Annotated in this window: 47 protein-coding genes (2 of these 47 only partly in view); 26 read left to right on the top strand and 21 right to left on the bottom strand. The window is 73.4% G+C overall.

Going from position 1 to position 57,186, the window contains the following annotated elements; translation table 11 throughout:
• The 8 genes from ligD to DV701_RS10130 form a co-directional block, all read right to left on the bottom strand.
• A protein-coding gene (gene ligD / locus DV701_RS10165) for a non-homologous end-joining DNA ligase (RefSeq protein ID WP_114928200.1) crosses the window boundary here: on the bottom strand, positions 1-57 show its 5' portion. It extends 1,581 nt beyond the left edge of the window; only the first 57 of its 1,638 coding nucleotides appear in the window; the start codon lies at positions 55-57; the stop codon falls past the left edge of the window.
• Positions 58-291: 234 nt separating this feature from the next.
• Positions 292-1,512 (bottom strand): type III PLP-dependent enzyme domain-containing protein, encoded by a 1,221-nt coding sequence (locus DV701_RS10160; RefSeq protein ID WP_114928199.1) that lies wholly within the window; start codon positions 1,510-1,512, stop codon positions 292-294.
• Positions 1,509-2,612 (bottom strand): pyridoxal phosphate-dependent aminotransferase, encoded by a 1,104-nt coding sequence (locus DV701_RS10155; protein ID WP_114928198.1) that lies wholly within the window; start codon positions 2,610-2,612, stop codon positions 1,509-1,511. The genes DV701_RS10160 and DV701_RS10155 overlap by 4 nt, the downstream gene beginning before the upstream one ends.
• 23 nt (positions 2,613-2,635) lie before the next feature.
• Positions 2,636-3,529 carry a 2,3,4,5-tetrahydropyridine-2,6-dicarboxylate N-succinyltransferase gene (locus tag DV701_RS10150; protein WP_228254970.1) on the bottom strand — a complete coding sequence of 298 codons (894 nt, stop codon included), beginning with the start codon at positions 3,527-3,529 and terminating at the stop codon, positions 2,636-2,638.
• Positions 3,526-4,530: a 4-hydroxy-tetrahydrodipicolinate synthase gene (dapA, locus tag DV701_RS10145; protein ID WP_114928196.1), complete on the bottom strand. Its 1,005-nt coding sequence runs from the start codon at positions 4,528-4,530 to the stop codon at positions 3,526-3,528. The genes DV701_RS10150 and dapA overlap by 4 nt, the downstream gene beginning before the upstream one ends.
• Before the next feature lie 27 nt (positions 4,531-4,557).
• Entirely contained in the window at positions 4,558-5,298 is a 741-nt protein-coding gene (locus tag DV701_RS10140; RefSeq protein WP_114928195.1) for a 4-hydroxy-tetrahydrodipicolinate reductase, read from the bottom strand.
• A 213-nt stretch (positions 5,299-5,511) separates the two neighbouring features.
• Positions 5,512-6,174 carry a response regulator transcription factor gene (locus DV701_RS10135; RefSeq protein WP_228255350.1) on the bottom strand — a complete coding sequence of 221 codons (663 nt, stop codon included), beginning with the start codon at positions 6,172-6,174 and terminating at the stop codon, positions 5,512-5,514.
• A complete protein-coding gene (locus DV701_RS10130) occupies positions 6,174-7,451 on the bottom strand; it encodes a sensor histidine kinase (protein WP_114928193.1) in 1,278 nt (425 codons plus the stop codon). Before DV701_RS10130 ends, DV701_RS10135 begins: the two co-directional genes overlap by 1 nt.
• A 424-nt stretch (positions 7,452-7,875) precedes the next feature.
• Here DV701_RS10130 and DV701_RS10125 point away from each other — a divergent pair, with 424 nt between their 5' ends.
• Both DV701_RS10125 and DV701_RS18785 read left to right on the top strand, forming a co-directional pair.
• A complete protein-coding gene (locus DV701_RS10125) occupies positions 7,876-8,619 on the top strand; it encodes an esterase family protein (RefSeq protein WP_114928192.1) in 744 nt (247 codons plus the stop codon).
• Between the two features lie 156 nt (positions 8,620-8,775).
• Entirely contained in the window at positions 8,776-8,880 is a 105-nt protein-coding gene (locus DV701_RS18785) for a type II toxin-antitoxin system PemK/MazF family toxin (protein WP_228254969.1), read from the top strand.
• 382 nt (positions 8,881-9,262) lie between these two features.
• On the opposite strand, the gene DV701_RS10115 is transcribed toward DV701_RS18785, so the two are convergent.
• Positions 9,263-9,859 carry a TetR/AcrR family transcriptional regulator gene (locus tag DV701_RS10115; RefSeq protein ID WP_162802954.1) on the bottom strand — a complete coding sequence of 199 codons (597 nt, stop codon included), beginning with the start codon at positions 9,857-9,859 and terminating at the stop codon, positions 9,263-9,265.
• Positions 9,860-10,021: 162 nt separating this feature from the next.
• Here DV701_RS10115 and DV701_RS10110 point away from each other — a divergent pair, with 162 nt between their 5' ends.
• From DV701_RS10110 to DV701_RS10095, 4 genes are read left to right on the top strand one after another with little or no spacing between them, the layout of a single operon-like run.
• On the top strand, positions 10,022-11,515 hold the full coding sequence (locus tag DV701_RS10110) for an aldehyde dehydrogenase family protein (RefSeq protein ID WP_114928190.1): 1,494 nt from the start codon (positions 10,022-10,024) through the stop codon (positions 11,513-11,515).
• A 53-nt stretch (positions 11,516-11,568) separates the two neighbouring features.
• Positions 11,569-13,323: a choline dehydrogenase gene (betA, locus tag DV701_RS10105; protein WP_114928189.1), complete on the top strand. Its 1,755-nt coding sequence runs from the start codon at positions 11,569-11,571 to the stop codon at positions 13,321-13,323.
• Complete coding sequence (gene betT / locus DV701_RS10100; RefSeq protein ID WP_114928188.1) at positions 13,320-15,365, top strand: choline BCCT transporter BetT; 2,046 nt, start codon at positions 13,320-13,322, stop codon at positions 15,363-15,365. The genes betA and betT overlap by 4 nt, the downstream gene beginning before the upstream one ends.
• Before the next feature lie 20 nt (positions 15,366-15,385).
• On the top strand, positions 15,386-15,736 hold the full coding sequence (locus DV701_RS10095) for a DMT family transporter (RefSeq protein WP_114928187.1): 351 nt from the start codon (positions 15,386-15,388) through the stop codon (positions 15,734-15,736).
• A gap of 324 nt (positions 15,737-16,060) precedes the next feature.
• On the opposite strand, the gene DV701_RS10090 is transcribed toward DV701_RS10095, so the two are convergent.
• Positions 16,061-17,917, bottom strand: coding sequence for an acyl-CoA synthetase (locus tag DV701_RS10090; protein WP_114928186.1), 1,857 nt, complete (start codon positions 17,915-17,917; stop codon positions 16,061-16,063).
• Positions 17,910-18,671 (bottom strand): IclR family transcriptional regulator, encoded by a 762-nt coding sequence (locus tag DV701_RS10085; protein WP_162802953.1) that lies wholly within the window; start codon positions 18,669-18,671, stop codon positions 17,910-17,912. The genes DV701_RS10090 and DV701_RS10085 overlap by 8 nt, the downstream gene beginning before the upstream one ends.
• Before the next feature lie 143 nt (positions 18,672-18,814).
• Here DV701_RS10085 and DV701_RS10080 point away from each other — a divergent pair, with 143 nt between their 5' ends.
• The 7 genes from DV701_RS10080 to DV701_RS10050 all read left to right on the top strand — a co-directional run bounded on the left by DV701_RS10080 (position 18,815) and on the right by DV701_RS10050 (position 27,171).
• Positions 18,815-19,744: an ABC transporter ATP-binding protein gene (locus tag DV701_RS10080; RefSeq protein ID WP_114928184.1), complete on the top strand. Its 930-nt coding sequence runs from the start codon at positions 18,815-18,817 to the stop codon at positions 19,742-19,744.
• Positions 19,737-21,797, top strand: coding sequence for an AMP-binding protein (locus DV701_RS10075; RefSeq protein ID WP_114928183.1), 2,061 nt, complete (start codon positions 19,737-19,739; stop codon positions 21,795-21,797). The genes DV701_RS10080 and DV701_RS10075 overlap by 8 nt, the downstream gene beginning before the upstream one ends.
• Positions 21,798-21,817: 20 nt before the next feature.
• A complete protein-coding gene (locus tag DV701_RS10070) occupies positions 21,818-22,690 on the top strand; it encodes a branched-chain amino acid ABC transporter permease (RefSeq protein ID WP_114928182.1) in 873 nt (290 codons plus the stop codon).
• A gap of 1 nt (position 22,691) precedes the next feature.
• Positions 22,692-23,759 carry a branched-chain amino acid ABC transporter permease gene (locus tag DV701_RS10065; protein ID WP_114928181.1) on the top strand — a complete coding sequence of 356 codons (1,068 nt, stop codon included), beginning with the start codon at positions 22,692-22,694 and terminating at the stop codon, positions 23,757-23,759.
• Between the two features lie 71 nt (positions 23,760-23,830).
• Positions 23,831-25,036: an ABC transporter substrate-binding protein gene (locus DV701_RS10060; protein ID WP_114928180.1), complete on the top strand. Its 1,206-nt coding sequence runs from the start codon at positions 23,831-23,833 to the stop codon at positions 25,034-25,036.
• The gene (locus DV701_RS10055) at positions 25,033-25,881 is read left to right on the top strand and encodes an ABC transporter ATP-binding protein (protein WP_114928179.1); all 849 of its coding nucleotides are present in this window, start codon (positions 25,033-25,035) and stop codon (positions 25,879-25,881) included. The genes DV701_RS10060 and DV701_RS10055 overlap by 4 nt, the downstream gene beginning before the upstream one ends.
• 42 nt (positions 25,882-25,923) lie before the next feature.
• Positions 25,924-27,171, top strand: coding sequence for a phenylacetate--CoA ligase family protein (locus tag DV701_RS10050; protein ID WP_114928178.1), 1,248 nt, complete (start codon positions 25,924-25,926; stop codon positions 27,169-27,171).
• A gap of 323 nt (positions 27,172-27,494) precedes the next feature.
• On the opposite strand, the gene DV701_RS10045 is transcribed toward DV701_RS10050, so the two are convergent.
• Positions 27,495-28,670, bottom strand: coding sequence for a metal-dependent hydrolase family protein (locus DV701_RS10045; protein WP_114928177.1), 1,176 nt, complete (start codon positions 28,668-28,670; stop codon positions 27,495-27,497).
• A 1-nt stretch (position 28,671) separates the two neighbouring features.
• On the bottom strand, positions 28,672-29,907 hold the full coding sequence (locus DV701_RS10040) for a metal-dependent hydrolase family protein (RefSeq protein ID WP_114928176.1): 1,236 nt from the start codon (positions 29,905-29,907) through the stop codon (positions 28,672-28,674).
• 79 nt (positions 29,908-29,986) lie between these two features.
• Here DV701_RS10040 and DV701_RS10035 point away from each other — a divergent pair, with 79 nt between their 5' ends.
• Together DV701_RS10035 and DV701_RS10030 are read left to right on the top strand one after the other, a co-directional pair.
• A complete protein-coding gene (locus DV701_RS10035) occupies positions 29,987-30,856 on the top strand; it encodes a MurR/RpiR family transcriptional regulator (RefSeq protein WP_202863497.1) in 870 nt (289 codons plus the stop codon).
• An 86-nt stretch (positions 30,857-30,942) separates the two neighbouring features.
• Positions 30,943-32,385 (top strand): sodium:solute symporter family protein, encoded by a 1,443-nt coding sequence (locus DV701_RS10030; protein ID WP_114928174.1) that lies wholly within the window; start codon positions 30,943-30,945, stop codon positions 32,383-32,385.
• Positions 32,386-32,622: 237 nt separating this feature from the next.
• Here DV701_RS10030 and DV701_RS10025 read toward each other — a convergent pair whose 3' ends face one another.
• Positions 32,623-34,275: an asparagine synthetase B family protein gene (locus DV701_RS10025; RefSeq protein ID WP_114928173.1), complete on the bottom strand. Its 1,653-nt coding sequence runs from the start codon at positions 34,273-34,275 to the stop codon at positions 32,623-32,625.
• Between the two features lie 188 nt (positions 34,276-34,463).
• Between DV701_RS10025 and DV701_RS10020 the strand changes: the two genes are divergently transcribed.
• The 9 genes from DV701_RS10020 to DV701_RS09980 all read left to right on the top strand — a co-directional run bounded on the left by DV701_RS10020 (position 34,464) and on the right by DV701_RS09980 (position 44,107).
• Entirely contained in the window at positions 34,464-34,886 is a 423-nt protein-coding gene (locus DV701_RS10020; RefSeq protein WP_162802952.1) for a VanZ family protein, read from the top strand.
• 208 nt (positions 34,887-35,094) lie between these two features.
• Positions 35,095-36,252 carry a Gfo/Idh/MocA family protein gene (locus DV701_RS10015; protein WP_162802951.1) on the top strand — a complete coding sequence of 386 codons (1,158 nt, stop codon included), beginning with the start codon at positions 35,095-35,097 and terminating at the stop codon, positions 36,250-36,252.
• Positions 36,249-37,247, top strand: a complete 999-nt coding sequence (locus DV701_RS10010; RefSeq protein ID WP_114928171.1) for an SDR family NAD(P)-dependent oxidoreductase — start codon at positions 36,249-36,251, stop codon at positions 37,245-37,247. Before DV701_RS10015 ends, DV701_RS10010 begins: the two co-directional genes overlap by 4 nt.
• The gene (locus DV701_RS10005) at positions 37,244-38,416 is read left to right on the top strand and encodes a DegT/DnrJ/EryC1/StrS family aminotransferase (protein ID WP_114930999.1); all 1,173 of its coding nucleotides are present in this window, start codon (positions 37,244-37,246) and stop codon (positions 38,414-38,416) included. Before DV701_RS10010 ends, DV701_RS10005 begins: the two co-directional genes overlap by 4 nt.
• Position 38,417: 1 nt before the next feature.
• Positions 38,418-39,062 (top strand): acetyltransferase, encoded by a 645-nt coding sequence (locus tag DV701_RS10000; protein WP_114928170.1) that lies wholly within the window; start codon positions 38,418-38,420, stop codon positions 39,060-39,062.
• Positions 39,059-40,192 (top strand): DegT/DnrJ/EryC1/StrS family aminotransferase, encoded by a 1,134-nt coding sequence (locus DV701_RS09995; RefSeq protein ID WP_114928169.1) that lies wholly within the window; start codon positions 39,059-39,061, stop codon positions 40,190-40,192. Before DV701_RS10000 ends, DV701_RS09995 begins: the two co-directional genes overlap by 4 nt.
• On the top strand, positions 40,189-41,673 hold the full coding sequence (locus DV701_RS09990) for an oligosaccharide flippase family protein (protein ID WP_202863496.1): 1,485 nt from the start codon (positions 40,189-40,191) through the stop codon (positions 41,671-41,673). Before DV701_RS09995 ends, DV701_RS09990 begins: the two co-directional genes overlap by 4 nt.
• Positions 41,670-42,938: a glycosyltransferase family 4 protein gene (locus DV701_RS09985; RefSeq protein ID WP_114928168.1), complete on the top strand. Its 1,269-nt coding sequence runs from the start codon at positions 41,670-41,672 to the stop codon at positions 42,936-42,938. The genes DV701_RS09990 and DV701_RS09985 overlap by 4 nt, the downstream gene beginning before the upstream one ends.
• Complete coding sequence (locus DV701_RS09980; RefSeq protein ID WP_114928167.1) at positions 42,935-44,107, top strand: glycosyltransferase; 1,173 nt, start codon at positions 42,935-42,937, stop codon at positions 44,105-44,107. The genes DV701_RS09985 and DV701_RS09980 overlap by 4 nt, the downstream gene beginning before the upstream one ends.
• Here DV701_RS09980 and DV701_RS09975 read toward each other — a convergent pair.
• Entirely contained in the window at positions 44,096-44,977 is an 882-nt protein-coding gene (locus tag DV701_RS09975; protein ID WP_162802950.1) for a right-handed parallel beta-helix repeat-containing protein, read from the bottom strand. The two genes, DV701_RS09980 and DV701_RS09975, sit on opposite strands and share 12 nt — an antisense overlap.
• A gap of 300 nt (positions 44,978-45,277) precedes the next feature.
• Between DV701_RS09975 and DV701_RS09970 the strand changes: the two genes are divergently transcribed.
• A complete protein-coding gene (locus DV701_RS09970; protein ID WP_114928165.1) occupies positions 45,278-46,165 on the top strand; it encodes a glycosyltransferase family 2 protein in 888 nt (295 codons plus the stop codon).
• Here the strand turns inward: DV701_RS09970 and DV701_RS09965 are convergent.
• Positions 46,082-47,467, bottom strand: a complete 1,386-nt coding sequence (locus tag DV701_RS09965; protein ID WP_114928164.1) for an O-antigen ligase family protein — start codon at positions 47,465-47,467, stop codon at positions 46,082-46,084. The two genes, DV701_RS09970 and DV701_RS09965, sit on opposite strands and share 84 nt — an antisense overlap.
• Positions 47,467-48,096 carry a hypothetical protein gene (locus DV701_RS09960; protein ID WP_114928163.1) on the bottom strand — a complete coding sequence of 210 codons (630 nt, stop codon included), beginning with the start codon at positions 48,094-48,096 and terminating at the stop codon, positions 47,467-47,469. Before DV701_RS09960 ends, DV701_RS09965 begins: the two co-directional genes overlap by 1 nt.
• Positions 48,097-48,149: 53 nt before the next feature.
• On the opposite strand from DV701_RS09960, the gene DV701_RS18245 reads away from it, so the two are divergent.
• Positions 48,150-48,914 carry a hypothetical protein gene (locus tag DV701_RS18245; RefSeq protein ID WP_162802949.1) on the top strand — a complete coding sequence of 255 codons (765 nt, stop codon included), beginning with the start codon at positions 48,150-48,152 and terminating at the stop codon, positions 48,912-48,914.
• Here the strand turns inward: DV701_RS18245 and DV701_RS18455 are convergent.
• The 4 genes in view from DV701_RS18455 to DV701_RS09930 are tightly spaced (at most 1 nt apart) and all read right to left on the bottom strand, a layout consistent with a single transcriptional unit that may run on beyond the window.
• A complete protein-coding gene (locus tag DV701_RS18455; RefSeq protein WP_202863495.1) occupies positions 48,872-50,947 on the bottom strand; it encodes a glycosyltransferase in 2,076 nt (691 codons plus the stop codon). The genes DV701_RS18245 and DV701_RS18455 overlap by 43 nt on opposite strands.
• A 1-nt stretch (position 50,948) precedes the next feature.
• Positions 50,949-51,731, bottom strand: a complete 783-nt coding sequence (locus DV701_RS09940) for a WecB/TagA/CpsF family glycosyltransferase (RefSeq protein ID WP_114928162.1) — start codon at positions 51,729-51,731, stop codon at positions 50,949-50,951.
• Entirely contained in the window at positions 51,728-52,900 is a 1,173-nt protein-coding gene (locus DV701_RS09935) for a hypothetical protein (protein WP_114928161.1), read from the bottom strand. The genes DV701_RS09940 and DV701_RS09935 overlap by 4 nt, the downstream gene beginning before the upstream one ends.
• On the bottom strand, positions 52,897-57,186 hold the 3' portion of the coding sequence (locus DV701_RS09930) for a DUF4082 domain-containing protein (protein ID WP_162802948.1). The gene runs 534 nt beyond the window's last position; 4,290 of the gene's 4,824 nt are visible here — the last part of the coding sequence; its start codon lies off the right edge, out of view — the gene reads right to left on this strand; the stop codon is at positions 52,897-52,899. Before DV701_RS09930 ends, DV701_RS09935 begins: the two co-directional genes overlap by 4 nt.

Below are 57,186 nucleotides of genomic sequence, written 5' to 3'. Positions count from 1 at the left end.
CAGCGGCGCCGCGTTCTCCCGCCCGCCGTCCCTCGAGGTATGCCGCCCGCCCGCCATTCCCTCACGGTGCCACGGGTGCTTCCCCGGCGCGCGACCGAGGGCCGCCGGCCCGGCGCGCGGTCCTGGCGTGGTGATGATTCACCCCACCAGGGCCTCGGCCGCCCTCTCGAGGTATGCGCGTCGGCCGTGCACATCATCCTAGGTTCGGCGCCTGTCCGAAGCCGGGTGAATCTGCCGGGAGGCACGGCACCGTCGGCGCGGCGTCCGGACCGGAGCGGGCGAGCAGCTGGTTCAGCCGACCCAGACCTGCTCGGGAGCGGGGTGGGAGAGGAAGTGCGTCATCGCCTGCGTGGCGGCGTAGGCCCCGGCCTGGCCGAAGACCACGACGTCACCGGGCCGCAGGTCGGCGGGCAGGTCGCCCGTCCCGAGCCGGTCGAGCGAGGTGCACAGGGGGCCGGCCAGCGTCGTGCGCACCAGCGCACCGCCGGCGGCCCCGGACCCCGCGCTGCCGATCACCCCGACCCCCGGCCGCAGCGCCAGCGTCGGGAACGGCTGCCCGGTCATCAGCGGACGCAGCAGGTGGTTGATCCCGCCCTCGAGCATGACGAACCGCTCGCCGCGGGAGTCCTTGGTCCGCACGACGCGCGCGCAGTAGACGCCCGTCGGCGCCGACAGCCAGCGCCCCGGCTCGAGCAGCAGCTCGCCGGTGAACCAGGCGTTCTCCTCCAGCACCCGGCCCAGGCCCGCACCGAGGGTGCGGACGTCGAGACTGGGCTGGGTGACGTCGTAGCGGACGCCCAGTCCGCCGCCCAGGTCGACGAGGTCGAGCTCGCGACCGAGCACGGCCTGGACGTGCCGCGCGATCCGCAGGGCGGTGCGGTGGTTGGCCAGCAGCCGGCCGGCGTCCAGCTCGTTGCTCGCCGCGAAGACCTGCACCCCGCTGATCCGCACGCGCTCGTAGCGCGCCGCCTCCGTCAGGAACTCCTCGACCACCTCCTCGTCCACCCCGAACGCGCTCGGCCCGCCACCACCGATGATGGTCGCGACCTCCGACACACCCTGCGCCGGGTTGACCCGCACGCTCACCGGCAGCGGCTCGGCGCCCTCGTGCAGGGTGTGCAGCCGTGCCACGTCCTCGATGCCGTCCACCTGGACCCGGGCGCCGGCGAAGAGCGCCGCCTGCAGGTCGCGCTCGGACTTGGCGGGCCCGGCGAACACCATCCCCGCACCGGTGCCGCCGGCCGCCAGCACCGTCGAGACCTCACCGGCCGAGGCGCAGTCGAACCACGCGCCCTCCGCGGAGAACGTCTCGAGCAGCGGCAGCCCGGGGTTGGACTTCACCGCGTAGGCCAGCCGCACCCGCTGCGGCAGGGCTGCCCGCAGCCGGCGGAAGCGCTCGCGCGCCGCGCCCAGGTCGTAGGCGAAGAAGGGGGAGGCCTGCCCGGACACGAGGTCCAGCAGCGACTCCTCCCCGAACGCGAACAGGTCGATCGTCGACGGTGCCAGGATCATGCCTCCCACCAGGGCGCGAGCCGCGCCAGTCCTTCCTCCAGCTCGGGCAGCGGGCCGCCCAGGCTGACCCGGAGGTGCCCGCGACCGCGCGCCCCGAACGCGGTCCCGGGCACCGTCGTGACGAGCCCTTCGTCGCGCACGCGCAGCGCGAAGGTCTCCGTGTCCTGCGCCGCCACGCCCTCCGGCAGCGGCAGCCACAGGTAGAAGCCGGCCCGCGCCCGCCCGCCCGCGGCGTCCAGCAGCCGGGGCGCGACCCGCGCCAGGGTCTCCCAGCGGCGCCGCACCTGCTCGCGCGCGTCGGGGAGCACCTGCTCGCGGGCGCGCAGCAGCGCCAGCGCGGCGTCCTGGGAGGGGCGCGCGGCCGCCGTCGTCATCGCGTTGTGCACCACGCGCGCCGGCGCGAGCAGCCGGTCCGGGCCCACCGCCCAGCCGACGCGCAGCCCCGGCGCCCCGAAGGCCTTGCTCACCGAGCCCAGCACCAGGCCGGCACCCAGGCCGGCGGCCCCGTGCAGCCCCGCCGGTGGCCGGACGAGCCACAGCTCCCGGTAGACCTCGTCGCTGACCAGCACCGCGCCCGCCCGGGCGCACGCCGCGGCGACCGCGCGCAGGGCGGCGGGGGACGCCATACCTCCGGTCGGGTTGGCGGGGTGGTTGAGGACCACCATCGAGGTATGCGGTGCGCCCGCCAGCGCGTCCACCAACGCCTCCGCGTCGAGGTCGCCGTGGTCGCCGAGCCGGTAGGGCACCGGGTCGGCGCCGCAGAGCCGGGCGAGCGAGGCGTAGGAGACGAAGCCGGGGTCGGGGACCAGGACCCTCGACCCGGGGGCGGCCCAGGTCTGGAAGAGCGCGAAGAGAGCGGCCTGGCTGCCGGCGGTGAGCATGACCTCCGACGTCGCGGCGCCGTGCACCGCAGCAACCTGCGCGACCAGCTCCGGCGAGCCGCCGTTGGGGCCGTACGGCAGGGGGCCGACCTGCGTGGAGAGGGTGGCGAGCGCCTCGCGGGCCTCCGCGGGCACCGGCCAGCCGGGCTCGCCCAGGGCCAGGCTGACGGTGCCCTCGGGAGCGCCGAGCGCCATCCGTCGGATGGGCGAGAGGGTCATGCCTCCCGCCCTCGTCACCGTGCTCACCGGAGCGCGTCCTCGAGGACCGTGGCGGCGTCGGTCGACGCGTCGCGGTACTTGACGACCACCGGTGCGTAGAGCGAGAGACCCAGCACGTCGGCGTAGTCGCCGCGCGCCGGACGCGAGCCCGGCACGACGACGGCGCCCTCGGGCACCTCGCCGCGGTGCTCGCGCTGCTCGACCAGGTCGTAGACCGTGGTGCCGGAGGTCAGCACGACGCCCGGCGCCAGCACGGCGCCGCGGCGCACGACCGCGCCCTCGTAGAGGCCGCACTGCGCGCCGACGAAGACGTCGTCCTCGACGACGACCGGGGTGGCGCCGACCGGCTCGAGCACACCGCCGAGCTGCACCGCGGTCGAGAGGTGGACGCGCTCGCCGACCTGCGCGCAGGAGCCGACGAGCACGTGGCTGTCGACCATCGACCCCGGGCCGACGTGAGCGCCGACGTTGACGTAGCTCGGCGGCATCACGACCACGCCGGCCGCCAGGTGGGCGCCGCGACGGACCGACGTGCCGCCCGGGACGAGGCGGACGCCGTCGCCCAGGCCGATCCGCCGGGCGGGCACGAGGGAGCGGTCGACCGCACCGCCGGGCCAGTCCAGCTCGACGGTCTCGCCGTGCCGGAACGCGGCGAGGATGCCCCGCTTGACCCACGCGTGAGCCTGCCAGGTGCCCTCCTCGTCGCGGGTGGCGGCGCGGACGCTGCCGTCCTCGAGGGCGCGGAGCAGCTCCTCGACGCGCGCGAGCAGCTCGGCACGGTCGGTGCCGGCGCTCGGGCCGGTGCTGCCCGCCGGTCCGTCCTCGGCGAAGAAGCGGGCGAGCGCGCCGTGCCGGCCGTCGCTCGGGGTCCCGGTCGAGCTGTCGGTCATCGTGCCCGGCGTCCCTGCCGCGCTCACGACGCGGCCCCCACGAGGCGCCCGGCGATCCGGGCGGTGCGGCGGTGGGCCTGCAGCCCGGCGAGGGCCCGCTGGACGCGGGTCCAGGTGGCCGGCTCGGCCGGGACGAGCGGCAGCCGCACGGACGCGGTGCCCAGGCCGAGGCAGGCCAGGCCGGCCTTCACCGGCACCGGGTTGGTCTCGACGAACATCGCCTCCATCAGCGGCGCGAGCAGCGCGGCCCGCTCCCGCGCGGTGCACAGGTCATCGGCCAGGGCGGCGTGCACGAGCTCGGCGGTCTCGACCGGCGCGAGGTTGGCGGCGACGGAGACCAGGCCCCGCGCCCCGACCGCGATCGCGGGCAGCGCCAGGTCGTCGTCGCCGGCCAGGACCGACCTCCCGGCGGGAGCCTCCTGGCACAGGCGGGTCATCTGCCGCAGGTCGCCGGAGGACTCCTTGAGCGCGACGACCTGCTCGATCTGCCACAGGGCGCGCATCGCCTCGGGCGTCAGGTTCGAGCCGGTGCGGCCCGGGACGTTGTAGGCGACGATCGGCGTGCCCGGCACGGCCTGCGCGACCGCCCGGAAGTGCGCGACGACCCCGGCGACCTGCGGCTTGTTGTAGTAGGGCGTCACGACGAGCAGCCCGTCGGCGCCGGCGGCGACCGCCTGCGCGGCGAGGTCGCAGGCCCGCCCGGTCTCGTTGTGGCCGGTGCCGACCACGACACGGACCCGCGGGTCGTGGGCACGCGCCGCCTGCACCGCCTGGCGCACGAGCGCGTGCCGCTCCACGTCGTCGACGGTGGCGGCCTCGCCGGTGGAGCCGAGGACGACCAGGTGGTCGACGCCGTGCCTCTCGGCCAGCACGTGCTCCACGAGCCGTCCGAACGCGGCATGGTCCACCAGCGGCTTTCGCCCGTCCCCGTCCGCGCCGGCACCGGTCAGGAAGGGCGTCGCCAGGGCGACGCTCAGGCCGGTGAAGGGGGATCCGCCGGTAGTGTGCGGGGCCGCGGTGGTGGACATGTCGGGCTCTCTTCTTCTCGGTGGCGCTCAGGCGGGTGCCGGGGCGCCGATGGGTGCGCCGTGCTCGCAGGAGGAGGCGAGCAGGGCGTGCAGGTGGTCCTCGGCGAGGTCGTCGAGGGTGTGGACGCCCGGGCGGGGGCGCCGGAGCAGCCAGCGCGCGGCGGTGAGCGCGCCGGCGGCGAACAGGTCACGTCCGTGCGCGCTGTGGCGCAGCGTGATGGTCTCCAGCTGCGAGGCGGCCACGACCTCGTGGTCGCCGACGACCGAGCCGACCCGCAGGCTGGTGGTCTGCACCGAGCCGACGGGACGGCCGGCGCCCTCGGCCAGCGCCTCGCGCAGCGTCAGCGCGGTGCCGCTGGGGGCATCGACCTTGTGCCGGTGGTGGGTGTCGGTGACCGCGAGGTCGACCGGGACGGGGGAGCGCGCGGCATACCCGCCGAGGACGAGGGCCAGCCGCCGCACCAGGGCGACGCCGACGGAGAAGTTGGGCGCGACCAGCACCTGCGCCTCGGGGGCGAGGTCGTCCAGGAGCGTGAGGTCCCAGCCGGTCGTGCCGACCACGACCGGGGTGCCGGTCCGCTGCGCCCACGCCAGGTGCCCCGGGACGGCGGCCGCCGCGCTGACGTCGATCGCGACGTCCACCCGCGCGTCCGGGACCGGCCCGCGACCGACCGACCAGCGGACCTCGAGGTCATCCTGGGCGGCCGCGGCGTGGCGGATCGCCGAGCCGAGGCGCCCGGTCCCGAGGAGGCCGATCAGGGTGGTCATGCGCTCCAGTATGGGGTGCTACGAGCGCTCTCTTTGACGGCATCACCGCAGGTCAGAAAGGGTTTACGGTGGGAGCGGGCCTCCGCCGGACGATCTCCTGCCAGCGAGCGTCGAAGCGCTGCGCGGGGCGGCCAGACCGGCGAAAAGTCGGTACGCCCCGTCCAGGCTCGTCTGCCCTGCGGGTGGTGCCCGGACGGGGTCCGGCCGCCCGGCTCAGGGCCGGACCAGCCCCGAGCGGTAGGCCAGCGCGACCAGCTGGGCCCGGTCGTGGGAGCCGGTCTTCATCAGCAGCCGTGAGATGTGCGTCTTGACCGTCGACTCCGAGACGAACAGCCGCGCGGCCAGCTCGCTGTTGGTCGGGGCGGTGCCCATGTGGCGCAGCACCTCGATCTCGCGGGGGGAGAGGTTCTCCAGGGTGGGCCGGCCGGAGGCGTCGACCGGGGCGCTCGCGCGCAGGGTGTCCACCACCTTGGGCGCGACGCTGGCGTCGATCCAGGCACCGCCCGCGCCGACCGCCCGGATCGCCTCGGCCAGCACGGCCGGCGCCGCGTGCTTGAGCATGTAGCCCGACGCCCCCGCCCGCAGCGCCCCGTAGAGCGCCTCGTCGTGGTCGAAGGTGGTGATGACCAGCACCGCGGTGACGGCGTCGGGATCGTCCCGGTCGGCGGTGATCCGTCGGGTCGCCTCGATCCCGTCGATGCCGGGCATCCGCACGTCCATGACCACGACGTCGGGCCGGTCGCGCTGGACCATCGCGACGGCCTGCACGCCGTCCTCGGCCAGGCCGACCAGCGTGATGTCCGGCTCGGCGGAGAGCATCATCGCCAGGCCGTCGCGCACCTCCCGCTGGTCGTCGGCGACCACCACCCGCAGCATCATCCGCCCCCGCCGACCCGCGCGCCGTACGGGACCGGAGTGAGCGGGAGGACCGCGGTGGTCACGAACTCCTCGCCGACGATCCCGGACTCGAAGGTGCCGCCCATGAGCTCGACGCGCTCGCGCAGGCCGAGCAGGCCCGTGCCCGAGCTGTGCACGGTCTGCAGGGTGCCCTCGTGCCCGTCGCGGGTGCGCACCTGCAGCTGCAGCCGGTCGGGCAGCCAGGTGTGGAAGACCTCGACGACGCCGCCGCGGCCGGAGTGCTTCATCGCGTTGGCCAGCGCCTCCTGCACGACCCGGTAGGCCGCGAGCCCCACCGACGGGTCGAGCCGGACGACGTCCCCGGAGCTGCGCAGCTCGACGACGAGCCCGCTCTGCCGGGTCAGCTCGGCGAGCCGCTCGACGTCGGCCAGGCCGGGATGGGAGCTGGTCACGTCGCTTCGGTCCGGCTCCGCGTCGTCGCCGCGCAGCGCGCCGAGCAGCCGGTGCAGCTCGCGCATGCTCTGCGACCCGGTGTTCTCGATCGTGGACAGGGCCCGCTCGACGGTCTCCAGGCGGGGATCGTCCGGGGCGTCCAGCCGCGCCCCGTGGGTGATCGCCTTGGCGCCGGCGGCCTGCATCATCATGGCGCTCACCGAGTGGGCCAGTATGTCGTGCAGCTCGCGGGCGATCCGCCGCCGCTCCTGCAGGGCAGCCTCCTCGCCGTGCTCCTCGAGCCGGTCGCGCAGCCCCGCCGCGGTGACCCGCGCGAGGTGCTCGCGCCGGCCGAAGAGCCAGACCGCCCAGGTGACCGTCCCCACCAGGGCGATCGGGAAGAGGGTGCCGAGGTCGAGGCGGCCCATGCTGATCACGCTGGTGGTGAGGGTGGCGGCCAGGGCCAGCGCGAGGGCGACGCGCGCGGTCCGGCGGGTCGCCGCCAGGCTGGCCGCGGTGAAGGTGCACACGAGCGCTCCGGTGAGCGGCTGGGACCACTCGTGGGTGAAGGTCAGCAGGACCGAGAGCGCCCCGGTGTAGGCCAGCACCGCCAGGGGGAGGCGCCGGCGGAGGAGGAGGACGGCATACGCGAGAGCCATCAGGGCGACGAAGGTGCCCACCGAGGTGTGCCACACCCCGAACGCGGTGAAGTGGTGACCGTGCTCGAGGTCGGCCGCGGGCGGGACGGTCATCAGCGCGTCGAGCAGCAGCGCACCGAGGGTGAACAGCACGAAGGTCGCCCGGCGCAGCAGGGAGCGGCCCGGGACGGGATCGGCGTCGAGGGGTGCCGTGCGTGCCGTCATCGTCGTCGGTGCTCCTTCCCTGCCTGGCCCCGGTGGGTCATTGATAGCAGAGCGGCGGGTCGGCGCGGGTGCCGTCAGGGGTGCTCGTCCCTGTCGCCCCCTGCAGCGACAGGGACGAGCGTGCGGTGCAGTAGACGTGGTGGTACCCCTGCCGACCACGCACGTCGCGGCCCGGACGTGCGTGACGAGCATGCCTCGTCCGTGAGGACCCGGTCTGCTTCCGTCACCGTCCCGCACGTCCGTCACGGGCCTGGCTGCGGTGCACCACCATTGTGGTGGCGCGGAATGGTGGTGCACGTCATCCTGTGGACTGATTTGTTGCACGGATCCACGGGTGTCGACGGTCCTTCGCGGTGCCATGCGTGTGGCAGGCTTGGCCCACCGTCCCGCCGGTCGGCGGCGGACCCGGTGCGAGGAGGAGTCGATGGAGCGGGTGCAGGTCGAGCTCGACACCGAGGGCGTGGGTCGCGGGACGGTCATCCGCTACGGGCACTGGGGCCGCCCGCTGGTGGTCTTCCCCTCGGAGGCCGGGCGGGCCTGGGACTTTGAGAACAACGGCATGGTCGACGCGGTCGCCGACCTCGTCGAGGGCGGCCGGCTCAAGGTCTACGCGGTGGACTCCTTCGACCACCTCACCTGGTCGCAGAACTCACTGCCGACAGAGGAGCGGGCCCGTCGGCACGGCGTCTACGAGCGGTGGGTGATCGACACGGTCATGCCTCTGGTCGACCGGGACTCGCCCGGGCACGCCGGCGCCATCACCACCGGTGCCAGCATGGGCGCCTACCACGCCGTGAACCTCGGGCTGAAGCGCCCCGACCTCTTCCCGGTCGCGATCGGGCTGTCCGGCAGCTACGACCCGACGGCCTGGCACGGATGGGGCGACATCGGGCAGGCCACCTACTTCGCCAACCCCTGCGCCTACGTGCCCGGCATGTCCGGGGACCACCTGGGCTGGGTCCGCGCCAACGCCAACATCCTTCTCGTCGTCGGGCAGGGGGCGTTCGAGGTACACCCGACCAAGAGCCTGCCCGGCGCCCACCAGCTGGCCGACCTGCTCGCCCAGAAGCAGATCCCGCACGAGCTGGACGTCTGGGGCCACGACAGCGCCCACGACTGGCCGTGGTGGCGCAAGCAGCTGGCGCACCACCTGCCGCGGTTCTGCTGAGACCAGGACCGGCATGCGTCCGAGAGCCGTTGCCGCCGGTGCCCTGCGCGTGGCCAGGATTGAACGGGCGGACGTGGAGCAGGTCTTTCCGTTCCAGGTGCTGCTGCCCGCGGACGAGACAGGACTGCCCAGAGACTCCAAGCCCGAGCTGAGCAGGTGCGTTCGGTCGCCGTTGAGCGGGTCGGCTCTGCAGTAGGCCGAGTTCCGCCAGGCCTCATGGCAGCGGTCGACGAAGCGCTGCGCCTCCATCTGCGACTGTGACCGCGCGACGCGCGGCAGAAAAGTGCGATCCGTGCCGACGACACGCCGATCCGGAGCGGCCACAGCGTTTATGTGCACGCTGTGGCCGACGCCGTGCGGCGTGTCGCCGGGACGGATCTCGGAACGGCCGACTCTCGGCGGATCTCCGGTCTATCACGAGCCTCTCCGGCGTCGATCTCCCACATATCCCGGATGAGCGCGCACAGCTCGATCCGTCGGACCTGACCTCGGCGGTGCGTACCGTGCCGAAGCCGCTCGCCGGTGGCCCACGAGGGGCGGCCTGACGCACCCTCGTGGCTGGCTCCGACGCCCGGGCCGGCATCTCCCGCGCCTGCTCCACCCGACAAGGAGCGCGCAGAACCACCGTGTGACCGGTGCGCGGTCAGCGCGACGCCTGGCCCGCCGCGACCAGCTCGTCCACGAGGTCGCGCGCCGGACCGTCCGCCCGGGTCAGCGCCGCCTGCAGCAGCGAGCGCGCGGTAGCCTCGCCGTCGTCGATCGCGTGCAGGTAGGGCTCGCGCAGCATCATCGCCATCGTCCCGAGGTAGGCGATGACCAGCTCGTTCGTCAGCCGTGCGGAGGCGCGCGGCGCCAGGCCCAGCTCGTCGACGAGCGCCGCGGTCCGGGTGCGCAGCAGGCGGGTCTCGGCCTCGAGCACCGCCGTGAGCTCCTCGCTCTTGTCCTTGATCGCCGCCGTCGTTCCGCTGAACGCGCACCAGCGCTCCTCCAGCGAGGTGGTCTGGTAGGCGCGCAGCGCCGGCCACACCGAGAGCACGCGCTCGAGCTGGGTGCCCGCCTGCTCCATCGCCTCGTCCCAGTAGCGGGTCCAGACGGCCAGGCGCCGCTCGAGGGCGGCGGTGATGAGGCCGTCCTTGCTGCCGAAGTGCTTGTAGAGGCTGGGCGGCGAGGCCTCGGCCAGCTTCAGGATGTCGTCGACCGGGGTGGCGATGACTCCCTCGACGAAGAGCAGATGGTCCACGGCGTCGAGCAGGCGCTCCCGGACCGGAAGAGGGGGTTGTCTTTTCGCCGGCACACTGGAAGTATAACGTCCGTTACCCACCGTGTAACGACCGTTATATCCCCGTAATCGCCCGTGGTGCGCCTCACGGTCTCGCACCCGCGTGCTGGCAGGAGACGTGTTGTGCCGAGCCTGTTCATCGACGGCCGGTGGTGCGACGCCGCCTCCGGCCGGACGCGCGACATCATCTGCCCCGCCGACCGCTCCGTCGCCGCCACGGTCGCCGAGGGCGGTGCCGAGGACGCGCAGGCCGCCGTCGCCGCCGCCCGCCGCGCCTTCGACGAGGGACCCTGGCCGGCCACCCCCACCCCCGAGCGCGCGGCCGTGCTCACCCGGCTCGCGGACCTGCTCGAGGCCGAGCTGGAGGAGGTGTCCCGGCTGGAGTCCCTGGACACCGGCAAGCGGATGGTCGAGTCCCGGCTCGACATGCAGGACATCGTCGGCGTCTTCCGCCACTTCGCCGCGCTCGTGCAGAGCGAGGCAGGGCGCGTGGTGGACACCGGCCTGCCGGACGTCTCCGCCCGGGTCGTGCACGAGCCGGTCGGGGTCTGCGCCCTGATCACGCCGTGGAACTACCCGCTGCTGCAGACGGCGTGGAAGGTGGCGCCGGCCCTGGCCGCCGGCAACACCTTCGTGCTCAAGCCCAGCGAGCTCACCCCGCAGACCGCGATGTGGCTGCTCGGCGCGCTCGACCGGGTCGGGCTGCCCGCTGGGGTCGGCAACCTCGTGCTCGGCACCGGCGCCGATGTGGGCGCGATCCTCACGCAGCACCCCGACGTCGACCTGGTGTCCTTCACCGGCGGCCTGCACACCGGCCGGGCGATCATGGCCGCGGCCGCCGGCACCGTGAAGCGCGTCGCCCTCGAGCTCGGCGGCAAGAACCCCAACGTCGTCTTCGCCGACGCCGACCTGCCGGCCGCCATCGACAACGCCCTCACCGCGATCTTTCTGGACTCCGGGCAGGTGTGCTCGGCCGGCGCGCGGCTCCTCGTCGAGGAGAGCGTCCACGACGAGGTCGTCGACGAGCTGGTGCGCCGCGCCGGTCAGATCCGGCTCGGCGGCCCGTTCGACGAGGACGCCGAGACCGGCCCGCTGATCAGCGACGCGCACCGGGACAAGGTCGTCGCCCACGTCGAGGCCGCCCGGGCCGAGGGTGCCGTCGTCCGTTGCGGCGGCACCGTCCCGGAGGAGGGGGACCTGGCGCTCGGCTCCTACTACCCGCCGACCATCCTCGACGGCTGCGACCGCACGATGTCCTGCGTCCGGGACGAGTCGTTCGGGCCGGTCCTCACCGTCGAGACGTTCGCGGGAGCCACCCGGGACGAGGCGGAGGACGCCGCCGTCGCCCTGGGCAACGACACCATCTACGGGCTGGCCGGCGCCGTGTGGAGCCAGGACGCGGGCCGCGCCGAGCGGGTCGCCCGCCGGCTGCGCCACGGCACGATCTGGATCAACGACTACCACCCCTACGTGCCGCAGGCCGAGTGGGGCGGCATGAAGCAGTCCGGCGTCGGGCGCGAGCTCGGCGTCGCCGGCCTGCACGAGTACCTCGAGACCAAGCACATCTGGCACAACACCCGCCCGGCCCCCGCCGGGTGGTTCGCCGACCGCCCCTAGGCGGCGCACCCCATACCCCGAGCACGACCCCGATCAGAGCCCGAAGGAGAGCGATGAGGAAGCGGTACGACTACGTGATCGTGGGGGGTGGCTCGGCGGGTTCCGCGCTGGCCAACAGACTCTCCGCGGACGGCACCAGCACGGTGCTGGTCCTGGAGGCGGGGAGGTCGGACTTCGTCTTCGACCCGCTCATCCACATGCCCGGCGCGCTGATGTTCCCCTCGGGCAACCCGCTCTACGACTGGGCCTACGAGACCGAGCCCGAGCCGCACATGGGCGGGCGGCGCGTCGCCCACGCCCGCGGCAAGGTGCTCGGCGGCTCATCCTCGATCAACGGGATGATCTTCCAGCGCGGCAACCCCGGCGACTACGAGAAGTGGGCGACCAACGAGGGTATGGAGCACTGGGACTACGCGCACTGCCTGCCCTACTTCAAGCGTATGGAGACCACGCTCGCCGGCGCGGACGCCTGGCGCGGCGGGTCCGGCCCGCTCAAGCTCGAGCGCGGCCCGGCCAGCAGCCCGCTGTTCCAGGCGTTCTTCGAGGCGACCGAGCAGGCCGGCTACGCCCGCACCGACGACGTCAACGGCTACCGCCAGGAGGGGTTCGCGCCCTTCGACCGCAACGTCTACCGGGGCAGCCGGCTCTCGGCCTCGAGGGCCTACCTCTGGCCGGTCCGCGACCGGGACAACCTCGACATCGTCACCCTGGCGACGGTGACCGGGCTGCGCTGGCAGGGCGACCGCGTCACCGGGGTCGACATCGTGCGGCCGCGCAAGCGGCACAGCTCGGTGGAGGCCGGCGAGGTCATCCTCTGCGGCGGCGCCTTCAACTCCCCGCAGCTGCTCCAGCTCTCCGGCGTCGGCGACCCCGAGGTGCTGCGCGCCGCCGGGGTCACCCCGCGGGTCGAGCTGCCCGGCGTCGGCGAGAACCTGCAGGACCACCTGGAGGTCTACCTGCAGCACGTCAGCCTGCAGCCGGTCTCGATCGCGCCGTGGCTGAAGATGTGGAAGGCGCCCTACATCGGGGCGCAGTGGCTCTTCCTCAACAAGGGCGTCGGGGCCAGCAACCACTTCGAGGGCGGCGGGTTCATCCGCACCAACGACCAGGTGGCCTACCCCAACCTGATGTTCCACTTCCTGCCGATCGCGGTCCGCTACGACGGCACCGCCTCGGAGGGCAAGCACGGTTACCAGGTGCACGTCGGGCCGATGAACTCCGACGTCCTGGGCCACGTGCGGATCAAGGACGCCGACCCGTTCCACCACCCGGCGATCCAGTTCAACTACCTGTCCACCGAGAACGACCGGCGCGAGTGGGTCGAGGTGATCCGGGCGGCGCGGCACATCCTGTCCCAGCCCGCCTTCGCCGCCTTCGACGGCGGGGAGTCCTCCCCGGGGCCGTCGGTCGAGACCGACGAGCAGCTCGTCGACTGGGTGGCCAAGGACGCCGAGACCGCGCTGCACCCCTCCTGCTCGGCCAGGATGGGCGTGGACGACATGGCCGTGGTGGACCCCTCGACGATGAGGGTGCACGGCACCGAGGGGCTGCGCGTGGTGGACGCCTCGGTCTTTCCCTCGATCACCAACGGCAACATCTACGCCCCGGTGATGATGGTCGCCGAGAAGGCCGCCGACATCGTCGCCGGCAACACCCCGCTCGCCCCCGAGCACCCGCCGGTCTACCGGGCCGGGGCGGGTATGCCGCTCTATCCCGAGGGCGACGCCCGCAACACCGCGTGGAACGCACGGACCGACATACCCAGCGCCATGGCGGCGATGGCCGCCCCCGGAGAGGACGACCGATGAGCACGAACAGCGCACCAGGGCTCGACCTGGACCCACCACCGAGCCAGGCCACCACGAAGTGGACCGTCCTGGTCGTGTCCCTCGTCTTCATCCTCGTGGTGGCGGTGTGGGCGCTCGTCGCGCCCGAGCAGTCGGCCACGATCCTCGGCTCCGTCGTGGCCTGGGCCTCGAACTGGTTCGGCTGGTTCTACATCGCGCTGGCCACCGCGATCCTGCTGTTCGTCATCATCATCGGGGTCCGCTACAGGGACGTCCGGCTCGGCAAGGACGACGACCGGCCGGAGTACTCCCTGTTTTCCTGGTCGGCCATGCTCTTCGCCGCCGGCATCGGCACCGACCTGATGTTCTTCGCCGTCGCCGAGCCCGCCAGCCAGTACCTCTTCCCGCCGCAGGGCGATCCCGAGACCCTGGACGCGGCACGCGAGTCGACGGTGTGGGCGATCTTCCACTACGGGATCACCGGCTGGGGGATGTACGCCCTCATGGGGCTGGCGCTCGGCTTCTACGTCCACCGGCTCGGCCTGCCCCTGGCCATCCGCTCCACGTTGTACCCGCTCATCGGCAGGCGGATCAAGGGCCCGGTCGGCGACGCCGTCGACATCGCCACCGTGCTCGGGACCATCTTCGGCGTGGCCACCACCCTCGGCATCGGCGTGGTCATGCTCAACGTCGGGCTGGGGATCCTCTTCGGCACCCCGCAGGGCCTGCCCGCCCAGACCGTCCTGGTCATCCTGGCCGTCGGTGCCGCGACCGTGTCGGCGGTGACCGGCGTCGACCGCGGCATCCGGATCCTGTCCCAGCTCAACGTGCTGCTGGCGATCTTCCTCGCCGCGTGGGTGCTGGTGACCGGGCAGACCGCCTTCCTGCTGCGCGCCCTGGTGATGAACGTCGGCGACTTCGTCTCGATGTTCCCGGGGATGACCATGGACACGATGGCCTTCGACTACCCGGCCGACTGGATGAGCGGCTGGACGCTGTTCTTCTGGGCCTGGTGGATCGCCTGGGCGAGCTTCGTCGGCCTGTTCCTGGCCAGGATCTCCAAGGGCCGCACCATCGGCCAGTTCGTCCTGGGGACCCTGACCATCCCGTTCAGCTACATCGTCATGTGGATCAGCATCTTCGGCAACAGCGCCGTCCAGCAGATCCGCCAGGGCGACGCCGCCTTCGGCGAGACGGCGGTCAACGTCCCGGAGGAGGGCTTCTACGCGCTCCTGCAGCAGTACCCCGGCGCCTTCTTCCTGGTCGGCCTGTCCACCTTCGTGGGCCTGCTGTTCTACGTCACCTCGGCCGACTCCGGCGCGCTGGTGATGGCCAACCTGTCCTCGAACCTCCCGGGCGGCAACGTCGACGCGCACCCGGCGCTGCGCATCGTGTGGGCCGTGGCGACCGGCGTCCTGACCATCGGGATGCTGGTGGTGGACGGCATACCTGCCCTGCAGAGCGCGACGATCATCATGGGTCTGCCGTTCGCGTTCGTGATCATCGCGGTGATGATCGGGTTGCCGAAGGCCTTGGCCCAGGACCGGGCCCGAAGTCTGGCGGCGCCCACGCGGCGGATGCCGGAGCTGCCGGGCCGGCCCACCCCGGGCCTGTGGCGCAGACGCGTGGCCCGTGCGTTCGGCACCGTCACCGTCAAGCAGGCCAACAGCCACCTCGAGCAGGTCGTGCTGCCGGCGCTGGAGGCGGTGCGTGCCGAGCTGGCCGCGCAGGACGTGGACACCGAGATCGTGGTCGACGAGCTGCGACCCTCCGGCGCGGTCCGGCGCACGGCCGAGCTGGTGGTGCACCACGAGGGCGAGGACTTCCGCTACCCCGTCCGCGTGCGCCGGCAGCTGGCGCCCAGCTTCGGGGCCCGGGTGATCGAGGCCGGCGACGAGACGACCACCCTCGACGTCGACCTGCCCACCGGCGGCAGCTACGACATCATGGCCTACGACGAGGACCAGGTCTGCACCTCCGTGCTCGACCACTACGAACGCTGGGTAGCCGGCCGGGCGGACCTCGCTCCGCCACCGCAGCGGGTGGCCGACCCCGCCGGCTGACCGGTGAGCAGGTGACGCGCGTGGGTGCCTACGGCCTGCTGGCCGCTGCCATCGTGCTGGAGGTCGTGGGCACCCTCGCCCTGAAGCGCTCGGACGGGTTCACCCGGCTGTGGCCGAGCCTGGCGGTCCTCGTGTTCTACGTCCTCGCCTTCGTGCTGCTCTCGCAGGTCCTCAAGGCGGGTATGCCGGTCGCCGTCGCCTACGCCATCTGGTCGGCGACCGGCATCGTGGCGATCGCCCTGGTGGGTGCCGCCTTCCTGGGCGAGCACCTGGGCGCCGTCCAGGTCGTCGGCATCGCCCTCGTCGTGATCGGGGTGGTGACGCTCCAGCTGGCGACCGGCGCGCCGGCCGGCGCCCACCCGCGGCCATAGTGCGGGTCGACCGATCCGCCGTAGCGGTGCAAGCAGCTTGCGCGCCACCTGCCACGCTTCTGCGGAGATTCACGCGCCGTCCCTGCTGACGGACCTGCCCGCCACGTATCTCTGACCCGCCTGGTGGGTCAGTCGTGTGGTTGACCCGTCTGGTGGGTCAGTCCTGTGGTTGACCCGTCTGGTGGGTCAGAGATACGTGGCCGGCCGACGGGTCCACTCTCGCGATCCGTCCCGACACCGCGCCGGCCAGGACCGGCTGGAGCGTTCATATGCACGCTGTGGCCGCTCCGGCCGGGCGTGTCACCAGGACGGATGGTGCTGCCGCTAGCCGACGGAATGGCCGGCTGCGGCGAGCACCTGCTCCCACGTGACGGACCGGGGTGCGCCGTGCCGGTCGGGCGTGGCCAGGGTGGCGATGGCGCGGGCGCGCTCGCGGCGGCCCAGCTCGTCGCCGAAACGGTCCACGACCAGGAGCGCCCGCGGCCGGGCCAGGCCGCCGAGCACCTCGCGCACCGCATCCATGAGGTCGACGGCGACCGCGTCGAGGGCGGCATCGTCCAGGTGCTGGGGCTGCCCCGCGGCGTCCGACAGCGTCACCGCCGCCACCAGCGCCCGTCCCAGCTCGGGATGCTTGCGCCAGGTGACGTCGGCGCGGTCGACGTAGGGGTGGTCGGTGAGCACCTCGCGCACCTCGCGGAGCGAGACCAGCTGCCCGGAGACCGAGACGACGTCGTCGGTGCGGCCCAGGAAGTCGACATGTCCGTCGGGGTCCTGGCGCGCCAGGTCCCCGGTGGCGTAGACGCCGGGGTGGCGCGTCCAGTGCGACAGCAGGACGTCGGCGGCCTCGCCCTCGACCCCGACCATCGTCCCGGCCCAGGGCCGGGTGAGCACGACCTCCCCCTCCCCGCCGACGGCCACCGTCCCGCCCTCCTCGTCGACGATCTCCAGGCCCACGTCGGGCAGCGGCGGGGCGTCGGCCAGCCCGGTGATCCGCACGACGCCGCCCAGCTCCAGCTGGCCCCACGCGTCGGCGACCTCCAGCCCGTCGGCGCTGAAGGCCCCGCGCATCCACGCGGCGACCTCCTCCTCGACCGGCTCGCCGGCGGTCGCGACCCGCCGCAGGGTCGGGATCGCCGCGACCTCGGGCATCTCCCGCGCCCACCCGCGCACGGTGCGCATGACGGAGGGGGAGGTGAGCAGGACCTCCACGCCGTAGCGGCGGATGATGTCCCAGGCACGCTGGTGGTTGGGGACGTCGAGGGTGCCCTCGAACATCACCGCGGGGTCACCGCAGGCCAGCGGCCCGTAGATCCCGTGGAACTGGGTCACCGCCCACGCGATGTCGCCGGCGCACCAGAACGGCCCGCCGGTCGACAGGTGCCGGTGCACCGCGACCGCGCCGGCGAGCATGGCGCCGCTGCCGTGGACGACCGAGACCGGGTGCCCGCCGCGGGTGGCCAGCGGGATCGAGGCGACGGGGTGGTCGACCGGCAGCGCCACCGCGCCGCCGCCCCCGTCGTCGGTCTGCCCGGGGCGCGTGGTGGCGATCAGGTCGTGCAACCACCGGTCGCCCTCGAACCACTGCACGTCCATCCCGGTGCGTCTCACCACGACCGTGTGCTCGATGCCGCCCGCGGCCAGCATCGCCTCGTCGGCGCGCGCCTTGAGCGGCAGCACGGTGCCGTGCCGCCACGCCCCGTCCTGGGTGAAGAGCACCTTGAGGTCGAGCAGGGCCAGCCGGTCGGCCAGCGGCTCGGCGGGCAGCGGCGCGGGCAGCACCGTGTGCACCGCGCCTATCCGCGCGCAGGCCAGCATCGCCACCACCGTCTCGGGCAGCCAGCCCAGGTGCAGCCCGACGCGGTCGCCGACGCCCACCCCCATCGCGCGCAGCGAACGCGCCAGCGCCACCACCTGCTCGTGCAGCTCGACGTAGGTCAGCCTCCGCCGGTCGCCCGGCTCGCCCTCCCAGTGCAGCGCCACCTGGTCCGCGCGCTCGGCCAGGTGCCGCTCGACGCACGAGACGGACAGGTTGATCTCGGCGCCGGTCATCCACCGCCCCGAGCGCTCGCCCGCCTCCCACAGCGAGGTGTATGGCGTGAGCAGGCCGAGCTGGCCGACCACCTCGGTCCAGACGTCCTGGGGCGGGGCAGTGGTCAGAGCGTGTCGCCGGTCGTCAGGCATGGCCGAGGGTCCTTCCGGCGGCGCGGGCGGCGCGGCTCAGGTGGGCGGCGACCCGCGCCACCACGGCCTCGTCGCCGGCGTCCTCGACGTTGGCGGCCAGCGCGGCGACCGTCTCGCCCTCGCCGTCCAGGACGGGGACGGCGACCTCGGCCGGCAGCATCGGGTCATCGGGGGTGAGCGCCAGGTGGTCGGCGGCGGCCCAGGCCTGCTGGCAGTCCCGGGCCAGCGCGGCGAGCGGGTCGTCGGCGAGATCGACCGCGCGGCGCCACTCATCCCCGTCGGCGCGGGCCGCGAGCAGCCGGCCGCCGGCGGTCTCCAGCGCGCAGTGGACGCGGTGGGTGTCCCGGTAGGGGCCGCGGTCGTCGCCGTCGACCCGGTCGACGTAGACGACCTCGCCGCGCACCAGGGTCTGCACGTGCACGGTGGCGCCGAGCTGGTCGCGCAGCTGGGTCAGGTAGGGCGTCAGCGCCCCGAGCAGCGGCAGCCGCGCCAGGTAGTGGCTGGAGAGCCGGGTCAGCTCCGGGCCGAGGGCGTAGCGCGACGAGCGGGGGTCCTGCACGACCAGGTCGGCCAGCACGAGCGAGCGCAGCAGCCGGTGCACGGTCGGGATCGAGAAGGTGCTGCGCTCGGCCAGGTCGGTCAGCTGCTGGTAGGCCGGCCCCTCGCTGAGCAGCTCGAGCAGCGCCACCGCGTTGCGGACGGTCCCCAGGCCGCCCCGAGCCGCGCCGTCCGTTCTGTCGTCGACCGCTGCCATGGAGCCATCTTCCACCACAGGCGCTCCGCATACCAGCATCCGGTCAAACTTTGCGTCTCCAGGTCCTTGATTTTCAGATAGTGGAAACGTAGTGTCACATCGTCATCGTCCTTCGATCACCGTCGACCGGCAGGAGCGCCCCCGTGCTGACCAGGGCCTACCAGCATTCGCTCAACGGCAGCAGCCGCCCGCAGGGGCGGCCGCTGCTCGAGGTGGACGACGTCTCCCTGCGCTTCGGCGGCGTCAAGGCGCTGACCGACGTGTCGTTCACGATCACCCAGGGCCACGTCCACGCGATCATCGGCCCCAACGGCGCCGGCAAGAGCTCGCTGCTCAACTGCATCAGCGGCATCTACCACCCGCAGGAGGGGCAGATCCGCCTGCACACCGGCGGCGGCGTGCAGGCGGACCCGGCCGGCGACGACCGTGAGGTCCCCGAGGGCCAGCACCTGCTCACCCAGCTGCCGCCCCACAAGGTCGCCCGGCTCGGGGTGGCCCGCAGCTTCCAGAACATCGAGCTCTTCTCCCACCTGTCGGTGCTGGAGAACCTCATGCTCGGCCGGCACATCCACATGAAGCACTCGGTGCTGGCCTCGATGCTCTGGTTCGGCCCGGCCCGCAACCAGGAGATCGAGCACCGCCACCTCGTCGAGGAGGTCATCGACCTCCTCCAGCTCCAGGCCTTCCGCAACCAGCCGGTCGGGTCGCTGGCCTACGGCATCCAGAAGCGCGTCGAGCTCGGCCGGGCGCTCTGCATCCAGCCCACCCTGCTCCTCCTGGACGAGCCGATGGCCGGCATGAACGCCGAGGAGAAGGAGGACATGGCCCGCTACGTCCTCGACGTGCACGAGCTGGCCGGCGTCTCGGTGGTCCTCATCGAGCACGACATGAACGTCGTCATGGACATCTCCGACCGGGTCAGCGTCCTCGACTTCGGCCGGCTCATCGCCGACGGCACCCCCGAGGAGGTCAAGGCCGACCCCGCGGTGGTCGAGGCCTACCTCGGCGCCGACCACTCCGCCGCGGCCGTCGTCGAGCAGGCCGCCCGTGACCAGGAGGCCGTCCATGACTGAGACCGCCGTGGCCACCACATCCGGGGGGTCCACGGGGGGCGGAGCCCCCCGGGTGTCGACGTTCCCGCGCCTGCTGCGCGACCTGGCCGCCACCCGGCCCGAGGACGTCGCGATGCAGGAGAAGATGTACGGCATCTGGCAGCCCCTCACCTGGGCCGGCTACGCCGCGCGTGTCCGCGACACGGCCCACGGGCTCGCCGCGCTGGGCGTGCGGCGCGGCGAGATCGTCGCGGTCCTGGGCGACAACCGTCCCGAGTGGGTCATCGCCGAGCTCGCCGCGCAGAGCGTCGGCGCCGCGGTCGTGGGCATCTACCCGACCTCGATCGGCGACGAGCTGCGCCACATCCTCACCACCGCCGCGGCCCGCGTCGTCGTGGTCGAGGACCAGGAGCAGGTCGACAAGCTGCTCCGGCTGCGCGAGGACGAGGCGGCCCGGGTGCTCGCCGACGGCGAGGACCCGCTCCTGGTCGAGCACGTCGTCTTCTACGACCCGCACGGCCTGGAGTCCTACGACGACCCGTGGCTGCTGGACTTCACCGACCTCGAGGTGCGCGGCCGGGAGTGGGGGCGGCAGCGCCCCGGCTGGTACGACGCGCAGGTCGACGCCGGCACCCCCGACGACATCGCGGTCATCTGCACCACCTCGGGCACCACCTCCAAGCCCAAGCTGGGCGAGCTGTCCCACGCCAACCTGCTGGCGATGGGCGAGCACCTCACCGACGTCGACCCGATCGGACCCAAGGACCGCTACGTCTCCTTCCTGCCCTTCGCCTGGATCGGCGAGCAGATGCTCGCGGTCGCCTGCGGCCTGACCCGCGGCATGACGCTCTCCTTCCCCGAGGACTCGGCCACCCAGCGCAGCGACCTGCGCGAGATCGGCCCCGACGTCATGTTCTCCCCGCCGCGGATCTGGGAGTCGATGCTCTCGGAGGTCCAGGTCCGCATCGACGAGGCCGGCTGGCTCAAGCGGGCGGTCTTCGGGTGGGGGTATGACGTGGGGGACAAGGTCGCCAACCTGCGGGTCCGCGGCAAGCGGCCGGGGCCCGGTCTGGCCATGGCGCACGCGCTGGCCGACCAGGTGGCCACCCGTCCCGTGCGCGACCAGCTCGGACTGGCCCGGATCAAGCGCTGCTACACCGGCGGCGCGCCGCTCGGGCCGGACGTCTTCCGCTTCTTCCACGCGATCGGGGTCAACCTCAAGCAGATCTACGGGCAGACCGAGATCTGCGGCATCGCGGTCGTGCACCGCGACGACGACGTCGCCTTCAACACCGTCGGCACCCCGATCGCCGGCACCGACCTGCGGATCAGCGACGACGGCGAGATCCTGCTGCGCTCGGCGTCGGTCTTCAAGGGCTACCACCGCAACCCTGCGGCCACCGCCGAGACGGTCGACGCCGAAGGCTGGCTGATGACCGGTGACGCCGGCTACCTCGACGAGCGCGGCCACCTGGTCGTCATCGACCGGCAGAAGGACGTGCTCACCGCGCCCGACGGCACCCGCTACTCCAGCGCGTTCATCGAGAACAAGCTCAAGTTCAGCCCCTACGTCGAGGAGGCGGTCGTCTTCGCCCCCGACGCCGCGGGCCAGGACGTCCCGTCCGCGGGCGGCATGACCGCGCTCATCACCCTCGACCCGGCCACCGTGGGCAGCTGGGCCGAGCACGAGCGGCTCAGCTACACGACCTACACCGACCTGGCCGCCAAGCCCGAGGTCTACGACCTCGTCGCCGAGGAGATCACCCGGGCCAACGAGGACCTGCCGGAGTCGATCCGCGTCAGCCGCTTCGTGCTCCTGCACAAGCAGCTGGACCCCGACGACGACGAGATCACCCGCACCCGCAAGGTGCGCCGCAACGTCATCGCCGACCGCTACGGCGACATCATCGCCGCCCTGCAGCGGGGCGAGGACCACGTGGACATCAGCAGCCGGGTGACCTACCAGGACGGCACGAGCATCGAACGGGAGCTGACCCTGCGCATCTTCGACCTGACCACCTACTCCATCCCGGAGGGCAGGGGCCGACGCCCGGTCTGGAGCGGTCGGCGCTGACGCGCCGCCAGGGAGCACCTATGTCTACTTTCCTCAACCTGCTCGCCTACGGGCTCGCCGACGGCGCGATCCTCGCGCTCGCCGCGCTCGGCTTCGTCCTCATCTACAAGGCGACCGGCGTCATCAACTTCGCCCAGGGCGAGTTCCTGCTCATCGGCGCCTACCTGATGTACACCGCCTGGGTCGTCCTGGGGCTGCCGATGGTGGTCTCCGTCCTCGTCGGCATCGTCGCGGCCACCGTCGTCGGCGTCCTCGTCGAGCGGCTCATCCTGCGCCCGATGGTCGGCGAGGACCCGATCAGCATCATCATGGTCACGATCGGGCTGGCGATGCTGCTCAAGGCCGTGGTCCAGATGTTCTACGGCACCACGCCGCGCAGCCAGCCCGCGGTCCTGCCCACCGGGTCGGTCAGCGTCCTCGGCGCGACCCTGCCGGTCAACCGGCTGCTCGTCATCCTCATCGCGGCCGTGGTGCTCACCGCCTTCACCCTCTTCTTCTCCCGCTCCAAGCACGGCATCGCGATGCGCGCCGTCGCCGACGACCAGCAGGCGGCGATGACGATGGGCATCTCGGTGCGCCGGATCTTCGCGCTCTCCTGGGCGCTGGCCGCGGTCAGCGCCTTCATCGCCGGCGTGCTGCTGGCCGACCTGTCCGCGGTGGACCAGAACATCGCCGCCTTCGGCCTCATGGTCTTCCCGGTCGTCATCCTCGGCGGCCTGGACTCGGTGCCCGGCACGATCATCGGCGGCCTGACGATCGGGCTGCTCACCCAGTTCGTCTCCGGCTACCTCGACCCGGGGCTGGCCACGGTCATCCCCTACGTCGTCCTCGTCCTCATCCTGCTGGTCAAGCCGTACGGCCTGTTCGGCGAGACCCGCATCGAGAGGGTGTGACATGGCAGCCACCGCCACCGGCATCCACCACCGGTCCTACACCTCCGAGCTGCGGCTGCGCGCCACCAAGGCCGAGTACTTCCGCCTCGGGCTGACCCTGGCCCTCCTGGTCGTCGTGCCGTTCGTGCTCGACAACTACTGGCTCTCGATCGTCAACACCATCCTCATCGCCGTCATCGGCGCGGTCGGCCTGAACATCCTCGTGGGCTACACCGGCCAGATCTCGCTGGGCCAGGGCGGCTTCCTCGCCGTCGGCGCCTACACCTCGGCCATCCTCACCGAGCGGTACGGCGTGCCCGTCCTGCTCTCCGTCGTGGCCGCCGTCGTCGCCACCGCGGCGATCGGGATCTTCTTCGGCCTGCCCGGCCTGCGGCTCAAGGGTCTCTACCTGGCGATCGCCACCCTCGCCTCCCAGGTGATCATCGAGTTCGTCGTCCGGCGCGACCCGGGCGGCTTCCTCACCGAGGGGGCCGGCTACATCGACGTGGCGCGCCTGAACATCCTGGGGTGGCAGGTCGAGCGGTCCACCTTCGAGCAGCAGTGGTACCTGATCCTGGCGATCATCACGGTGCTCGCGGTGGTCGCCGCCCGCAACCTGTTCCGCACCGGCCTGGGCCGCTCGTTCATGGCCGTCCGCGACCAGGACATCGCGGCCGAGGCGATCGGCGTCAACCTGACCCGGGCCAAGCTCACCGCCTTCGCGGTGTCCTCCGGGTATGTCGGTCTGGCCGGCGCCCTCATCGCGCACTACACCGAGATCGTCTCCTGGGAGCGCTTCACCCTCGACGTGTCGATCACCTACCTGGCGATGATCATCGTCGGCGGGCTCGGCAGCATCGCCGGCGCGGTCTACGGCGCGATCTTCATGAGCCTGCTGCCGGTGCTCATCCGCACCGCGGCGCAGCAGTGGGGCGACGCGGTCCCGGTCCTGAAGGACCAGCTGCCCGCCGTCCAGAACGCGCTCTTCGGAGCGGTCATCATCGCCTTCCTCATCTTCGAGCCACGCGGCCTGGCCCGGCTGTGGCAACGGGCCAAGGACTACGTCCGCTACTGGCCGTTCCGCTACTAGGCGAGCACACCCCATACCCGACCCCACACCCCACCGCGTCCCGGACGCACGCTCACAAGGAGAACCCGCACATGATCCGCAACCGATTCTCGCTCGTCGCCGCAGCCGCGGCGCTGAGCCTGGGCCTGTCCGCCTGCGGCAACGGCGGAGGAGGCGAGGGCGACGGCGGCGACGCCGGCGCCCCGATCAAGATCGGCATCATCGCCGACCTGACCGGCGCCACCGGCGACGTCGGCACCCCCTACAACGAGGGCATGCTCGCCTACATCGACCACCGCAACGCCGACGGCGGCATCGACGGGCACAAGATCGAGGCGCTGTCCAACGACTACGCCTACGAGGTGCCCAAGGCCGAGCAGCTCTACAAGCAGTACGTGAATGACGGCGTCGTGGCCATCCAGGGCTGGGGCACCGGCGACTCCGAGGCGCTGCGCACCAAGGTCGCCAACGACGAGCTGCCGTTCATGTCCGGCTCCTTCGCCGAGGTGCTGGCCGACCCGGAGGAGTCGCCCTACAACTTCGTCGTGGCGCCGACCTACTCCGACCAGATGCGCGTCGCGCTGAACTGGATCAACGAGGACTCCGGCGGCACCGGTGAGGTCGCGGTCTTCCACCACGACAGCCCGTTCGGCGAGGCCCCCGTGGCCGACGGCCAGGCGTGGGTCGAGGAGAAGGGCTACGACCTGGGCTACCAGGCCTACGCGATGCCCGGCGGCTCGGCCAACTACGTCGGCCTGCTGTCCCAGGCCAAGTCCCAGGGCGCGAAGTACGTCGTGATCCAGAACGTCGCCTCGCCGGCGGCGCAGGTGGCCAAGGACATCAAGGACCAGGGCCTGGACATGAAGGTCGTCTGCCTCAACTGGTGCGGCAACGAGCTGTTCATCACCACGGCCGGTGCCGACGCCGCCGAGGGTCACCTGCTCATCCAGCCGTTCGCCCCCGTGACCTCCGAGAAGCCCGGCCACGAGACGATCGCGGCCTACCTGGAGGACAAGGGCGAGTCGATCGACGACAAGGGCGCCGCGTGGGTCCAGGGCTGGTCGGTCATGGACGTCATGGCGCAGGGCATCGCCAAGGTGCTCGACGACGGCGACGAGGTCACCGGCCCGGCGCTGCGCGAGGCGCTGGAGACGATGGGCCCGATCGACACCGAGGGCCTCATCGGTGACGGCACGGTGGAGTTCTCCGCGGACTCCCACCGCGGCTCCACCTCGACCGGTGTGTACCAGTCCGAGGGTGGCCAGATGGTCGAGGTCGAGGCGGGCGCCAGGCCATGACGACCCCGTCAGGTGCGACGGCTCGCTCGGGGGCGGCGACCGCCGCCCCCGAGGGGGAGTCCCTCCTCTCGCTCAACAACGTCGAGGTCATCTACGACGACGTCATCCTCGTGCTGCGCGGACTGTCGCTGGAGGTGCCCAAGGGTCAGATCGTGGCCCTCCTCGGCTCCAACGGTGCCGGCAAGTCGACCACGCTCAAGGCGGTCTCCGGGCTGCTGCCCAGCGAGCACGGCGAGGTGACCGACGGGACGATCGTCTTCGACGGGCAGGACATCACCCGGATGGACGCCGCGCAGCGGGTCCGCCAGGGGATGAGCCTGTGCATGGAGGGACGCCACGTCTTCGAGCACCTGACGATCGCCGAGAACCTCGTCGCCGGCGCCTACACCAGCAAGCACAGCGCCGAGGACCTGGACCTGGTCTACGGCTACTTCCCCAAGCTGGCCGACCTGCGCAACCGGGTCGCCGGCTACTGCTCCGGCGGCGAGCAGCAGATGCTGGCGATCGGCCGGGCGCTGATGGCCCGGCCGACGCTGCTCATGCTCGACGAGCCGTCGCTGGGGCTGGCCCCGCTGCTGGTCGAGGAGATCTTCGGCTACATCCGCCGGCTCAACGAGGAGCGCGGGCTCACCGTGCTCGTCATCGAGCAGAACGCCCAGGTCGCCCTCGACGTGGCCCACCACGGCTACATCATGGAGCAGGGGCGGATCGTCCTCGAGGGCCCCGCCAGGGAGCTGCAGGAGAACCCGGACGTCAAGGAGTTCTACCTCGGCCTCGGCGAGGAGGGCGGACGCAAGTCCTACCGCGACGTCAAGCACTACAAGCGGCGCAAGCGCTGGCTCTGACCGGCGCCGCCGGACGGACGACTTTTCAAGGAGGAGGGACCGATGTCGATCGACGCTGCCCTGAGGGCGCGCGAGGAGTCGCTCGCGCCAGCGCTGACCGAGGCGCTGACCGGCGCCGCCGCGCGGGTGCCGGGCTTCGCCGCCCGGCTCGACCGGGCGGGGGTCACCGTCGAGCAGGTATGCGGTGAGCTCGGCTCCGGCGCCGGGCTCGCGTCCCTGCCGGTGCTGGCCAAGGACGACCTCGTCGAGCTGCAGCGCCAGGACCCGCCGCACGGCGGCCTGCTGGCGCCCGACGCGGACGTCGCCCGGTGGTTCTGCTCGCCCGGGCCGCTCTACGAGCCCCAGCTCGAGGGCGCCGACTGGCGCTGGGGACAGGCGCTGGCCGACCTCGGCGTCGGGCGCGACGACGTCGTGCTCAACTGCTTCGGCTACCACCTCTCGCCGGCCGGCGCGATGCTCGAGCAGGGCGCCCGCTCGGTCGGGGCGGCCGTGCTGCCCGGCGGCATCGGCGCCCAGGACCTCCAGGTGAGGGCGGTCGCCGACCTGGGCGTGACGGCATACCTCGGCCTGCCCTCCTATCTCAAGGCGCTGATCGAGCGCTACGACGAGGCCGGCCTGGACCGCGACCGCTGGCGCCTGGAGCGGGCGCTGGTGACGGCCGAGCCGCTGCCGGACTCGCTGCGCGCGGTGCTGACCGAGCGGGTGCCGCACGTGCGGATGGCCTACGGGACCGGGGAGACGGGGCTGCTGGCGTGGGAGCCCGCGGGGGAGGAGCCGGGCGCCGGGCTGGTGCTGGCCGACGGCGTCCACGTGCAGGTCTGCGAGATCGGCACCGGTGTGCCCGTCACCGACGGGACCGAGGGCGAGGTGGTCGTGACGCTGCTGCGCGCGGACTACCCGCTGGTGCGCTTCGGCACCGGCGACCTGTCGGGATGGACCCTCGGCCCGGACGGGTCGCTGCGCCTGCGCGGCGTGCTCGGCCGGGTCGGGCAGGCGGTCAAGGTGCGGGGGATGTTCCTCCACCCGCGCCAGGTGACCGCCGTCATGGACGGGGTCGAGGGCGTGGCGGACTACCGCTTCGTCATCGACCGCGTCGACCACGTCGACCAGCTGCGGTGCGAGGTCGTGCCCGCCGCCGGCGCCGTGGCCGGGTCGTCGCCGGGGGAGGAGCTGGCCGCCGGGGTCGCAGACCGTGTGCGCTCGGGGTTGCGCTTCAGCACCCGCGTCGACGTCGTCGAGCAGCTCACCCCCGGCGAAGGGCCCCTCGTCGACCTGCGCGACTGGACCTGACACGACCCCCACTGCGACCGAGCGCACGCTCTGCACAGGACCGGGCGCGCGCTCTGCACGGTGCCCTGCGACCGGACGCGCGCTCTGCACACGACCGGGCGCGCGCTCTGCACAGTGCCCTGCCGCTGAGCGCGCGCTCTCCTGCCGTGACGCCCCGACCCTGGTTATTGGACCTGGCTTCTGCGTGGCCCGGCGCCGATTTCCACTGTCCAACAACCGGGGTCGGCATCTCGGGCGACCCATCCGGCAGAGACGTAACTCTGATCCGTGTGGTGGATCAGAGATACGTCTCCGGCGAACCCCGGGAGGGGACGACAGACCAGTCAGCCCCCGCGCACCAGCCGCTGCCGGGCGACGACCGTCCGCGGGCGGGCCGCCAGCACAGGGTCGGTGAAGGGGTCACCGTCGAGGACGAGGAGGTCGGCGGGGGCTCCCGGTCGGATGCGGCCGACGTCGGCGCCCAGGGCGTCGGCAGCGCGAGAGGTGGCGGCCTTGAGCACGTCGAGCGGGGGCAGGCCGCACGCGTGGAGGGCCGCCAGCTCGTCCTCCAGGCTGGGGTGGGGCATGCCGGGGGACCCGGCGTCGGTGCCGGCGACGATGGGCACGCCGGCTTCCATGGCGAGGTGCACGGCGTTGTCGTGGGCCCTCACCACCTCGACCGCCTTGGCGGTGGCGTAGTCGGGACCACCGCCAGCGGCCAAGGAGCGGTAGACCGCCAGCGTGGGGCAGAGTGCGGTGCCGCGCCCGGCCATGGCGGCGGCGATCTCCTCGGTGAGGAAGACACCGTGCTCGATGACGTCGATCCCGGCCTCGACAGAGTCCCGGATCCCCTCGGTCCCGAGGGCGTGGGCAGCCACCTTGACGCCGCGCCGGTGCGCCTCCCGGGCCAGGGCTGCGAGCTCCTCCGCCGTGAGCTCGCTCGCGCCCACCTCCTCGCCCTCGGCCCGGCCGTAGACGCCGCCGGTCGCCGCGGTCTTGATCAGTCCCGCTCCGAGGAACACCTGCTCACGGACGCCCCGGACCACGGCGTCCACGCCGTCGCAGGCGTTGACCCAGAAGGGGTCGTGCCCACCGGTCATGGCCACCGTGCGCCCGGCGGCCAGCACGCGAGGGCCAACGACGTGCCCGAGCTCGACCGCACGGGCCACCGCGATGGCGACGTCCCAGTTGCTGCCCAGATCGGCGACCGTCGTCACGCCGGCCTGCAGGTGGGCTCGTGCGTTCTCCGCCGCCCGGAGGACGGTGAGCTGCTCGCCGTCGGCCTCGACGACCCCTGCGGGATCGGGGCCGGCACTCCAGACCAGGTGCACGTGCCCGTCGACCAGCCCGGGGACGACCACGGCACCGTCGGCCTCCACGACATCGTCGTCCGTGTCCGGGCGGACCGAGCGCACGGCCTCGACCGCGACCACCCGGCCGCCGTCGCAGACGACGTCGGCAGGGGTCACCTCGGAGGAGTCGCCGTCCCAGACGGCGGCGTCGCGAACCACCAGGGCCATGTCAGCGCCCCTTCCGGTCGACGACCACCCTGCCGTCCTGGACCACCATCCGAAGGCTGCGGTCCGGCTCGGCGAGCACCGCGGCGTCCTCCATGGGGTTGCCCTCGACCAGCAGCAGGTCGGCGCAGGCGCCCTCGGCGATCGCGCCGAGCTCGCCCTCGCGACCGAGCAGCTGCGCACCGACCAGGGTCGCCGAGGCCAGCACCTCGGCCGGCGACTGGACCTGGGCGCGGATCCGGAACTCCTCGCTCTGGTGCGGCTGCATCGAGCCCAGCAGGTCGGTCCCGAAGGCGATGCGCACGCCGCCCTTCGCCGCCCGGTCGAGGGCGTGCAGCCCCGCTTCGAGCACGTCCGCGACCTTCGCCTGGCTGGCCGGGGGGAGCCCGGCGGCCGCGCCCTCGGAGTGCAGGTACTCGTAGGTGACGAGCGTGGGCACCAGGAATGCGTCGTGCTCGACGAAGAGCCGCACGCTCTCGTCGTCGATGAGGTTGCCGTGCTCGATGCAGCGCACGCCGAGCCGGAGCCCGCGGTTCACCGCCCGGGCGGTGTAGGCGTGCCCCGTGACGTAGCGGTTGGCGTTGTCCGCCTCCTCGACGGCCGCCCGCACCTCGTCGGCGGAGAACTGCAGGGAGTCGACCCGGTCCGTCGGCGAGGCGACCCCGCCGGACAGCATCAGCTTGATGTGGTGCGCGCCGGTGCGCAGCTGGTCCCGGGCGGAGCGCCGCACCCCGTCAACCCCGTCGGTCACCGTGCCGATGTTCGGGCAGCAGGTGTGGTTGTCCAGCGCCTGACGACCCGGACCCCGCAGGTCGGCGTGCCCGCCCGTGGGCGAGAGGGCCTTGCCGCCGAAGTGGACCTTCGGCCCGGGCCACAGTCCCTCGTCGACCGCGGCCGCGATGCCGAAGTCGGCGCCACCCACGTCGCGCACCGTCGTGAAGCCCCGGCCCAGCATGCTGCGCAGGATCGTGCTCGTCTGCGCGGCGACGTAGTAGGGCGAGTCCTCGGCCTGCGCCCCGAGGTCCGCGCTGCCCGCAGTGACGTGGACGTGGGCGTCGATGAGGCCGGGGACGAGGTGCAGACCGGAGGCGTCGATCTCCGTGGCGGTGGCGGGGGAGGAGACCGTGGGGCCGACCTCCGCGATCGTGCCGTCGACGACGAGGACGTCCTGAGGACGCGCTTCCCCCGACGCGACGTCGCAGACCGAGCCGTGCCGGAGGACGAGTGCCTGCTGAGCCATGGGTGAGTTCCTTTCGCGAGCGTCGAGACATCGTCGCAGGATCCCACGCAAACAGCAACGGATGTTGCAGTATGGCGTGGTGACGACTTCTCAGCTCCCGGACTGGATGGCCTCGCGCCTGGGTGACCGCACGGCCGGGCGTGGGGTCGCCAAGGTCCTGCGGGTCCTGGGTGCGCAGCCGCGCCAGGTGTCCTACGCCAGCACCGCCGAGGTCTCGGCCTCTGCCGGGGTCAACGCGGCCACCGTCGTGCGCGCGGCCCAGCTGCTGGGCTTCAGCGGGTGGCCGGCGCTGCGCTCGGAGATCCGGTCTCGCTACCTGTCGAGCCTGTCCGCCTCGGAGGTGCTCTCCGAGCACGGCACGGGCGGCGACGGTTCGGCGGCGGCGGCCGTGCGCCGCGGGACGCACAACCTGCAGGACCTCTCGCTCGTCCTGGACCAGGCCCAGATCGACCGGGTCGCTGGGGCGATCGCCGGGGCGAGGGTCACCCTCGTCCTCGGCTCGGGGAGCTTCGCCGGCCCTGGCCTGCAGCTCTCCCACCTCGCGCAGACCATCGGGCACGACGTGCGCCTGCACCGCACCGGTGGCACCTCGCTCTTCAACGAGGTGTCGCTGCTCCGCGAGGGCGACTGCCTCATCGCCTTCCTGCTGTGGCGCACGCCCTGGCAGATCCTCCACGCGATGCAGGCTGCGCCTCCGGGGGTGCGGATCGTCCTGGTCTGCGACCAGACACGGGACGAGCTCGTGACGCTCGCCGACGAGTTCGTCCACGTGCCGAGCGAGGGGTCGAGCATGTTTCCCTCGCTGGTCGCGCCCACGGTGGTCGTGGAGGCCACGCTCGCCGCGCTGGTCGCCCGCGATCCGGACGCGGCGGCCGCGGCGAGCGACCGCGCAGAGCTCCTGTGGAGCCGTTACGGGCTGTTTCCCGACCCGGGAGAAGATCTGCAATAGCTATTGCATGGGGCTCGACCCCGTGGTTGCATGGGTGCCCGACCGGCTCCCTGCCCGGTCTCTCGACGCCGAGCCACGGAGGTCCGATGCAAACCGTTCACGTGACGATCCTGGTGCTCTACCTGCTGCTGATGGTGGGCATCGGCGCCTGGTTCAGCCGGACCAAGGTGGTCGCCACCGCCGACGACTACGTCTTCGCCGGCCGTGACCTGCCCCGTCCGGTGATGATCGGCACTCTCCTTGCGACCTGGGTCGGCTCCGGCACGATCATCGGCGGCGCGAGCTTCGCCTACCGCTACGGACCGCTGGCCTCGATCTTCTTCCTGGCGGGCACGCCGGTCGGGATCGTGGCGCTCTACTACATCGCCAAGCGCATCCGTCGGCACTCGACCTACACGGTGCCCGAGCTGCTGGAGAAGCGCTACGGCCTCAGCGTGCGCATCGTCGCCGCGCTCATCACGCTGCTCGCCTATGTCGGCATCACCGCCTACCAGTACACCGGCGGCGGCTACATCATCAGCGTGATCACACCGCTCTCCCCGGAGGCCGGGGCGATCGTCGTCGCGATCCTCGTGACCTTCCTCGCCTTCGGCGGCGGTCTCAAGTCCGTCGCCTGGAGCGACTTCGTCTCCGCTCTCGTCATCGTCTTCAGCCTGGTCATCGCGCTGCCGCTCATCCTGGGCAAGGACATCGGCGGCATGAGCGACTACTGGTCGGGGATGCCGGAAACCCACCGCAGCCTGTCGGGCGGTCTGGCGCCCATCGAGCTGCTCGGTTTCTTCCTGCCGCTCTTCCTGCTGATCCTCGCGGACCAGAACATGTACCAGCGCCTCGGTGCGTCTCGCGACGAGGCGGAGGCGCGCAAGTCGACGGCAGGGTTCTTCTTCTCGAGCTTCCTGGTCACCGTCCCCGTGGCGCTCCTGGGCTCGGCGGCCGTCGTCCTCATGCCGGACATCCAGCCCGACACCGCGATCCTGTCGCTGGCCGGGGAGTTCTACCTCCCGACCGTCCTGGGTGGCCTGCTCCTCGCCGGCGCGCTTGCCTTCATCATCACGACCGGTTCCTCCTTCCAGCTCTCGGGCGCGGGCAACGTCGTCTACGACGTGGCGCAGCGGATGCTCGGCGTCGAGATGGACGACCGCAAGCGGCTGTGGATCCATCGGCTCTCTGTGCTGGGCATCGGCCTGGTCGCCTACGTGCTGGGCCGCTTCTTCCCGACCGTCCTCGAGCTGCAGCTCTACTCCTACACGGTCTACGGCGTCGCGATCGCCCCGCCCGTGCTGGCCATCTTCCTGTGGCGCCGCGCGAGCAAGGCTGGGGTCCTGACGTCGATGATCCTGGGCGTCGTCGTCACGATCACCTGGGAGCAGCTCGGGCAGCCCGGCGGCGTCAACTCGGTGCTCGTCTCGCTGCCGGTGGCGCTCGTCGCGCTCTTCGTCGTCAGCCTGGCCGTTCCCGACAAGGAGCCACGCTCGCTGGACGAGGAGATCGCGGACGCCGAGGGCGCCGAGAGCGCGTCCGAGGCGTGACAGCGGCCGACGCCGGAGCCCGCCCGGGCGGTCACCCCCGAAGCCCCGCCCGGGCGGGAGTCCCCCGAGCCCGCCGGCCAGGTCCCTGTTCCTGGCCGGCAGGCCGTGCGCTGCCCGTCCGGACGGGCCCCTGCACCCTGCCGGACGATCGCGCGTCCCGACCAGTCAGAGCAGGTTGGTGGCGCCCAGATACATCCCGGGAAGAAAATCTTCGGCCGCGTCCGTGGACGCGGCACCTCACCGGTGGTCCGGACCGGCGGGGAGGCCGTCGTCCAGCGCCGTGACGAGGTTGACCAGCAGCGCCACCGTGCTCGGCGCGGCCTCCAGCTCCCGCGACACCAGGCGGTCGAGCCACTCCTCGCGCACGAAGCCGCACCGGCGGGCCGGCGCGAGCGCATCGGGGTGCGCCCACCAGTGCTCGACCACCTTGGCCGCCAGGACGGCGCCACCCACCGGCGGCCGGGGGCTCCCCGTCAGACGCTGACGCGCCTTGCGGACGAGCTTGGTCGCGGAGGTCCTCGCGCCGGCGACCGTCCCCCGGACCCCCGGCCGAGCGTAGGTGACCGGCGCGGGTCTGCCGTCCATGGGGACCGCGGCGAGCTCCTCGTCCAGCTCCACCTGCAGCAGGCCGAGGAAGCGTGCGGAGCTCTTGTCGGCCGGCCGCAGGGCCCGGGCGATCGAGATGAAGCGCGCGTCGAGCATCGGTGTGACGACGGGGCGGGAGATGCACACCGCCGTCGCCGTCACCCCCGCCCACCTCTGCACGCGTTGAGCCAGGTAGAACTCGTCCGTCGCGGCGAAGAGGTCCAGCCCCGTCTCGCGGAGATGCCCGAAGATGTCGTCGACGGTGACGGCGCGGGACCACCGCCGGAAGTCCGGGTCGAGCGCACCGGGCTCGGCCGCCTCGTTGGGGAACATCCGCCAGGACGCCAGCCCCGCCGCCGCTGCCCTGGACACCGGGACCCGCGGGGCGCGGCCGAGATGGTAGAAGCCCCGGGCGAACTCGCCGCCGAGGCCGGCCAGGCGCGGCCCCTGCCCGATCTGGGCCTCGGCGAAGCTCACGGCGGCGAACGCGAGCGGGTCCGCCATGCACTCGACGCGGCGGGCTGCCCGGACGCACGACTCGTAGGCCTCGTGCGGGCTGAGGTCCTGCAGACCGCGGACCGAGATCACCTCGTGCGACATGCCCTGCTCGCGAGACGGGCGCGAGGCGATCTGCACGTCCACCTCGGTGGGTTCCCCGAGGGTGAGGGTGCGCAGCCCGCGCCGACGGCTGGGTGGCACCGCGCTCAGCAGGATGCGTGAGTCGAGCCCGCCCGTGAGCTGCAGGACGGCATCCGGATGGTCGTCCAGGTAGCGGGACAGAGAGGTCCTCAGCAGGTGCGCCGCGGCCGGGACGGCCTCAGCCAGCGACATCGAGGGGTGCCGCGAGCCGTCGGCGTCGGCGTCGGCGTCACGCTCCACCCGGACCCCGTCTCCGTCGACGACGGCCGACGCGCCGGCGGGGAGCTTGAGCACCTCCCGGAACAGGGTCCGGTCGCCGAGCTGCCACCCCAGGAGCGACTGCACCGCGACGGCGTGCTCGTCGAGCCCGCGACCGAGGCGGGCGGCGGCCGCCCCCGCTGACGTCGACGCCAGCGACAGGCGGTCGTTGCGGCCGTAGTAGACGTGCCGGAGGCCCAGCTCGTCGGTGGAGACCCGCACACCGCCGTCGAGCCGGGTGAGCAGCGCGAAGGGCGGCAGCGCAGCCCGGAGGACGTGGCGGGTCTCGGCCCAGCTCGCGCCCAGCACCGTCTCGTCCACGTCGCGGTCGGCGGCACGCGCCCCGCAGGAGAGGAGGACCGAGCCGCCGTCCGGGACCGGGCGCAACCCCCAGGTCGTCAGCTCCACGTCCCTCCGTGCGGGACCGGCATCCCCACCTTCGAGGAGATGCGTGGACTGGGCGACGAAGCCTGCGTCTGACGACGCTTCGGTCATAGCCTGTGATCATGCCACGGCCTCCACGGCCCGTGGCGAGGACGGCGACCACGCTCTCCCCGTCCTTTCCCCCGGTGCGTCGCGACGGCAGGAGGCACCCGGTGCGCAGGCAACGACGCGGCTGGGCCGCGGTGCTCGTCGGCTACCTGCTCCTGCTCGGCGTCGTCGGGCTGTGGGCGACCGCGGTCGACGTGCCCGTCCGCGCGCAGCTGGACGGTGGGCTGGCCTGGCTCGCCGACCACGGAGTCGCGGGTGTGCGCTACGCCCACGTGGAGGCGGTGGCCAACCTCTGCCTCTTCCTCCCGCTCGGTGCCCTGCTGGCCGGCCTGCTGCCGGACCGTCCCTGGTGGGTGGCGGGACCCGCGGGGCTCCTGCTGTCAGCGGCGGTCGAGGTCGCGCAGACGGGGCTCGCCGGACGCACGCCCAGCCTGCGCGACATCGCCCTCAACACGGCTGGCGCGCTCCTCGGGGCGGCGCTCGTCCGTCTGTGGGCCACCCTGAGACGGACCGCCGAGCACCGCTGACCTTTTGGGGGTGGTGCGAATCGTCGCGCCGCACTACCCTCGCAGGTGTGGACGCTCGCCCGCGGCCCGCGTGATCTCGCTGGAGCTGTGACGGCCGGGCCATGAGCCTGGTCCCGGGGATGACGCCGAACGAGCGGTTGCCCACCGTACCCGTGTCTGTCGGGCACGCCGCACGCAGGGCAGGGAGGCCGTCGTGGCGTCTGCAGGGATGTTGAGCGTTGCCGTGGTCGGGGCCGGTTACTGGGGCCCCAACCTGATCAGGAACTTTGCCGCGAGTCCCGACTGGGACCTGCGCGCCGTCGTCGACCGGGACGTCGGCCGGGCAGGTCGCGTCGTCGGGGCCATGCCGGGCGTGAGGGTGACCTCGTCGCTGACCGAGCTCCTGGACGCCGACGAGGTGGACGCGGTCGCCGTCGCGACACCGGCGGCGACCCATGAGGCCCTGGTCGTCGAGGCGCTCGGCGCGGGTCTGCACGTGCTCGTCGAGAAGCCGCTCGCCCACGACATCGAGGCAGGGGCCCGCATGGTCGAGCTCGCGGAGCAGCGCGGGCTGGCCCTCATGACCGACCACACCTACTGCTACACCCCGGCGGTGCGCAAGCTGCGGGAGCTGGTCGAGGGTGGCGACCTCGGCGAGATCCTCTTCATCGACTCCGTCCGGATCAACCTCGGTCTGGTCCAGCCCGACGTGGACGTCTTCTGGGACCTGGCACCGCACGACCTGTCGATCCTGGACTACATCCTCCCCGGGGGTCTGCGGCCGGACGCCGTCTCGGCGCACGGCGCGGACCCCCTGCAGGCCGGGAAGGCGTGCGTCGGCTACCTCAGCCTGCCGCTGGTCACCGGGGCGATGGCCAACGTGCACGTCAACTGGCTCAGCCCCACCAAGATCCGCCACATGGTGGTCGCCGGATCGAGGCGGACCGTGGTCTGGGACGACCTCAACCCGCAGCAGCGCCTGAGCGTCTACGACCGCGGTGTCGACCTCGTCCAGCAGGCGGTCGACGCGACGGACCGGAGGGTCGCGATGGTCTCCTACCGGCTCGGCGACATGTGGGCCCCCGCACTGCCGGAGGTCGAGCCCCTCGCCGAGATGGTCAGGGAGTTCGCCGCCTGCATCCGGGAGGGCAGGCCTGGGGCGACCGACGGGGCAGCGGGGTTGCGGGTGCTGCGGACGCTGACCGCCGCCCAGTGGAGCCTCGCGCACGGCGGCGCCACGGTGCCGATGTCCGCGGCCGCGCCGGCGCGCGGGCTCGCGCCCGTCACGACCGCGGCGACCGCCGCGCCCACCACCACCGCGGCGACCGCCGCGCCCACCACCACCGCCGCGACCGTCCCGGCCGCGCAGCCCGAGGGCGCGCGATGAGCACCGTCGCTGGTGCCACGGCCCTGGTGACCGGCGGGGCGGGCACGATCGGCTCGACGCTCGTCGACCAGCTGCTCGACGAAGATGCCGCACGCGTCCTGGTCCTCGACAACCTCGTCCGCGGACGGCGCGAGAACCTCGAGCAGGCCCTCGCCACCGGACGCGTCGAGCTCGTGGAGGGAGACATCCGGGACCGCGACCTCGTCCACGACCTCGTCCGCGGGAGCGACCTCGTCTTCCACCAGGCGGCCATCCGCATCACGATGTGCGCTGAGCAGCCGCGGCTCGCGCTCGAGGTGCTGGTCGACGGCACCTTCAACGTCGTCGAGGCGGCCGCCGAGCACCGGGTCGCCAAGCTGGTCGCGGCCTCGAGCGCCTCGGTGTACGGCCTGGCGGAGACCTTCCCCACGAGGGAGGATCACCACCCCTACGCCAACGACACGATCTACGGCGCGGCGAAGACGTTCAACGAGGGCCTGGCCCGCAGCTTCCGGGCGATGAGCGGCCTCGACTACGTGATGCTGCGCTACTTCAACGTCTACGGGCCCCGGATGGACATCCACGGCCTCTACACCGAGGTGCTCGTGCGCTGGATGGAGCGCATCGCCGACGGGGAGCCGCCGCTGATCTTCGGGGACGGCACCCAGACCATGGACTTCGTCTTCGTGCCCGACATCGCCCGCGCCAACGTGCTGGCCGCGCAGAGCGCGGTCATCTCCGGCACCTACAACATCGCCAGCGGGACCGAGACCTCGCTCCTCGACCTGGCCCGGGCCCTGCTGCGCGCGATGGGGTCCGGCCTCGGCGTGGAGCACGGACCGGACCGTCCCGTCAACGGCGTGACCAGGAGGCTGGCGGACACGGGTGCCGCCCGGCGGGACCTCGGGTTCGAGGCCCGCACCTCCCTCGACGAGGGGCTGCGGCAGCTCGTCGAGTGGTGGCGGCCGCGACGGGAGTCCGTCGCGGCCGGCAGCGCGACGGCAGACGTGCCATGAGCCGCATCAACGTCATGCAGCCGTGGCTGGGCGAGGAGGAGGTCACGGCCGTCGCGGAGGTGATCCGGTCCGGGTGGGTGGCCCAGGGACCACGCGTCGCCGAGTTCGAGCGCGCCTTCGCGGACCGCCAGCAGGTCGGGTATGCCGTGGCCACCTCGAGCTGCACGACGGCCCTCCACCTCGCTCTCGTGGTCGCGGGGGTCCGCGCCGGGGACGACGTGGTCGTCCCCTCGTTCTCCTTCATAGCCACCGCCAACGCGGCCACCTACCTCGGCGCGCGGCCGGTCTTCGCCGATGTGGACCCGGCCACCGGCAACGTCAGCCCGGAGACACTCCGCGCGGCGCTGACCGGGCGCACCCGTGCCGTGATCGTGGTGGACCAGGGCGGGGTGCCGGTGGACCTGGTCGCGCTGCGCGACGTCTGCGACCCCCGGGGAGTGGCGGTGGTCGAGGACGCGGCCTGCGCGATCGGCTCCACCTACCGGGGACGCCCGGTCGGCGCCGGCGCCGACGTCACCGCGTGGTCCTTCCACCCGCGCAAGCTCCTCACCACCGGCGAGGGCGGGATGCTCACCACCCGGAGCGCAGAGTGGGCGAGCCAGGCCCGCCGGCTGCGGGAGCACGGGATGAGCGTCTCGGCCGCCGACCGGCACGCGCAGGTGCTCGCCCCGGCCGAGGCCTACCTCGAGGTGGGCTTCAACTACCGGATGACCGACCTGCAGGCCGCCGTCGGACTGGTCCAGCTGCGCCGGCTCGACGACGTCGTACGCCGCCGCCGCGAGCTGGCCGCCCGCTACCACCGCGCGCTGGACGGGACAGGGCTGCGCGCCGTCCGCGACCCGGCATGGGGCACGACCAACTACCAGTCCTTCTGGGTGGAGGTCCCGCCGGAGCACCCCGTCGACCGGGACGGGCTGCTGGCCCGGCTCGCGGAGGCCGGCATCTCCGCCCGGCGGGGCATCATGGCTGCCCACCGCCAGCCCGCCTATGCCGGGCGCGACGGCGTGCGCACCGACCTGTCCACCACCGAGCGGCTCACCGACCGCACCCTCATCCTGCCGCTCTTCCACGAGATGACCGAGGACCAGCTCGACCGCGTCGTCACGGTGCTGACGGGCACGGTGGTGCCCAGCAGCGCGCGGCTCGCCACGAGCGGCCGGGAGGGCTGACGTGGACGACCTGCTGCTCGTGGGCGCCAGCGGCCTGGCGCGGGAGGTGCTGGCGGTCGTCCGGCAGCTCGGGAGCCACCGCGTCGTCGGGGTGCTCGACGACGACGTGGCGCTCCACGGGACGGACCTCGACGGCGTGCCGGTGCTGGGCGGCCCCGAGGAGGAGGCCGGGCACCCGGACGCCCAGCTGCTCCTGTGCCCGGGCGGGGGCTACGCCCGGCGTGCGCTGGCCGACCGCCTGGGGATTGTCGCCGGGCGCTGTGCCACCGTCGTCTCGCCCGGCGCCGACCTGGCGCCCGACACCCGTCTCGGCGAGGGCACGGTCGTCCTCGCCGGCGTCGTCGCGACGACGTCGGTGCAGGTCGGTGCGCACGTGGTGCTCATGCCGCATGTGGTCCTGACCCACGACACCGAGGTGGCCGACTTCGCGACCCTCGCGGCGGGCGTGACGCTCGGTGGGCGGGTCCGCGTGGGCGAGGCCGCCTACCTGGGGATGTCCGCGTCCGTCCGGCAGGACCTGAGGGTCGGGACCGGCGCCGTGCTCGGGATGGGTGCCGTCCTCCTCCAGGACCTGCCGGACCACCAGACCTGGGTCGGGGTGCCGGCCCGGCCGCTGCCCCTGCGAGCGGCGGGGGCGACGGCATGAGGGTCCCGCTCGTCGACCTGGCCGCCCAGGGCGCGGAGATCGTCGACCAGGTCGCGCCCGCCGTCCGCGAGGCGATCCTGCGGGGTGCGTTCGTGGGCGGCCCGGCGGTGACGCGGTTCGAGCAGGCCTACGCCGACTACGCCGGCGTCCGGCACTGCGTGGGTGTCGCCAACGGCACCGACGCGCTCGAGCTGGCGCTGCGGGCGGTCGACGTGGAGGCCGGCGACGAGGTGGTCCTGCCGGCCAACACCTTCATCGCCACGGCGGAGGCGGTCAGCCGGATCGGGGCGGTCCCGGTGCCGGTCGACGTGGACCCGGAGCACCTGCTCATCGACCCGGCCGCGGCCGAGGCGGCCGTCACGGACCGCACGTCGGCGATCGTGCCGGTGCACCTCTACGGGCAGACCGCCCCGGTGGCCGAGCTCGTCCGGCTCGCCGACCGGGTGGGCGTGGCGGTCGTGGAGGACGCAGCGCAGGCTCAGGGGGCGAGCAGGGCGGGCCGTCGTGCCGGGACGTGGGGCACGGCGTCGGGGACCAGCTTCTACCCCGGCAAGAACCTGGGCGCCGCCGGCGACGCGGGCGCGGTGCTCACCGACGACGCCGAGGTGGCGCGGCGCGTCCGGACGATTGCCGACCACGGCAGCCCCCGCAAGTACGTCCACGAGGTGGTCGGCTTCAACTCCCGGCTCGACGCCCTGCAGGCGCTGGTGCTGTCGGCCAAGCTCGCCCGGCTCGAGGAGTGGAACGAGCGCCGCCGCGCCGCCGCGGACCGCTACGACCGGCTGCTGGCGGGGGTCGAGGAGGTCCGGCCCCCCCGCCGGCACCCCGACAACACCGACGTCTGGCACCTGTATGTGGTGCAGGTCGAGGACCGCGACCGCGTGCTCGCCGCGCTCCAGGCCGCGGGTGTCGGCGCCGCGGTCCACTACCCGACCCCGGTGCACCTCAGCCCGGCGTACGAGCACCTGGGCCACCGGGCAGGAGCCTTCCCCGTCGCGGAGGCGGCAGCCGCCCGGATCCTCTCCCTGCCGATCTACCCCCACATCACGGCGGACCAGCAGCAGCACGTCGTCGAGACGCTCGTCGGGGCGGTCGCGGGCAGCCGGACGATGGCGGCGCAGGGCCCGTGAGACGCCGCGACGGCACCACGCCCGAGATCGAGGCCGACCTCGCCCGACAGGCCGGCGGTGCGCTCGGCTGGAGTCTGCTGAACACCGCAGCGTCCAAGGTCGGCACGCTGGTCATCGGGATCGCTCTGGCGCGCATCCTGGGACCGGAGGAGTTCGGCACCTTCGCCGTCGCCATCGTCGCGCTGCTCGCGGTGCTCAGCTTCAACGAGCTCGGCGTGAGCCTGGCGATCGTGCGGTGGGACCGCGAGCCCGCACCGATCGTCCCGACGGTCGCGACCATCTCCGTCGTCAGCAGCCTCGTCCTCTTCCTGGCCTGCTACGCCGCCGCACCCGCCTACACCGCGGCCATGGGCAGCCCCGGGTCCACCCCCGTCGTGCGGACCCTGCTGGTCGGGATCCTGCTCAACGGGCTGAGCGCGGCGCCGGCGGCGCTGCTCCAGCGGCAGTTCCGCCAGCGGGAGCGGATGGTCTCCGACCAGGCGAACGCCTGGCTCGGGGCCCTGGTCTCGATCGCCCTGGCGCTGGCCGGGATGGGCGCCATGAGCCTGGCGCTGGGCCGGCTGGCCGGAGGCCTCGCCGGCGCGCTGCTCTTCCTGCGCTACGTCCCGTCCGCCTTCCGGCTCGGGATGGACCGCTCGCTGCTCGCGCCGCTCCTGCGCTTCGGCCTGCCCCTCGCCGGGGCGAGCATGATCGTCTTCGCCTCCAGCTATGCCGACCAGCTGCTGACCGGTGCGCTCCTCGGCCCCACGCAGCTCGCCTTCTACGTGCTGGCGTTCAACCTGGCCTCCTGGCCCGTCGCGGTGCTGTCCCAACCGCTCCGTTCGGTCGCGCCGGCCGCCTTCGCGCGGATGCAGTCGGACCCGGCCCTGATGGCGCGCAACGTCGTGTGGGTCGTGGGCGTCCTGGCCGCTGTCGCCTTCCCGGTCTGCTTCGTGCTGGCGGGAGCCGCGCCGGCGGTGGTCCGCCTGGTCTACGGGCTCGAGTGGGAGCCGGCCGGCGTGCCGCTCGCCGCGCTCGGCGTGCTCGCCGCGGTGCGGATCGTGGTCGAGCTGAGCTACGACTACCTCGTGGTGCTGCGTCGGGCCAGCGCCATCCTGCTGATCCAGGCGGTCTGGCTGGCGGCGCTGGTCCCCGCGGTGCTCCTCGGCGCGACCTGGTGGGGGATCGGCGGTGTGGCGGTCGGCCAGGTCGTCGTCGTCGCCGCCGTCGTCCTGCCGCTCTACCTGTGGCGGCTCTCGGCCGCCGGCGTGCCCGCGGGCAGGTTCCTCGGCCGCCTCGTCCTGCCGGTCGTGGCCGGCTCGGGCCTCTACGCGACCGCGCTGGTGCTGGTCGACCGGCTGGGCTCCGACCTGCTCGCCGTCGCCCTGTCGGCGGCCGTGGGACTGCTCGCCACGGGCGTGATGCTGGCGCGGGAGCCTGCCGCCGTCTCGGCCGTGGCCAGCCTCCGGCACCAGCCGCTGAAGGCGGGGTCGGCGTCATGAGGGTCCTCGTCTATCCGCACGACCTGGCCATCGGCGGCAGCCAGATCAACGCCATCGAGCTCGCGCGCGGCGTGGCCGATCTCGGCCACGAGGTCATGGTCTTCGGCTGCCCGGGTCCACTGGTGGCCAAGGTCCACGCTCTCGGCCTCGACTTCGTCCCCGCCCCGAGGCCGCGGCGGCGTCCCTCGCGGTCGGTGGTGGCGTCGCTGGTGAGGACGGTGGAGGAGCGGGGCATCGACGTCGTCCACGGCTACGAGTGGCCACCGATCCTCGAGTGCTGGCTCGCGGCCCGCCGGACAGGGTGCGCGGTGGTGGGCACGGTCATGTCCATGGCCGTCGCGGACTTCATCCCGCGGTCGGTCCCGCTCGCGGTGGGCACCGAGCAGATCGCCGACGCCGAGCGCCGGGCGGGCCGGTCAGCCGTCGACGTCATCGAGCCTCCGGTGGACCTGGAGGCCAACCACCCGGGTCTGGGTCTCAACACGGCCGGCTTCCGCGCGGCCTACGGCATCCGGCCCGAGGAGGTCCTCGTCGTGGTCGTCTCCCGGCTCGCCGTGGAGATGAAGCGGGAGGGCCTGCTGGTCGCGTCGCGGGTCGTCGCCGAGCTGTCCACCGAGCACGCGGTGCGGATGCTCGTCGTTGGTAACGGCCCGGCGCGCCAGGACCTGGAGGACGCCGTGGTGACGGCCCGGCCCCCGGGCGGTGCCGATCCCGCGGTGCAGCTCGTCGGTGAGCTCGCGGACCCGCGGGTCGCCTACGCGGCCGCGGACGTGTCACTGGGTATGGGGAGCTCGGCCCTGCGTGCGATGGCGTTCGGCAAGCCCGTGGTCGTCCAGGGCGAGAAGGGGTTCTGGCGGACCGTGCGTCCGGACACGCTCGCCTACTTCCTGTGGACGGGCTGGTACGGCGTGGGGGACGGGCCGGAGACGGGCCCGGCCCGGCTCCGGGGTGAGCTGCTGCCCCTGGTCACCGGCGCGGCGTCCCGCCGCGAGCTGGGAGCCTTCGCGCTCCGGACGGTGCAGGAGCGCTTCTCCCTGGACGCTGCGGCGCGGAGTCAGGTCGACCACTACCGTCGGGCCACGACCGTGCAGCCAGGGCCGGCCGCCGACGGCGGAGACCTGCCGCGCACGGCGTGGCGGTTCGTGCGCTACCGGGCGGGCCGGGCCGGACAGCGGTTGACCGGCCGGCGCGCGGCGGACGACTTCAACGCCCGTCCGGTGGCCGCCGCGCCGACCGGTCCGGCGCGGCGGGTGAGCAGAGGGTGAGCGCCGGCCACGGCGGTGGGGTCGTCTACCTCGCGGGGACCGAGTGGCACCGCGTCGCCGGCACCGACCGCCAGCTGGCGACGGCCCTGGCCTCCGTGCTCGGGCCGGTCCTCTACGTGGACCCGGCCCAGCCGGTCACGCACCTGCTGCGGCGCCGCCGCAGGCGCGGGCCGGGGCAGCCGTGGGGCCTGGTCGACGTGGCTCCAGGGGTCACCCGGCTGCGGACGCTGGGGCCGCCGCTGCTCACGAGGAGGGTGATGGTCGGCCTGGCGACCTGGTGGCAGCACCGGCTCACCGTGCGCGCGAGCCGGGCCCTCGACCTCGGGCCGTGCCTCGTCGTCGTCGCCTCGCCGCTGGCCGGCTTCCCCCGTGCCCTGCCCGGCGTCCGGTTCTTCTACCTGACCGACGACTGGGAGGGCGGCGCCGGGCTGATGGGCCTGGACCCGGGGCTCGTCCGCCGTCGGCTCGCCGGCAACGCCGCGGCGGCCGACCTGGTCGGAGGCGTGACGCCGGTCCTGGTGGACCGGCTGGCGCAGCTGGGGCCGGGCGCGCGTGCACTGCTCCTGGCCAACGGATGCGTGCTCCCTCCGGCGACCCCCGCCGCGCGGCCGACCGACCTGCCGGACGGCCGGCTGGTGGGGCTGGTCGGGCAGCTCAACGAGCGCACCGACGTGCGGCTGCTCCACCGGATCGCCGCGGCGGGCCTGCCCCTCGTCCTCATCGGGCCGCTGACCACGCGCGACCCCGCGACCCTGCGCGACTTCCACGACCTCTTCGCCCGGCCGGGCGTGACCTGGCTCGGTCACCGGCCGCCCGAACGGCTCGGCGCCTACCTGCAGCACCTGACGGTGGGCGTCACCCCCTATCGCCGGGACCGTTTCAACGAGGCCAGCTTCCCGCTGAAGACCCTGGAGTACCTCGCCCACGGGCTGCCCGTGGTGGCGAGCGACCTGCCGGCGACCCGATGGCTGGGGACCGACCTGGTCGACATCGCCACGTCGGACGACGAGTTCGTGGCGCTCGTCGCCGGCCACTGCGCCGGCGCACAGGTGGACGCGGACGCTGCCGGGCGCCGGCGGTCGTTCGCCGAGAGGCACTCCTGGGAGGCCCGCGCGCAGCTCCTCGTCGACGCGGTGCCGGAGGTGGGGACGGCTGCGCTAGGGGCCTGAGATGCTGCGGCCCGTGTCGTCCCACACGTTGCCGCTGAGCACGTTGCCGGGTCCCGGCTCGTAGGCCGTGAGCGGGCCGTAGCGGCCGCTCGCGGGGAAGTACAGGCGGGAGAAGCGGTTGTCGGTCACCCGGATGCCCTCGGTCGGCCCGAGCGCCCCGGCACCGGCGTAGAGCGTGTAGCCGCCACCGGCCACCAGGTTGTCCGTGATCAGCCGGTTGCGCTGCGTCCCGAAGTCCTGGAAGAGGCTGATCGCGTCGGTCTGCGGGTGCTCGTTGAGCACGGTGTTGTGACGGATCGTGAGCTGCTCGCCGCCGCCGTTGCTGGTGATGCCGTTGACGTGGTCCTCGCCCAGCATCCCCAGGTCGTGGATGTAGCTGTCCTCGACGAGGCCGGCGTCGAGCTGCACCCCGGTCGACACGTGCGAGATGTCCGCGCGACGGACGACGGTGCCGGTGCTGTCGCCGTAGATGTCCTTGACGCCGACCATGAGGCGGCCCGCGCCCTGGTCCGGAGCCGTGATCGTCACGTCCTCGATCGTCACGTCGCTGGTGTGCCGCAGGCTGATCCCGAACGTCTCGCCGCCCACCCGGACGCGGACGTTGCGGAGCGTCACGTGGTCGGCGGTGATGTCCAGGTTGTAGGGGACGTCGAGGTCCTCGACGACCGCGCCGTCCGTGCTGACCCTGACCCAGCCGCGGGGGTCGAGCTCCCAGCCGTCGCCCTGGGAGGTGTCCTCACCCACCACGCGCAGGGCGTCCTCGTCGGTCACGCCGGTGCTGGTGGCGTCGGGATAGCCGCAGGTGCTCGGCACCGGCGCGCAGTCCAGGAGGGTGGCGGCGTCGGCGGCGGGCGGACCTCCGTCGGCCACGGCCCCGAGGCTCGCAGGACCTCCCGGGGGCGTGCCGGCACCTCCCCACCAGACGGTCGCGGCCACGGCCAGGCACGCGAGCACCAGACTCACGACGACGCGCGGGCGCCGCTCTACCTTCGTCCAGCGAGCACGTCGCATCGTGAGGCCCTCCGTCCAGGAGGGGCGGGGCCGCGCGTCGGCGCGGCCCGTCCCTGCTCGTGCCTCCAGCCTAGGCGCGCTGGGGCCGCCGCGCACCCTCGCCGCCGGGCCGGTGCGCGGGCTCCTCCGGGGCGGCCCGACCTGCGCTAGTCTCGCGGGATGAAGCCGCTGGTCACGGTGACGGCCGTCGTGGTGACCTACAACAGCGCGGACGTCGTGGAGGGCCTGCTGGACTCGCTGCCGGCCGGCACCCCCGACCTGGGGATCAACGTGGTGGTCGTCGACAACGGCTCGACGGACGACACCTGCGCGGTGGTGTCCCGCCGCCCCGACTGCCGGCTGGTCCGCTCCACCAACGTGGGCTACGCCGCGGGGATCAACCGGGGCGTCGCCGCCGCCGGTGCCGCGGACGCCGTGCTCGTGCTCAACCCGGACGCGCGCCTGGCCGAGGACGCGGTGCCGCAGATGCTGGAGGCGCTCGCGGAGCCCCGCGTGGGCGTGGTCGGGCCCCATCTCGAGGAGGAGGACGGCGCCCTGGTCCTCTCCATGCGCCACGAGCCCTCGTTGGCGCGGGCCTCGGGCCTGGGGCTCAACGAGTACGTCCGGGGACCGCGGCGCTACCGGACTCGGCAGACCGTGGACTGGGTGCTGGGCGCCGTCCTGCTGATCCGGTCGGAGTGCTTCGCCGAGCTCGGCGGCATGGACGAGTCCTACTTCCTCTACAGCGAGGAGACGGACTTCTGCCTGCGGGCGCGCGACCGCGGGTGGGCGACGGTCTACGAGCCGCGGGCCCGCGCCGTGCACATCGGCGGGGCCTCGGGCCGCAACGACTGGACGCACACGCTGCAGGTGGTCAACCGCGTGCGGCTCTACCGGCGGCGGCACGGTCCGGTCCGGGGAGCTGTCTTCCAGGTGCTCAACATCCTCAGCGAGCTCACCTGGGTGGCTCGCGGGCACCGGTCCTCACGGGCCTCGGCGCTCGCCCTCCTGGATCCCCGGCGACGACCGGACGTCCTTGATGCCGGCTCCTCGTGGGTCCCGCGTTAGCACCCTGGACCCGGTCGTGACCCGGTGGAGCGCGCCGGCGATGCCGAGCGTGACCGCGTAGGTGCCGGCGGCCATCGGGAACCAGAGCCCGTCGAAGAGGCTGAAGTTGGCGACGCCCACCACGGAGGCGGCCACGCAGGCCTGGGCGAGGTCACGGTCCCGGCGTGCGGTGGTGGACCTGCGGACCCTGACCGAGACGACCACCGCGGCCGCCGAGACCGACAGGAACGCGGCCAGGCCGACGACGCCGAGCTCGACCAGGAAGCTGAGGACCTGGTTGTCGAGGATCTGGTACTTGGGCAGGAAGGTGCCCAGCCCCCGTCCCAGCCAGGGGCCGTGGCGGAACGCGGCGAGGGCGTTGTCGACCGCCGAGAGACGGGAGGCGGCGCTGGTGTCCGAGCCGATCCCGGTGAACAGCTCGGCCACCGTGCGGGCCAGGCCGGGCACCGAGGCCAGGGCGGTCAGGACCACGCCGGCCGAGAGGACGAGCGCCACCAGGCGCTGCCGCCGCGGCCACCACGGCACGGTCAGGGCCAACGCGAGCACCACCCCGACGAGCACCGAGCGGGACAACGAGAAGGGCGCCATGAGGAGGATCGCGCTGCTCGGCACCCACCTGACGAACCACGACCGGCCGTGCCTGGCCGTGTAGAGCGCGAAGGGCAGCAGGATGGTCAGCACCGCGCCGAACTCGATCGGGTGGACGGCCGTCGCCGCCGGACGGACGAACTCCGACCGGTCGAACGCGCCCTGGAACCGAGAGTTCTCCACCAGGCCCGGGACGCTGATGCGCTCCACGAAGGTCTCGCCGGTGGCGAACTGCACCAGGCCCAGGAGGGCCATCAGCCCGGCCGCCACCGAGAGCCGCCGCACCAGGACCTCCAGCCGGTCGCGGTCGGGGATGCCGTCGTGGGTGGCCAGCAGCACCCCGCTCCAGGCGAGCACCGCGACGACCGCGAGATCGGCCGTGCTGACCTCGTCGGCCTCGATGGGCCGGGTCATCGCGGCCACGTAGCTCACGCCGACGCACGTCATGAAGGCGATGTTGGCCAGCGCGACCGGGCGCGGGTGGGTGCCGACGAGGTGCCAGGACCTGTCGTAGAGCTGCTGCCAGGCCCACCAGACCAGGGCGCCCAGCGCCAGGAGCTGGGCGGGTGAGCCGGCTCCGCCGAGCGGCTCGATCGTCAGCCGGGACGGCACGGCGAAGAGGACGACCGCGTAGGCCGTCAGGACGGTCGTGGCGTCCGGGGAGGGGCGTCCGGTGGCCGTCCCGCGAGCGCCGGGACGGGCGGGGGTGGCCATCAGGCCGTGGGGGCGGGCGCGTCCGCGGCCGGTCGGCCGCGCCGGCGCAGCAGCAGCCCGTCGACGGCGGCGATGGCCAGGACGCCGGCCAGCAACGAGACGCCGCCGACGAGGACGCCCGCCCTCAGGGTCGGGGTCAGGGAGCGCTCGGGGGTCACCTCCTGGTAGAGGACCATCGAGATGATCTGGTCCTCGGCGGGCACGTCGGTGTCGTCCTGGATCCCCTCGAGGATGCGCGGGGTGGCGTCCAGGACCGCCCCGAGCGCCTGGTCGACCCCCGACGGCGTGGGCGCGGTGGCGGTGACCAGCATGATCGGCCCGCTCGCGCCCGGGTCGCGCACGACCTCGAACTCCGCGCCCGTCGTGTCGTGGACCTCCTGCCGCAGCTCCGGCGGGAAGGCGCGGACGAGCACGTCGAGCGCCTGGTTGAGCCCGCCGAGCGCGAGGAAGGGGTTCTCCCCCTCCTCCAGGAGGGCGTCGGGCGGGAGCAGCACCACGTCGGCCCGCAGCTCGTAGGTCGGGGGGACCCGGTCGACGACGAGGTAGGTCGCGGCCGCCGTGACCAGGAGGCTGAGCAGCAGGAGGTACCACCGCCGGCGGAGCGCCGTCAGCAGGGTCCAGCTGAACATCGTCCGCACCTCTCGCTCGATCCCCGGCTCGCCCGAGTGCTAGCCTGCATTGTATGGCGCACGGTCGCCTCGCACCGCGGTCCCGCGCGACCAACGGGGTGCCTGCGCAGGGGGCGTGGTGGCGCAACCTGGTGGCGGCCGCGGTCCTCCTCGGGGTCCTCGTCGCGGGCGTGGTCGTGCAGCGACACCCCGGCACCTACTACAGCACCGTGGACGTGATGTTCCTGGCGCCGGTGAGCGCCCGCAACCCGAACGCTGTCGTGACGACCTCGGGCAGCGTCGTGAGCACGGCGAGCGTCGTCGAGCGCGTCCTCAACGGGCCGGACGGCGCCGGTGTCCGCAACGCCTCCTCCCGGGTGACCCTGCTGGGCGAGCGGCGGCTGCACGACGAGGCGGTCCGGCTGCCGGACAACGGCGGCCAGTGGGCTCCCGACTTCGACGAGCAGCTGCTCACGGTCGAGGTGACCGGCGACGACCCCGAGGACGTGGCCCGGCGGCGGGACGCGCTGGTCGCCACAGTCGACGCCACGCTGCGGCAGCTGCAGGACGACCAGGGCGTCGACCGCTTCAACCGCATCACCACGCGCCTGTCCCCGGCGGCGCCGACGGTGACCTACCACGAGGGCAACCGCAAGCGGGCGTTCGCGATGCTGGTGCTCATGGCGACGGTGGCGGGATATGTCGTGGTCACCTCCTGGCCGGGCGCGCAGGGCCGCCCCGCGGTCGTCTGGCCCGCAGGGCCGCGGCACCGCCGACGCCGGGCAGCTTCGACGTCTCACCCCGAGCGCGAGCTCTCGTCCCGCAGCCAGGTGTCGTAGTCGCCGGCCGCCACGGCCCTGCGCGAGGTGAGACGCGCCGCCACCGCGACCGCGAGGAACACCACGACACGGGGCGCCAGCCGCGGCTGCGCGCGGCACATCCGCGCCAGGGTGCGCAGCGAGGTCGAGGACCCCTCCCGGCGCAGCCCGTGCTCGGCCGCCTGCTGGACGCCCGTCGCGACCCGCACCCGGCGCCGGTAGAGGTCCCGCACGGTGCGCGGCGGGCGGATCCGCACGGTGCTGCCGGAGACCACGCGCACCTCGTCAGGGTCGAAGGAGTCCGACATGACCAGGTCGTCGGCCATCATCACGGGCAGTGCCTGGAGGCGTCGCCAGGCGCGCTCGCCGACGGCGACCACACCGCGTCCGAAGAGTCCGGCGCGCACCTGCGGCAGCGCCAGCCACACGTCGTAGTAGGCGCGGACGAGCGGGGAGGCCCGGTCGAGCGGGACCTCGCGGACGGGTCCGGCGGCGAGCACGGTGGGCTCCGTCCGGAGGGTGTCGGCGAGGCGCCGCACGTCGGCCCCCGTGATCTCGACGTCGGCGTCGACGTAGACGCGGGGGAAGGAGCGCGCGTGCCGGTCGCCGGACCGGAGGGCGTGCCACTTCGAGGCGACCGGCTCCTCGACCACCGTGACCGCCGGTGCGTAGCGGCGGGCGACGTCGGCGGTGTCGTCGGAGCACCCGTTGCAGACGACGACCACCTCGAGCTCCGGACCGCCGTCGAGCAGCTGGTCCAGCAGGCGCCCGACCGACGAGCTCTCGTCGTGCGCCGGGACGACGACGCTGGCCACGGGTCCGGGCCCGGGGAGCCAGGGACGCGGCCGCGGGGCGGGAGGGGTGATCAGATCGGCCACCCAGCGGTCGAGGTCCCGCACCCGGGCCTCCCAGGTGCCGGCCGCGCGGACGCGGGCCCTGGCCGCCCGCCCCATGGACCGTCGCAGGTCCGGGTCCGCGACCAGGATGCGGACCGCGACGGCCAGGTCGGCGGCATACTGCTCGGGGGTGACGGCGGGGACCCGGAAGCCGCACCCGTCGACGACGGCGGCGGCGGGGCCGCCCCGGTCGCACACCACGAGCGGGAGGCCGTAGGACATCGCCTCGAACGGGGCGTTGCCGCCCGGCTCGCGATAGCTCGGGTAGAGGAAGACGTCGGCGCGGCGGTAGTGCTCGTCCACCTCCGCGCGCGGGAGCCACCCGTGGAACGTGACGCGGTCGCCCAGGTCCAGGTCGGCCGCGAGCCGCTCGCACGCCGCGCGGTCGAACCCGTCGCCGACCACCTCGAGGCGCACCGGGAGGTCGGCCAGGCGCGACACGGCGGAGACCGCGTCCCGCACGCCCTTGGTGCGGATGAGCCGGCCGACGAAGAGGAGGGTGAGGGGCGAGGGGTCGCCGGCACGGACCACCGGGGGCGGCATGGCCACGACGCCGGTCTCGCTCATCACCTCGAAGCGCCGCAGGGGCACGTCCGCGAGGGCGTCGCGCACGTAGGGGGCGATCCCGAGCACGAGGGACGCGTCGGTGTAGGTCCCCCGCAGCAGCGGGTCCCTGCGGAGCCGGAGGCCGTCGAGGCGGCGCAGGCCGACGTACCACGGCGCGGTGTCCTCGCTGTCGAAGGCCGGCGGGGACGCGAGGCCGCCGCCGACCGGCCCCAGCACCCACGGCAGGCCCTGGCCCGCCAACGGGCTCGGGTAGCGCATGGCGACCGGCACCGGCTGGAAGGCGACGTCGAACCGGTCGCCACGCCGGCGCGCGTCCGCCAGCCACCTGCGGCAGGCCCGGTAGAAGTAGGGGTACCAGGGCTTGAGGAGGCTGTCGAAGCGCTCGCCCCGGGCGAACAGCCGCGGCTCGTCCCACTCGACGACCCGCGCGTCCGGGAACTGGGGGACGGCCGAGGGACGACCCTGCTTGCGCAGCGTGAGGAGCGTGACCTCGTGATGCTCCGGCAGGAGCCGCGCCCACTGCGCCGCCACCCAGGCCTCGCCGACGTCCGAGGCGTCGGCGCAGGGTGCCACGAGGAGCAGGCGGGCCATGTCAGGCCGTGCGCCGTCGGTGGGTGGTGAGCTCGCGGACCGTGAGCAGCACGAAGGCCCCGTTGGTCCGGGCGTAGCGCCGCCAGAGCCGCCGGGGCTCCTGCACGAGGCGGTAGGACCACTCCATACCCGTCCTCTGGAGCAGGGCCGGGGCGCGGCGGGTGATGCCGGCGAGCACGTCGAAGGAGCCCCCGACGCCGTGGAGCACCGGCACGCCGAGCACCGCGCGGTGCTCCGCGAGGAAGATCTCCTTGTGCGGGGAGGGGATGCCGACGAAGAGCATGTCCGGGTGGGTGCGACGGATGTCGTCGACGACGCGCGCGAGCTCGTCCGGGTCCTGCAGGAAGTAGCCGTCGTGGGACCCCGCGACCTGCAGCGCGGGCCAGCGCGTGTGCACCCGCTCGAGCAGCAGCTGGAGCACCTCGGCGGTGGCGCCCAGCAGGTAGACGCTGTGGTCGTGGGTGGCGGCCTCGTCCAGCAGGTTGACGAAGAGGTCGATGCCGGCAACGCGCTCCGGTGCCCGCACGCCGAGCAGCCGGGAGGCGACGACGACCGACATCCCGTCCGGGAGGACCAGGTCGCAGGCGCACAGCGCGGCGCTCAGCCGGGGATCGTGGCGCTGGTCCACGACCTTGGCGGCGTTGAGCATGCCCAGGAGGAGCGTCTGGTGGTCGACGATGGCCTGCTCGCAGCGCTCGCAGGTCTGCTGCATGGTGAGCGGGTCCAGGGGGAGGCCGAAGAGCTGCCCGGTCGCCAGGACCGGGGCCGGACCGACGTCCTTCATGGCGCACCTCCGGCCGGTGGCTGGTCCGGGAGCCCGGCCCAGGCGTAGAGGAGCCAGCCCAGCTCGTAGGGGCGGCACTCGTGGTCGACGACGCCGGCGGGGAAGGCCCGGTCGACGTGCTCCGTCGGCAGGGTGACCCCGGCGGTCGTCGCGGTGGCCGCCAGGCCGCGCACGAGCTTGCCCGGCTCCCGGCGGCCCACCTTGCGCCAGATCATCGCGTGCCGGGGGTCGACCAGCTCGACGACCGTCTGCGGGTGCGTGCGCAGCCAGCCGACGCCGCGCTCGACCGCGGCGTCGTAGCGGCGGGAGGTCAGCGCGCCCAGCTCCGTCAGGGCCATCGGCGCCATGCCGTGCTGGTGCACCGAGTAGACGGGGAAGCGCTCGACGACGCCGCCGTGCGGGTGGTGGTAGTGCCACCACCACTCACCGTGCCGCCCCTGCAGCGCGACCAGGTGGTCGGCGGTGCCGACCGCCGCGGCGAGCGCGGCGTCGTCCTCGTCCAGCATCGCCACCCGGGTGAGGGCCTGGACCGGGTAGATCTGGTCGGCGAAGGAGCCGACGTGCCGGCGGAGCCGCGGCTGGGAGTCCGCCGGTATGCGGTGCGGGAAGGTCCCGCCCTCCCCGCGCGCCTCGAGCAGCCGCCGCCGCGCGGCCCGACGGAGCCCGGCGAGGCGGCCGTCGCTCCCGTGCTGGGTCGGGGTGGTGCTCGCTGTCAGGGCCCAGGCCAGGACGACCGTGTCGACGGCTCGCTCCTCCACGAGGGCGGCCAGCCGGCCGAGGAGCGGCTCGGGCACGGTCCCCAGGACCTCGCCCGCGGCCCACGCCGTCAGCGCCGCCGCGCCGTCCTCGGCCGGCGCGCGGTCCACCAGCTCCTCGACGAGGTCGGCCGCGCGCCTGCCCCGGAGGGCCTGCCGCTGCTGCTCCTCGGGCAGCCGCGAGGCGCCCAGCGCCACGATCGCGGTGTAGCGGGGGTTGTGGCCCTCGGGGCGGAGCCAGGGGCCGGTCGGGCCCGGCACCAGCCGGACGGTCTGGGCGAAGGCCTCGTGCTCCTGGCGCCACATCCTCTGCAGCCCCTCGACCGCGAGGGGGACGAGGTGCGCGGCACCCGTCCCGGGCGGGCGGTCGGCCGGGGGCACCCCGGTGGCGGGGTCCACCATGTTGCCGGTCATCCTGGGTCTCCTTCGCCGTCCGCGGTGAACAGCAGGTCGACCCAGTAGTTCGCCGCGTTGTAGGTGCTGGTGGGGAGGGCTACCTCGGCGTCGTAGCGGTAGACGCCGTTGCCGCCCTGAGCGCCGTCGGCCAGGGCCTGGAGCGGACCCCTGGTGCGGGCGGCGGAGAAGTAGCTCCCGTCGACGGAGTAGTGCCCGTCCGGTGCGTGGTAGGCCACGACGTAGACCGTGCCGACGGCCACGGGCACCGGTGCCGGCAGCATCGCCGTCTGCCAGCCGCGTGCGGTCTCAGCGGCGAACTCCACGCTCGACAGCAGCGTGCCGGTCGCCGTCCAGAGGGTCCCGGTGTGCGGTCCGGAGTTGTCGGGGCCGCCCTTGAAGAACCGGATGCCGTGGACCGTGCCGGCCGACAGGACCTGGAACCGCACGCCGAGGTTGACGGCCCCGGCGTCGTCGACGGTCGGGGTGGCGGGGACGGTGCTGGTGTCCCACAGCGAGCTGTAGTCCGCTCGCAGCACGGTGAAGCTCCACGTCGAGGCCTCACGCATCGGGTTGCCGTCCAGGTCGGTGGCCGCCTCGACGCTGGCGGTGTAGGCGGTGCCCGGCGTGAGACCGCCGGTCGGGGTGAGGACCGCCTCCCGGCTGTCCACGTCGTAGGTGACGCTCGCCGGTGCGACGCTGCCCGTGCCGTCCCGCAGGGTCATCCGGACGCTCTCCGGGACCACCGGCTCGTCGAAGGTGGCGCTCACCGTCGCGCCGACCAGGACGCTGGCGCCGGAGGCCGGTGACCGGTCGACGACGCTCGGTCCTGCCGAGTCGTTGAAGATGACGTCCACCCAGTAGTTGGCGCCACCCCAGGTGTGCGTCGGGAAGCCGCCCGGGCCGTAGGCGAAGAGGCCGTTGCCCGCCTGCGGGACGGACGCCGGGGCGGTGAGCGGGCCGCTGGTCCGCGGTGTCCACAGGCCTCCACCCGTGGCGGCGTAGTGGCCCGAGGGTGCGTGGTAGGACGCCACGTAGGTCGTGCCGGGCTCGATCGGCACCGGCGCCGAGAAGGAGGCCTGCTGCCACCCGGACCGGGACTCCTGGGTGAAGGTGAGGGTCGCCAGCAGGGTGCCGGTCTCCGACCACAGCCGCCCGAGGTGCGGACCGTCGTTGCCGGGGCCCTTGTAGAACCGCAGGCCCGTCAGCTCGCCGGCGCGCGAGCTGGTGAACCGCACGCCGACCTCGACGGCCGACGCGTCGTTCTCGGCCTTGTGGGCGGGCACGGCGCCGGTGTCCCAGAGCGTCACCGGCGAGGCACCGTCGGCGGTCACCGTGCGGAACGACCAGGTGTAGGGCTCGGCCATGGCGTTGCCGTGGCGGTCCTCGGCCGTGATGGAGGCGGTGTAGCCGGTGCCGGGCAGGAGCGGCGACCGCGGGGTCAGCGTGGCGGTGTCGGCGTCGTAGGCGACGTCGGCCGGCACCTGGCCCTGCGGGCCGGTGAGGACGAACCCGACCGAGGCGGGCGCGACCGGCTCGTCGAAGGTGGCGACGACCGGTCCGGCCAGGGCCACCGATACCAGCTCGGGTGCGGGCTCCACGTTGAGGAGGCTGGGCGGCCCGACGTCCGGCGCCAGCTCGAAGACGAGGTCGACCCAGTAGTTGGCGTCGCCCCAGGAGCCGCTGGGGAAGCGGGCGTCCCCGAAGGCGAAGACGCCGTTGCCGCCGGCGGAGCTGCCGCTGGGCGCGTGGAGGGGGCCGCGGGTGACCTCGGTCGTGACGAGCATGCCCGGGGTGACGCCGTAGGTACCGTGCGGGGCGTGGTAGGAGACCACATACCGGGTCCCTGGTGTGAGCTCGACCGGCGCGTCCAGGCGCGCCTGCTGCCACCCCGATCCCGTCTCGTCGCCGTAGACGGCGGTGGCGAGGAGGTCGCCGGTGGCCGACCACAGGTGGCCGACGTGCGTCCCGCTGCTGCCCGGCGCCTTGTAGAAGCGCAGCGCGGTGACCGACCCGGCGGCCGTGGCGGTGAACTTCATGCCGAGCTCGACGGCGCTGGGGTCCTTGTCGACGGTCGACGGGGTGGCCGACGTGTCCCACAGGCTGGTGGGGCTCGTGCCGGGCTCGCCGATGGTGGTGAAGACCCACGTGAAGGGCGCCATGGGGTTGCCCGTCAGGTCGCGGGCCCCGGAGACGGTCGCGGTGTGCTCCGTCAGCGGGCTGAGCGCGGACGAGGGGGTCCAGGACGCGGTGCGGGTCTCGGCGTCGTAGGTGACGGTGCCCTCCGGCTCGGAGCCGTCGGCACCGACCACGGCGACCGTGACCGTGCCCGCCTCCACCTGCTCGTCGAAGGTGGCCGTGAGCGCGGTGGCGACCGCGACGGACTGCAGGCCGGACGCGGGCGAGTGGTCCACGACCGTGGGGGCCGCGTGGTTGTCGATGTCGAAGAGGACGTCGACCCAGTAGTTGCTCGCGCCGAAGGTCGACGTCGGGAACCCGGACTCCCCGTAGCGGTAGAGCCCGTTGCCGCCCTCCTGGCTGTTGGCGAGCGCCGTCAGCGGCGCCAGCTCGTAGTCCGTGGAGAAGTAGCCCGCGTCGGCGGCGTAGCGACCGGCGGGCATGAAGACGGAGGCGACGTAGGTCGTGCCCGCGGCCACCGCCACCGGCGGGACCGGCACGGTCTGCCAGCCGGAGTCCGTCTCCTCGGAGAAGGTCGCGCTGCGCAGCTCGCGCCCGTCGGCGCTCCACAGCCGGCCGACGTGCGTGCCGGTGTTGCCGGCACCCTTGAAGAAGCGCAGGCCAGTGACGAAGCCGTCGACCGACGACCGGAAGCGCACGCCCACCTCGATGGGGGTCGTCTCGCCCACCGAGGCGGTCCCCGGGACGGTCCCCTCGGGCCAGATGGAGCAGGGGTAGCCGCGGGGCACGCCCTCGAGCCGGACCTGCGCGGCGTCCCCGACGTTGCAGCTGTCGTCGACGGCGCGCACGAGCACCTCGATCGGGCCGACCTCGAGCGGGGTGAAGACATAGCTCCAGGAGTCCAGCCCGGTGGCGACGTGCCAGGTCGTGCCCGCGTCGAGCGAGACCTCGACGCCGGCGACGATGCCGCCGCCCGAGTCGGTCGCGGTGCCGCTGAGGGCGACGGGGGAGCCGATGGCGACCTTGGCGTCGGCGGCCGGGGCGGTGATCGTCACGCTCGGCGCGAGCGTGTCGGTGGAGGCGCTGGCGGCGACCAGGTCGGACTGGCGCGTCCCGGGCTGGACCCCCATGTCCGCCAGGACGTTGAGCGTGGCCTGCTGCGCGGTGAGGTCGGTCGGCGTCCCCTGGTCGCAGATGTGGTAGTCGTCCAGGCCGTAGGACCACTGCACGGTGCCGAGCCCCCAGACGAGGGCGCCGCTCGCGGCGCGGTACATGGTGGAGTGGTGCGTGCACGTGCCGCTGACGTAGGTGGCGCCGTAGTCCACGAGGAGCTGCGGGACCTCCGCCTCGGTCGTGGAGAGCCGGATCAGCCCCGGCGGCCGGTGGCCGTTGTCCACGTCCACGTCGAACTCGTAGCCGAGGGTGTTGGGCGACAGCTCGCACAGCTCGCCCTGCTGCAGGTCGGCCACGGCCGTGTGCCGCCAGGTGCGGTGCCGTGCGTAGTCGGAGGAGACGCGGATCCGCAGGTCCGGCGCGGAGACGGGGAGGATGGCGCGGAAGAGGGTCCCGGTCAGCTCGTTCTCCGGCCGTCCGCCGTTCGAGGGCGGGCTGAAGCGCGGGTCGCGCCAGGTGCCGGTCCACTCCGGCAGGGGGTCGATCTTGGCGTCGGCGAGCGTCTCCTTGTAGCAGACCAGCGTGCGGTCGGGGGTGGACGTGCCGTCGATCGACGGCTCGGTGCGCACCCGCCAGAAGTACTCGTTGCCGGACATGAAGATGAGGTGCACGCCGGCGTCGCGCGCCGCGGTGACGTGCTCGCGCTGGGGGCCGGTGACGTACTCGTCGTGGCCCGAGGAGACGAGCACCTTGCGGCCCTCGAGGACCGAGGCGTCGCGGTGGACGTCGATGCCGCCGCAGTAGGCGACGTCGTAGCCGTTGCGCTCCAGCCAGCGGAGCAGCGGGATCTCGGCGTTGAAGAAGTTGCTCTCCGCCTCGCTGTTGTTGAACGGACGGTTGTAGCTCACCTTGTAGGCACGCCCGACCGGTTCGCCGAAGTAGAGGCTGTTGCCGCCGAAGCGGTTGTAGGCGTGCATGGTCATCTCCGACGTCTGCACGAGGATGTCGGAGGGCCCGGGGCGGCGGACCACGAAGATCGTGTGGCTGGACCGACC

Source organism: Ornithinimicrobium avium (assembly GCF_003351765.1).
Classification (GTDB): Bacteria; Actinomycetota; Actinomycetes; order Actinomycetales; family Dermatophilaceae; genus Ornithinicoccus; species Ornithinicoccus avius.
Note: the sequence above shows the minus strand (reverse complement) of the source record. Positions and strands in the feature narration are given on the sequence as shown.

What these genes read in the sequence shown, in the direction of transcription:
- DV701_RS10015 (WP_162802951.1), top strand. Translation starts at nt 35,095, where the DNA reads ATGTTGAGCGTTGCCGTGGTCGGGGCCGGTTACTGGGGCCCCAACCTG.
- DV701_RS09940 (WP_114928162.1), bottom strand. Translation starts at nt 51,731, where the DNA reads ATGAAGGACGTCGGTCCGGCCCCGGTCCTGGCGACCGGGCAGCTCTTC.
- betT (WP_114928188.1), top strand. Translation starts at nt 13,320, where the DNA reads ATGAGCACGAACAGCGCACCAGGGCTCGACCTGGACCCACCACCGAGC.
- DV701_RS10160 (WP_114928199.1), bottom strand. Translation starts at nt 1,512, where the DNA reads ATGATCCTGGCACCGTCGACGATCGACCTGTTCGCGTTCGGGGAGGAG.
- DV701_RS09985 (WP_114928168.1), top strand. Translation starts at nt 41,670, where the DNA reads ATGAGGGTCCTCGTCTATCCGCACGACCTGGCCATCGGCGGCAGCCAG.
- DV701_RS10125 (WP_114928192.1), top strand. Translation starts at nt 7,876, where the DNA reads ATGGAGCGGGTGCAGGTCGAGCTCGACACCGAGGGCGTGGGTCGCGGG.
- DV701_RS10005 (WP_114930999.1), top strand. Translation starts at nt 37,244, where the DNA reads ATGAGCCGCATCAACGTCATGCAGCCGTGGCTGGGCGAGGAGGAGGTC.
- DV701_RS10075 (WP_114928183.1), top strand. Translation starts at nt 19,737, where the DNA reads ATGACTGAGACCGCCGTGGCCACCACATCCGGGGGGTCCACGGGGGGC.
- DV701_RS09935 (WP_114928161.1), bottom strand. Translation starts at nt 52,900, where the DNA reads ATGACCGGCAACATGGTGGACCCCGCCACCGGGGTGCCCCCGGCCGAC.
- DV701_RS10030 (WP_114928174.1), top strand. Translation starts at nt 30,943, where the DNA reads ATGCAAACCGTTCACGTGACGATCCTGGTGCTCTACCTGCTGCTGATG.
- dapA (WP_114928196.1), bottom strand. Translation starts at nt 4,530, where the DNA reads ATGTCCACCACCGCGGCCCCGCACACTACCGGCGGATCCCCCTTCACC.
- DV701_RS10010 (WP_114928171.1), top strand. Translation starts at nt 36,249, where the DNA reads ATGAGCACCGTCGCTGGTGCCACGGCCCTGGTGACCGGCGGGGCGGGC.
- DV701_RS10155 (WP_114928198.1), bottom strand. Translation starts at nt 2,612, where the DNA reads ATGACCCTCTCGCCCATCCGACGGATGGCGCTCGGCGCTCCCGAGGGC.
- DV701_RS10055 (WP_114928179.1), top strand. Translation starts at nt 25,033, where the DNA reads ATGACGACCCCGTCAGGTGCGACGGCTCGCTCGGGGGCGGCGACCGCC.
- DV701_RS09960 (WP_114928163.1), bottom strand. Translation starts at nt 48,096, where the DNA reads ATGTTCAGCTGGACCCTGCTGACGGCGCTCCGCCGGCGGTGGTACCTC.
- DV701_RS10040 (WP_114928176.1), bottom strand. Translation starts at nt 29,907, where the DNA reads ATGGCTCAGCAGGCACTCGTCCTCCGGCACGGCTCGGTCTGCGACGTC.
- DV701_RS10090 (WP_114928186.1), bottom strand. Translation starts at nt 17,917, where the DNA reads ATGCCTGACGACCGGCGACACGCTCTGACCACTGCCCCGCCCCAGGAC.
- DV701_RS09995 (WP_114928169.1), top strand. Translation starts at nt 39,059, where the DNA reads ATGAGGGTCCCGCTCGTCGACCTGGCCGCCCAGGGCGCGGAGATCGTC.
- betA (WP_114928189.1), top strand. Translation starts at nt 11,569, where the DNA reads ATGAGGAAGCGGTACGACTACGTGATCGTGGGGGGTGGCTCGGCGGGT.
- DV701_RS10065 (WP_114928181.1), top strand. Translation starts at nt 22,692, where the DNA reads ATGGCAGCCACCGCCACCGGCATCCACCACCGGTCCTACACCTCCGAG.
- DV701_RS10140 (WP_114928195.1), bottom strand. Translation starts at nt 5,298, where the DNA reads ATGACCACCCTGATCGGCCTCCTCGGGACCGGGCGCCTCGGCTCGGCG.
- DV701_RS18245 (WP_162802949.1), top strand. Translation starts at nt 48,150, where the DNA reads ATGGCGCACGGTCGCCTCGCACCGCGGTCCCGCGCGACCAACGGGGTG.
- DV701_RS10070 (WP_114928182.1), top strand. Translation starts at nt 21,818, where the DNA reads ATGTCTACTTTCCTCAACCTGCTCGCCTACGGGCTCGCCGACGGCGCG.
- DV701_RS10085 (WP_162802953.1), bottom strand. Translation starts at nt 18,671, where the DNA reads ATGGCAGCGGTCGACGACAGAACGGACGGCGCGGCTCGGGGCGGCCTG.
- DV701_RS09970 (WP_114928165.1), top strand. Translation starts at nt 45,278, where the DNA reads ATGAAGCCGCTGGTCACGGTGACGGCCGTCGTGGTGACCTACAACAGC.
- DV701_RS10050 (WP_114928178.1), top strand. Translation starts at nt 25,924, where the DNA reads ATGTCGATCGACGCTGCCCTGAGGGCGCGCGAGGAGTCGCTCGCGCCA.
- DV701_RS10135 (WP_228255350.1), bottom strand. Translation starts at nt 6,174, where the DNA reads ATGCTGCGGGTGGTGGTCGCCGACGACCAGCGGGAGGTGCGCGACGGC.
- DV701_RS18455 (WP_202863495.1), bottom strand. Translation starts at nt 50,947, where the DNA reads ATGGCCCGCCTGCTCCTCGTGGCACCCTGCGCCGACGCCTCGGACGTC.
- DV701_RS10130 (WP_114928193.1), bottom strand. Translation starts at nt 7,451, where the DNA reads ATGACGGCACGCACGGCACCCCTCGACGCCGATCCCGTCCCGGGCCGC.
- DV701_RS09965 (WP_114928164.1), bottom strand. Translation starts at nt 47,467, where the DNA reads ATGGCCACCCCCGCCCGTCCCGGCGCTCGCGGGACGGCCACCGGACGC.
- DV701_RS10060 (WP_114928180.1), top strand. Translation starts at nt 23,831, where the DNA reads ATGATCCGCAACCGATTCTCGCTCGTCGCCGCAGCCGCGGCGCTGAGC.
- DV701_RS10045 (WP_114928177.1), bottom strand. Translation starts at nt 28,670, where the DNA reads ATGGCCCTGGTGGTTCGCGACGCCGCCGTCTGGGACGGCGACTCCTCC.